Source organism: Xanthomonas sp. LF07-6 (assembly GCF_034105445.1).
GTDB lineage: Bacteria > Pseudomonadota > Gammaproteobacteria > Xanthomonadales > Xanthomonadaceae > Xanthomonas_A > Xanthomonas_A sontii.
Window position 1 is genome coordinate 511244 of sequence record NZ_JAXGGI010000002.1, and the last position, 57671, is coordinate 568914.

Genomic DNA, 57671 nt, shown 5'->3' on the forward strand with positions numbered 1-57671 from the left:
CGCCGGCAACATCACCGCGCTGGCCTTCGGTCTGCGCAACGCCGGTTACCAGGAAACGGAAGGCTACGACCTCGACGTCACCTACCGCTTCGAGACCGCGTACGGCAACTTCACCGCGGCGTGGCTGAGCAGCTACGTGGCCAAGAACGAGCTGAAGCAGGACAACTCGGATACTCCGCCGAGCCAGCAGAACGGCTACCAGAACAAGAACGGCAGCTACTTCCGTCTGCGCTCGAACCTGAGCCTGACCTGGCAGATGAACGACTGGGCGGTCACCTGGAGCACCCGCTACTACTCCAGCACCAAGGAGCAGTGCTACTTCGACGACCGTTGCAGCGAGCCGAACTTCACCGCTCCGGAGTACGCGGGCGCGACCTACCCGGTCAACCGCATCGGCGCCAACGTCTTCCACGACGTGCAGGTGAGCTACAACACCCCGTGGAATGCGACCATCGCCGTCGGCGCGAACAACGTGTTCGAGCACTACGCCGCTCCGTCGTACTCGCAGCCGGCCTCCGGCTACTCGTACTACGGCGGCTACGACATCGGCCGTTTCATCTACATGAAGTACCAGCAGCGCTTCTGATCGCCTGGCGATCGGTAAACGTGTCACCACAACGGCTCCGCAAGGAGCCGTTGTTTTTTGCGAGTTGCGTAACGGGAAGCGGCAGCGCACGCGCTTGGCGCACGCATGAATCTGTGGAGATGCTGCAGCGCCCGCCGCAACATGGGCAGCACCCCGCAAACGGCAGCGACATTCGCACACGGCAATGGCATGCGCGGAACTTCAATGCGCCGCGCGCCTGACTGGAACAAGCGCGGTGCGCGTTGCGCACATATGACGATGCATGCACAACGTCCCTGTATCGTTGGACGATCCCAGGGCCCAAGCGTTTTCGGAGTCCTATAGCGCACTGATCCATCGCGCCAGCCGACTGGTGCGATGCGTCGGTACGACGAACTGGATCAGCCGGGAATCAAGGTCACGATGACGTGTTCGACGTAGGCTTCGAAGTCCTCGCGCGCCTGCTTGGGCTGGTGCAATTGCAGCGACAGCTGCAGGAAGCCGACGTAGGCGGCATAGGCCAGGCGTGCGCGATGTTGCGCATCGGTCCGGCTGAGCCCGGCCTGGCGGAACGAGGCGATCAGATACTCCATGCGCCGCTGCGAGACCCGGTCGATCACCGGCCGCACAGCGGGATGATCGAGCGCCTTCAGCAACTCGCTGTAGATGATGTGCGGCTTGACCTCGTGCGCGACCAGTTGGAACAGCGCGCGCAGCCGCGTGCGCGGATCCGGCACCTCTTCCAGGCTGCCGAACACCTGCTGCTGCTCGACCAGTTCCCAGCGCTCCAGCGCGGCCTGCAGCAGCGCATCGCGCGAGGGGAAATGCCAGTAGAAGCTGCCCTTGGTGACGCCCAGGCGCCGCGCCAGCGGCTCCACCGCCACCGCGCTGACGCCCTGTTCGGCGATCAGGTCCAGGGCGGCCTGCGCCCAGTCTTCGGCACTGAGCCGGTTGTTGCGGCCACCGCCGGAAGCGGCGCCGTCGTCGGAGGAAGGAGCGGGCGCGGTATTCATCCGTGGATTTAACCATACGGGGACGTCGGTTGCAGTATGTGGCCTTCACAAGGGCGGCGCAAATGCCCGGCAGCATTGGCTTTTCGCACCCATACTGCATCGTATTGACATGCCGCGCAGAGCAACCATACTATCTCGTATGGTTTCCGCTTCCGCCACCGTCCCGCATGCCGCCTCGGCTACCCTCTCGGGTGCCGGCGAGCTGGCGCTGGCCGCGACCGTCACCGGTCCCGGCGAGGCCGGATCGGTGCTGTTCGCGCATGGCTTCGGCCAGACCCGGCATGCCTGGTCGGCGACCGCAGCGGCGCTGCAGGCGCATGGGTACCGTAGCGTCGCCTACGACGCGCGCGGCCATGGCGACTCCGCACGCAACCCGGCGGACCTGCCCTATCGCGGCGAGCAGTTCACCGACGACCTGATCGTGATCGCCGGCGAGATGTCGCCGCCACCGGTGCTGGTCGCCGCCTCGATGGGCGGGCTGTTCGGGCTGATCGCCGAATCGCGCTGGCCGGGCCTGTTCCGCGCGATGGTGCTGGTGGACATCACCCCGCGCTGGCAGCCGGCCGGGGTCGAGCGCATCCTCGCTTTCATGACCGCGCATCCGCAGGGCTTCGCCAGCCTGGACGAGGCCGGCGACGCGATCGCCGCCTACCTGCCGCAGCGCGCGCGCAAGTCGCCCGAAGCGCTGCGCAGCGTCCTGCGGCAACACGCCGACGGCCGCTGGTACTGGCACTGGGACCCGCGCCTGGTCGAAGAGCTGGCGCGCGACAGCGACCAGCACCAGGGCGCGATCGCGCAGGCCGCCGCACACGTGCAGTGCCCGCTGCTGCTGATCAGCGGCGGCCGCAGCGACCTGGTCACGCCGCAGACCATCGAAGAGTTCCTGTCGCTGGTGCCGCATGCGCAGCATGCGCATCTGCCCGAGGCCACGCATATGCTGGCCGGCGACGACAACGCCGCATTTACCGCCACTGTGTTGCACTACCTGGACGCCCTGCCACCGGCCTGCGCCGGCGCACCGTCCGCCGTCACCGAGTACCTCCCCGGAGCACGCCCATGAGCATCATTGCCCCCTTCCTCGTGTTGTTGCTGGCCGGCGCGTTCGCCGCCTATCACCGCATGCGGCTCGCCGTCTGGGCCGCGTTGAGCGCCACGCTGCTGGTCGCGTGCTGGCTGCTCGGCGCCAACCACGTCGCCACCATCGTCGCGGCCGTCGTGCTGGCGGTGGTTGCGATGCCGCTGCTGTTGCCGTTCGTGCGCAAGCCGCTGCTCACCGCGCCAATGCTGAAGGTGTTCCGCAAGGTGCTGCCGCCGCTGTCGCAGACCGAGCGCATCGCTCTGGAAACCGGCTCGGTCGGCTTCGAAGGCGAGCTGTTCACCGGCGACCCGGACTGGCAGAAGCTGCTGAACTATCCCAAGCCGCAGCTGACCGCCGAAGAGCAGGCCTTCCTCGATGGCCCGGTGGAAGAACTGTGCCGGATGACCAACGACTGGGAAATCACCCACGTCCACGCCGACCTGCCGCCGGAGATCTGGAGCTTCATCAAGAAGAACAAGTTCTTCGGCATGATCATCCCGAAGGAATACGGCGGCCTGGGCTTCTCCGCGCTGGCCCACCACAAGGTGATCCAGAAGATCGCCTCGGTCTCCAGCGTGGTCAGTTCCACCGTCGGCGTGCCCAACTCGCTGGGCCCGGGCGAACTGCTGCTGCATTACGGCTCCAAGGAGCAGAAGGACTACTACCTGCCGCGTCTGGCGGTGGGCCAGGAAGTGCCCTGCTTCGGCCTGACCGGTCCGTTCGCCGGCTCCGATGCCACCTCGATCCCCGACTACGGCATCGTCTGCAAGGGCGAGTGGAACGGCGCCAACGTGCTCGGCGTCAAGCTGACCTTCGACAAGCGCTACATCACCCTGGCCCCGGTGGCGACCCTGGTCGGCCTGGCGTTCCGCATGTACGACCCGGAAGGCCTGATCGGCGACACCAAGGACATCGGCATCACCCTGGCGCTGCTGCCGCGCGAGACCCCGGGGGTCGAGATCGGCCGCCGCCACTTCCCTCTGAACTCGCCGTTCCAGAACGGCCCGATCCATGGCCGCGAAGTGTTCATCCCGCTGAGCCAGTTGATCGGCGGCGTGGAAATGGTCGGCAAGGGTTGGAACATGCTCAACGAGTGCCTGGCCGTCGGCCGCTCGATCACCCTGCCCTCCACCGCCAGCGGCGGCGCCAAGTTCGGCGCGGTCGTCACCGGCGCGTATGCGCGCATCCGCAAGCAGTTCGGCCTGTCGGTCGGCCGCTTCGAAGGCGTGGAAGAGGCGCTGGCGCGGATCGGCGGCAAGGCCTATGCGATCAGCGCGCTGTCGCAGGCCACCGCCGCGGCGGTGGACCGCGGCGACGTGCCGTCGGTGCCGTCGGCGATCGCCAAGTACCACTGCACCACGATGAGCCGCGAGGTCATCAGCGACGTGATGGACGTGGTCGGCGGCAAGGGCATCATCCTCGGCCCGCGCAACTTCGCCGGCCGCAGCTGGCAGGCCGCGCCGATCGCGATCACCGTGGAAGGCGCCAACATCATGACCCGCAGCCTGCTGATCTTCGGCCAGGGCGCGATCCTGTGCCATCCGTGGGTGATGAAGGAGATGAAGGCCGCCGGCAATCCGGATCACAAGGCCGGCGTCGACGAGTTCGACCGCAACCTGTTCGGCCACATCGGCTTCGCCATCTCCAACGCGGTGCGTTCGCTGTGGTTCGGCCTGACCGCCGCACGCATCGGCGCCGCGCCGGGCGATGCCTACACCCGCCGCTACTTCCGCAAGCTGGACCGCTACTCGGCGAACCTGGCGCTGATGGCCGACGTGTCGATGCTGATGCTCGGCGGCAAGCTGAAGTTCAAGGAGTCGCTGTCCGGACGCCTGGGCGACGTGCTGAGCCACATCTACATGACCAGCGCCATGCTCAAGCGCTACCACGACGACGGCGCGCCGGCCACCGACCAGCCGCTGCTGGCCTGGGCCTTCCACGACAGCGTGCACAAGATCGAGCTGGCGCTGTCGGCGGCGCTGCGCAACTTCCCGATCCGTCCGGTCGGCTGGCTGATGTGGGCGCTGATCTTCCCGTGGGGCCGCCGCGCCGAAGCGCCGGGCGACCGCCTGGGCCACCGCGTCGCCGCGCTGCTGATGACGCCGAACGAAGCCCGCGATCGCCTGGGCCAGGGCGTGTTCCTGACCCCGTGCGAGAACAACCCCGGCGGCCGCATCGCCAGCTACCTGACCAAGGCGGTGCTGGCCGAGCCGGTGGAGCGCAAGTTCCTGAAGGCGCTCAAGAGCAAGGGCATCGAATCGCTGGACTTCGTCTCGCAGTTGGACGAGGCGGTGCGCCAAGGCGTGCTGTCGGCCGACGAGCGCCGTCAGCTGGAGGAGCTGCGCGAGATCACCATGGACACGATCAGCGTCGACGACTTCGACACCGACGAACTGCGCTCGGCGAGCTACTACCAGCGTGCCGCGGCGGCGGCCGACGACGGGCAATCGCGCGAAGCGGCCTGATCGTCCTGGCCATGCGACACCCACGACGGCGGACTTCGGTCCGCCGTCGTGCGTTCGGGGGAACTGCAATGAGCCGACTGCTCTCGCTCTACCGCCGCATGCAAGGCTGGCCCGGGGGATCCTGGCTGTTCTCGCGTGCGGTGTGCTTCAAGGCGCCCTACTTCGCCAGCATCGCCCCGCGCATCACCGTCCTGGAGCCGGGCCGCTGCGAGGCGCGCATCGCGCACCGGCGGCGGGTCAGCAACCACATCGGCACGGTACACGCGATCGCGCTGTGCAACCTGGCGGAACTGGCCGGTGGAGTGATGGTCGACGCCAGCCTGCCGCCGTCGATGCGCTGGATCCCCAAGGGCATGCAGGTGGAATACCGCAGCAAGGCGCTCGGCCCGATGCAGGCGGTGGCCACGCCGGACGTGGCGATCGTCGCCGCCGAGCGCGGTTACGACCTGCCGGTCAGCGTGGAGATCCGCGATACGCACGAGCACGTGGTGTGCTTCGCGCGCATCGCCATGTGGGTGTCGCCACGCGTGCCGGCCACGGCCTCGCCCTGATCGCAGCGTCGCGTGTGCGGTGTGCGGTGTGCGATACGCGGCTCAGTACGCCAGCAGCACGGCCGCGATCGCCAGCGCTGCCGGCAGCGCCTGCACGAACACGATGCGGCGGCTGACGCTCCAGCCGCCGTACAGGCCGGCCACGACCACGCAGCCGAGGAAGAACAGCATCACGTCGACCCGCTGCGCGACCAGGCCCCAGGCCAGGCCGGCGGCGAGGAAGCCGTTGTAGAGCCCCTGATTGGCCGCCAGCACGCGCGTGGCCTGCGCCTTCTCCGGCGAATTGCGGAACACCTTCATGCCCAGCGGACGCGTCCACAGGACCATCTCCAGCACCAGGATGTACACGTGCAGCAGCGCGACCGCGCCGACCAGGATCGAAGCCAACAGGATCATCGTGCTATCCGGCACAGGAGACAGGGCGCCAGCATAGCCAGCGGCCCGATGGGCGGCCAGCCCCCCGCCACGCGGCGCCGGCTCAGCGCGTTGGCGGCGCGCGTTCCGGCGGCAGCTTGGCCGCCTCGCGCAGCAGCCGCCACGCGCCCAGGGTCATGCCGGAGGCGGCCAGCAGGCCCGCGGCGAACACCACCTGCGAGCCGAACCCCGACAGCAGCTTGTACAACCACGCGAAGCTGAGGTCGCTGCCCCGGTAGATCACCGTATCGATCGCCGCGCCGGCCTTGTAGCGCCATTCGCGGCCGACCCGGGTGTACAGGGTCTCGCGGGCCGGCTTGGCCAGGGAGAACTCGCCGGCGCGGGTCACCACCTGCACCACCGCCACGAGCATCGGCAGCGGCGACACCGCCAGCACGGAATAGCCGAGCAGGATCGCGCAGCCGGGGATCAGCAGCGCCGGCCCGATGCCGAAGCGCGACAGCAGCGCGCGCGTGACCAGCAACTGCAGCACCAGGGTCACCGCGTTCACCGCCAGGTCGATGTTCGCGTAGAAGGCGGTACTGGCCGCCGCATCGGTATACAGGCGGCGCACGATCGCCGCCTGTTCGTTGTACAGCAGGGTGCCCACGCCCACGCCGAACACCGACATCAGCGCCAGCCAGCGCAGCAGCGGCTCGCGCGCGATCAGCTTCAGCCCGGCCAGCACGTCGCCGCCCATCGGCGCCTCGCCGCCGACCACGCCGCGCTCGCGTTCGCGGGCGACCGCCCACAGCCGCAGGCGCAGCAGGCACACCACGCTGACCACCAGGAAGCCGGCCGACACCAGCATCAGGTTGGCGATGCCGATGCGTTCGACCAGGCTGCTGGCGATCACCGGCCCCAGGAACGCGCCGAGCGTGCCGGCGGCGCCGATGTAGCCGTAGCAGGCGCGCGCTTCGGTGTTGCTGAAGACATCGGCCATGAAGCTCCAGAACACCGCCACCGCGAACAGGTTGAACACCGAAATCCACAGGAAGAAGGCCATGCCGCGCCCGGGCACGCCGCTGTCGAACAGCACGTAGAACAGCAGCAGCGTGGCGATGAAGAAGCCGTACACCACCGGCAGGAACACCCGCCGCGGATAGCGGCTGACCAGCGCCCCGTAGATCGGCTGCAGCAACAACATGATCAGGAAGGTGCAGGTGAACAGCACCTGCAGCGCGAATTCCTTCAGCGGCATGCCGTGCGCGGCGAAGAACGCGATCATCGCCGGCGGGAACACCGCGGCCACGTCGGCGGAGGCGCCCATCGCCTCGCGCACCGGCCGCAACACGTAGTAGCCGCTGAGCAGCGAGAAGAAGTACAGGAATGCCCACGCCAGCGGCGGCGAATCGCGCAGGGCACCGCGCAGCCGCGCCAGCGCACCGGGGGCATGCGGGGTGGCGCTCATTGGCGACGGACCCTGGCGCAGGAACGGGACATGGCGATTTTCGGGGGGCGGAAAACGCGCACGGTAGCTGATGCACCGCAACACCGCCAGCGCGTGCGCGATCCACCGCCCGCGCCGTACGCGCATCGCGCGCGGCGAACGGCCGCGCCGAGCATATGCTCTATCCTCGGCGACTAGCGTCGGCGCCAGGAACTCAGGGGACACCGCGGGTGTACGACTACATCATCATCGGCGCAGGCTCGGCCGGCTGCGTGCTCGCCAACCGCCTGAGCGAGGACCGCGACTGCAAGGTGCTGCTGATCGAGGCCGGGCCGCGCGACCGCAATCCCTTCATCCACATGCCCGCGGGCCTGGCGCGCCTGGCCAGCAACCGCCGCATCAACTGGAACTACCTGACCGAGGCCGAGCCGGCCTTGAACGACCGCCGCCTGTGGTGGCCGCGCGGCAAGGTGCTGGGCGGCTCCAGCTCGATCAACGCGATGTGCTACGTGCGCGGCGTGCCCGCCGACTACGACGACTGGGCGGCCGACGGCGCCGACGGCTGGGACTGGCGCGGCGTGCTGCCCTACTTCCGCCGCAGCGAATGCAACAGCCGCGGTGGCGATGCGCTGCACGGCGGCGACGGCCCGCTGCACGTCTCCGACCTGCGCTACCACAACCCACTCTCGGACGTGTTCATCGCGGCCGCGCAGGAAGCGGGCTTCCCGCACAATCCCGATTTCAACGGCCCGCAGCAGCAAGGCGTGGGCCTGTACCAGGTCACCCAGAAGGACGGCGCACGCTGCTCGGCCGCGGTCGCCTACCTAGCGCCGGCGCACGCGCGGGACAACCTGCAGGTGGTCACCGACGCGCTGGTGCTGCGCCTGCTGATCGAAAGTGGACGCGTGGTCGGCGTCGCCTATGCGCAGGACGGCCGCGAGGTGCAGGCGCGCGCCGCGCGCGAAACGCTGCTCAGCGCCGGCGCGGTGAACTCGCCGCAGCTGCTGATGCTCTCGGGCATCGGCCCGGCCGATGCGCTGCGCCGCCACGGCATCGCGGTGCAGCTGGACCAGCCGCAGGTCGGCGCCAACCTGCAGGATCACCTGGACGTGTGCACGCTGTACCGCACCCGCCCGGGGATCAGCTACGACCGTCGCAACCAGGCCAAGATCGCCTTCGACTATTTCCTGCGTGGGCACCGCGGCGCCGGCAGCAGCAACATCGCCGAGGCCGGCGGCTTCATCCGCTCGCCATTGGCGCCGGACGCGCGCGCCGACATCCAGTTGCACTTCGTGCCGGCCATGCTCGACGACCACGGCCGCAACCGCCTGCCCGGCGACGGCTTCACCCTGCACGCCTGCCACCTGCAGCCGCGCAGCCGCGGCCGCATCGCGCTCAACGACGCCGACCCGCGCACGCCGGCGCGGATCCAGGCCAACTACCTGAGCGATCCCGACGGCTTCGACCTGCGCATGCTGGTGGAATGCGCGCGCCTGGCGCGGCACATCCTGCAGCAGCCGGCGTTCGATGCATGGCGCGGCGCGCCGCTGCTGCCGGCACGCGAGGACCTGGACGAGGCCGGGCTGATCGCCTTCATCCGCGCCAAGGCCGAAACCATCTATCACCCGATCGGCACCTGCCGGATGGGCAGCGATGCGCAGGCGGTGGTCGACCCGCAGCTGCGCCTGCGCGGTCTCGACGGCCTGCGCGTGGTCGACGCCTCGGTGATGCCGCGCCTGGTCAGCGGCAACACCAACGGCCCGACGATGATGATCGCCGAGCGTGCTGCGGATCTGATCCGTGGGCGGGCTGTGCTGCGGGAGGGGTGAGGCGGCGGCTGCGGGGGGATGCACGATGCTGCGGGAGGGGGCGAGCGCACGAGTATCGAGGCGGTAGATCCGCTGCTGCGTGACCTACCCTCACCCCAACCCCTCTCCCGGGGGGAGAGGGGCTAGGCAAGCCGTGCGCGGCACGGCGATTGCATGTCCGTGGGTATCCGCCGCAGTCCCCGCCACCGCTCCGCCGGCAGGCCTGCACACCCCCGTCCGAGGCGGGAAATCCCCAGCAGGATCAAGGCGATGCCTATTCATCTTCTCCCAGTTTGTGCATTCGAGAAATCCGGCGCTAGAATCGTGGCCGGCAGCACCTCACAGGCCTCAGGCGCAATGACACAGAACAGCAGGCACCGGCTCCTTCGACCGGTGGCAACCGGGTTGCTGGGGGCATTGCTGCCCTTTGCGATGTCCTCCACCGCACAGACGCCGGCGCCCGCACAACCGCTGCCGCCGCCGCTGCACACCGAAGCCACGCACTACACCTCGCCGACCCAGCCGCTGCCCTACCGCGCTTCGCTCACCCAGAGCCAGGTGCTGCCGCTGGCCAAGGACTTCGACGTCGCCGCGCTGGAGTCGGTGGCCGAACAGTTGACCTATGGCGAGCGCGTGCCCGGCCTGGCGATGGCCATCGTGCACAACGGCCAGGTGCTCAGCGCGCGCGGCTACGGCGTCACCGACGTCAACCGCCCCGAGCAGGTCGATGCGCACACCGTGTTCCGCCTGGCCTCGCTGTCCAAGGCGTTCGCCGGCACCATGGCCGGCTTGCTGGTCAACGACGGCACCCTGCGCTGGGACAGCAAGGTCGTCGACTACGTGCCCGGCTTCCAGCTCAGCGACCCGGTCGCCACGCGCCAGTTGAACGTCGCCGACCTGCTCAGCCACCGCGTCGGCCTCACCTACAACGCCTACGACCGCGACGTCGAATCCAACATCGACTACTACACGCTCAGCCACAAGCTGGCCTATGCGCCGCTGAAGTGCGCGCCGGGCGAGTGCTACGCCTACCAGAACGTCGCCTTCAGCCTGATCGGCGACGTGGTGTTCGCCGCGTCCGGCAGCTTCTACGAGCAGTCGGTGGAGCGCCGCATCTTCAAGCCGCTGGGCATGAACGACGCCAGCATGGGCCTGGCCGGCATCCAGGCCAGCCCGCGCTGGGCGCGCCCGCATGTGCGCAGCCGCAACGGCTGGGTGTCGCTGACGCCCAAGCCGACCTACTACCGCCTGGCGCCGGCCGCCGGCGTCAACGCCAGCATCAGCGACATGGCGCAGTGGCTGATCGCACAGACCGGGCATCGTCCCGACGTGCTGCCGGAGCCGCTGCTGGCGACCCTGCACGCGCCGCTGATCCTCACCCCGGGCGAGATGCGCTCGGGCTGGCGCCGCGCGCGGGTCAACTCGGCCAGCTACGCGCTGGGTTGGCGCGTGTTCGACTACTCCGGCCACCAGGTGATCTTCCATGCCGGCGCGGTGCAGGGCTACCGCGGCCTGATCGCGCTGGTGCCGGAACGCGACCTCGGCGTGGCCATCCTGTGGAACGGCGAAAGCGGCCTGCCCTCGGGCCTGCTGCCGACCGTGCTCGACCGCGCCATCGGCCTGCCGGCGCAGCGCTGGCTGGACGTGGACACCGACTTCGGCAGCGACAACCTGATGGCCGAGCGTCCGGACCCGAAGGACAAGAAGGGCGCGTCCTCGTCCAAGTCGGTGGCCTCGCCGCACTGAGCGCGGCCTCCGGCAGCATCCTCGCAGAAGGCGGCGCAAGCCGCCTTTCTGCTGTCTGCAGCGCTGACCTGCGCCGCGTGTGCCCCTTCCCGGCTGGGACGCGGTGCCATTCCCGCAGCAACGACACGGCGCGGTCTCCGCCGCACTGACCGCGCGCTCGCGCAGCATCCTCGCGAACGGGCGCGCGAACCGCCTTTCTGCTGTCTGCAGCGCTGACCTGCGCTGCGTGCGCCCTTCTTCCAGGCGCGGGGACGCAGTCCTGTCCCGGCTGCGGCGATGCGCCGGAACGAGCGGGCCATAAAAGTGTGGCCGCAACGCCGACGTCATGCCTGGACGAACGATCGGCGACTGCGTCCCCCAGCGGCAGCAGGCGCTCGGAGCGCCCGCGTACGGCCGCGGTGAGGGTGGTGGCGCACCGCCGCTTCCAAGATCGCGCACAGGGCACACGCCGCGCCCTCTCGGCATTGATCGCGATCCGGCATCTGGTGTCGCTGCGCCCCGCATCGCCGCAGGCTGCCGTTGGCGTGCTGGCAACCCGGTGCACCATCGCCGACGTGCGCGGAGCAGCGCGCGAGGCGCGGCTGCGGGACGCCTTCGATAACGACCGACGAGAAGCCTCCTGCGGGAGTCGACTGTCGTGCAACCGCGACGCGCGACGTGGTGGGTGCTTTCCGATGGCCCAATGCGTCGGGACTGAAGTCCCTCCCACAGCCACCCGGCGAGCTCGCAAGCCACTGTGGAAGTCGCTTCAGCAGCGACGGGCATTCCAGACAAAGCCCGTCGTGGCTGAATCCGCTCCCACAGGGGCTTGCGACGGACCTACCGGGTGCACTGTGGGAGGGACTTCAGTCCCGACCACGGAGGGTGTCGGCCGGCTTTCGGCTTCGCTTGTCGCGGCTGCACGACAGTCGACTCCCACAGGACAGACTGCATCCGGCGGGAGTGTGGCGAAAGCAGGCGGGGAGACCCACCTCAGTCCACGGATACGCGGGAAAAACCCGTGATGCGGAGTGGAGGCGGGCAAGGCGCGCTGACGCGCTGCAAGTGCCCACGCAACGCCTTGGCTGGGGCGGCGAATGCCAGGCGTTCCGGCTGCTGTGGCGGCCCCGATCCCGACGGTCGGTCGATCCAGGCCAGGGGCGATCCATTGAACGCGATATGACGGCCTTTGCTGCCGCCTACCGTCGTGTCGTTGCCGGCGTAGCTGTCGCGTAAGTTCACGCCGACGATAACTGCCCGCGCCTCCCGGTACTCGCGTGGCTGCCCAGGCCGCACGTGCATGCCAGGGAGATCAGGTGGATGCGTTGCCCTGCCCGCAGGCGCCGACCGTGGCACGGAGACGACGCGGCTTGCCGCGTCCGTTTTCGATGCGACAGGCACAGGCGCGATGTCCACGTCGCAGCCTGGCAAGCAAGGCACAGGGAAGGGCCAGCGTGGATCGAGAAGACGGACGCCGCGGGATCGTCGGACGAAGGCACCACGGAGGTACTCTCCGGTCGGGACTGAAGTGCCTCCCACAACCGGGACTGCGAGCGCGCGCGGCAGGATGCCGCACATAAAAAACTCCCTCCCCGCTGGGCACCGGGGAGAGAGTCTAGGAACAGCGATCGGGATGGATCAGATCAGCGGCGCGGGCGTGGCCGGCAGCGCGACCGGAGCGGCCTTCTTCTTGCGAGCGGCCGGCTTCTTCTTCGCCACGGTCTTCTTGGCGGTGGCCTTCTTCGCAGTTGCCTTCTTCGCGGCCGGCTTCTTGGCAGCCGACTTCTTCACCGTCTTCTTGGCAGCGGTCTTCTTGGTCGCAGCCTTCTTCGCGGTCTTCTTCACCGCCTTCTTGGCGACGGCCTTCTTGGCGGTCTTCTTGGTGGCGGCCTTCTTCGCCGTCTTCTTCACTGCCTTCTTGGCGACGGCCTTCTTGACCGCCTTCTTCACCTTGGCGACCTTCTTGGCCACCTTCTTGGCGACCTTCTTGACCGCCTTCTTTACCGAAACCTTCTTCGCTGCCGGCTTCTTGGCGGCAGTCTTCTTGACCGCCTTCTTAGCGGCCGGCTTTTTCGCAGCTTTTTTCGTCGCCATGGGATGGCTCCTCGTCAGTGAACTATGGATTGAAAATGCCCAGTTAAAGCAACCTCGCGGCGATGCTCCGCCTGCGGGAACCGCCGGCGCGCGCTGCGGGCCGGATCGGATACAGAAACACCCGTACCGGATAGCGATACGGGTGCGATGCCAGGGGAGACGTTGCGTTTCTCGGAGGGAAGCGACTCCAACTCCACCATCTTCGGGTTCCTGGCGGATGTCCAAGTTGTGCTTCGCGTTTTGATGTCGATCCGATTCACTCGCTTGCGCAGCAACGTCTGCTGGGCGAAACCTAATCACGGTTTTTTTTACTGTCAACACTTCTACGCAATTTTTTTTTCGATGGCGCGCGCGCCACCGACGCCGCATGCCGCACTGGCCGCCTTGCCGACGCCGCCGATCGCCGACGCCGACGCCGCGAGGAAAACGGCGCATGCAAAAAAAGCAGGGAAATTTCCGTGTTTTCTGTAACGACACACTGCCTCGATCGCGTTGCGGGCAGGCAGCGGCGAAGCGTCGGCGGGAACCGCGGCGATGCACGCCAGCCTGTCCGCTAGCTGAAAAAAAATTTCGCGACCGCACGCGGTTCCGGCATCGCACAAGTGCAAATGCGCAAAAGTGCGCAAACTTTTTTGCGTCGTGCGGCGCTCACGACGCGCGCGATGCATGCGTGCCGCGTCGCCGGGTGGCGCCGCATCGCGCCACCGCGACACGACCTGCACGCACGTCGCCGACACACCGCGACGCGCACGACTGCCCTCGCCCACCTCCATGCCAAGTCGCCAACGCGTCCTCGGGCGATGCCGTTGCACGGTCGTGTCGACCGAAACAGCTCGCAGAGGTGATCGACTGGCGCCGGCACGCACCGCGCCGCCATGCATCGGCGACGCGAGCAGCGCACACCGCATCGCCGATGCCCGCGCGTCGCCGACCCACGTTGTGCCTCCACGCCGCGCTGCACCTGCGCCGCGTCGGAAAACCGGCGCCGGCCGACGCGCGGGTCGTCGGCATCGGTCTCCGCCAGACGCGACGAACACGCTGCGCTCGCGGTACGCCCGGCGGCGACCTCACATGGTCTTCGCAGCGACGCACGCGGCGACGCAGGCGACGCGCGTTCCGGGATCGCCATGCCGAGAATGGCGCTGCCGACGCACGAACGCTGGCGAGTTCGCCGAGCCGCGCCCAAAAAGAAACCGGCCGCCCTGGGCGGCCGGTTCGGGTATCGCGATGGGCGGTCGGCTCAGTGGCCGTCGTCCTCGAGCAGTTCGGCGTACTCGTCCGGCGACAGCAGTTCGTTCAACTGCTCGGCATCGTCCGCTTCCAGCACCAGGATCCAGCCTTCGCCGTAGGCGTCCTCGTTGATCGTTTCCGGCTTGTCGCTCAGCGCGGTGTTGACCTCGACGACCTTGCCGCTGAGCGGGCTGTACACGTCGGAGGCGGCCTTGACCGACTCGACCACGGCCACGCCGTTGCCGGCTTCGACGTGATCGCCGACGTTCGGCAGTTCGACGTAGACCAGGTCGCCGAGCAGGCCCTGGGCGTGGTCGGAAATGCCGATGGTCACGCGACCGTTGCCCTCGACGCGGGCCCACTCGTGGGACTTGAGGAATTTGAGGTCGCCAGGGATCTCGCTCATGGGGCTGCTCCGGAAGAAGACGGTATCGAGGATGGGAGTCTAGTGTAGCGAACCGCGCGCTTGGGGACGAAGTCGCGCGCGGTGGACAGGACTCAGCCGAGCACGCCGGGCTGGACCTGGCCTTCGCGCACGAACGGGAACTTGACCACGCGCACCGGCACTTCCTTGCCGCGGATGTCCACGCGCACCGCACCCGGCTCGCCGGCCGGCACCCGTGCGAAGGCGATGGCCTTGCCCAGCGTCGGCGAAAAGGTACCGGACAGGATCTCGCCGTCGCCGTTGGCGGTCAGCACCTTCTGTCCGTGGCGCAGCACGCCCTTCTCGTCCATCACCAGGCCGATCATCTGCCGCGGCGCGCCGCCGGCCTTCTGCGCTTCCAGCACAGCGCGGCCGATGAAGTCGCGGCCCTCGTCGAGGGTCACCGTCCAGGCCAGCGCGGCCTCGTAAGGCGAGACGCTGTCGTCCATGTCCTGACCGTAGAGGTTCATGCCCGCCTCCAGGCGCAGCGTATCGCGCGCGCCCAGGCCGGCCGGCTTCACCCCCGCACCGATCAGCGCCTCCCAGAACGCCGGCGCCTGCGCTTGCGGCAGCACGATCTCGAATCCGTCTTCGCCGGTGTAGCCGGTGCGCGCGACGAACAGCGGCACGCCCGCGTCCGAGGTCGCCTCGATCGCGGCGAAGCGACCGAGCTTCTGCGCCGCGGCACGATCCTGCTCGCGCAGCAGGCCGATCGCCTTGGCGCGCGCGTTCGGCCCCTGCACCGCGATCATCGCGAAGTCGTCGCGCTCGCGCACCTGCACGCCGAACGCCTGCGCCTGCTCGCCGATCCAGGCCAGATCCTTGGCGCGGGTGGCGGCGTTGACCACCAGGCGGAAGAACGCATCGGACATGTAATAGACGATCAGATCGTCGATCACCCCACCCTGCGGGTTGAGCATGCAGGTGTACAGCGCCTTGCCCGGCACCTTCAGCTTGTCCACCGAATTGGCCAGCAGATGGCGCAGGAACGCGCGGACCTGCTCGCCGTGCAGATCGACCACGGTCATGTGGCTGACGTCGAACATGCCGGCGTCGCGGCGCACCTGGTGGTGCTCGTCGATCTGCGAGCCGTAGTGGATCGGCATGTCCCAGCCGCCGAAGTCGACCATCTTGGCGCCGAGGGCGCGGTGGCTGTCGTTGAGGATGGTCTTCTGGGTCATGGCGCGGGTCCGTGAGAAAAGTCCCCCATTATCGCTGGCTGGGGGCCGGGATTGGGGGAGTCGGGAATGGGGATTCGTCAGAGCGGCTTTCCTGGATCCGAAGGACTGGCGCTCGATCGCGCAGTGCCGTGGGAGCGGCTTCAGCGAAGGCCGGGATCGGGGAGTTGGGATTCGGGATTAGCAAGAGCGGGCGTCCTGAGCCGAAGGACGCGCGCTTGATCGCTGCTCCTACGCGCAGGAAGATTGGGAAGGTGGAGGTACCGCGCACTCGCGGCACCAATCCCCAATCCCGACTCCCCAATCCCGGCTTTCAAACCGCCTGGACCAGCAGCGTCATCCCGTCCACGCCGACGATGCGCACCGTGCTGCCGGCCGGCAGGTCGGGGCCGCCGACCACCCAGAAGGCGTCGTCGACCTTGGCGCGGCCGCGGCCGCCGTGGATCGGCTGGTCCAGGGTCACCATGCGGCCGATCAGTTGCTCGGCGCGGCGGTTGAGCAGCGGCTGGTCGCTGGTCCGGCCGCGGTTGCGGAACCAGGTGCGGTACACCTGGATCGAGACGAAGCTCAGCACCACGAACGCGCCGACCTGCAGCAGCAGGGAGATGTCCGGGAACACCAGCACGGCGAGGAACACCGCCGCGGCGGCGAAGCCCATCCACAGCATGAAGGCGCCCGGCGCCAGCGATTCGGCCGCGAACAGCAACAAGGTCAGGGCACCCCAGGCCACTACCTCAATGCGCATGGCTCAGACTCCGTTGCGCGGCGGCACGCGCGGCACTGCCGGCGGGGAGGCCTGCTTGTTCAGCGCCTCGCGCGCCAGTTCGGCGATGCCGGCGATCGAGCCGATGATGCCGCTGGACTCCATCGGCATCAGCACGAACTTCTGGTTCGGCGCGGTGGCCAGCTCCTTGAACGCCTCCACGTACTTCTGCGCGACGAAGTAGTTGATCGCCTGCACGTCGCCTTCGGCGATCGCCTTGGACACCATCGCCGTCGCCCGCGCTTCGGCCTCGGCCAGGCGCTCGCGCGCCTCGGCGTCGCGGAACGCGGCCTCCTTGCGGCCTTCGGCCTCCAGCACAGCCGCCTGCTTCTCGCCGTCGGCGCGCAGGATCTCCGACTGCCGCGAGCCCTCCGCCTCGAGGATCTGCGCGCGCTTCTCGCGCTCGGCCTTCATCTGCCGGGCCATCGCATCGACCAGGTCGCGCGGCGGCTGGATATCGCGGATCTCGATGCGGGTGACCTTGATGCCCCACGGATTGGTGGCATGGTCGACCACGTTCAGCAGCTGCGCATTGATGGTTTCGCGCTGGCTCAGCGATTCGTCCAGGTCCATCGAGCCGATCACGGTGCGGATGTTGGTCTGCACCAGCGCGATGGTGGCGATCTCCAGGTTGGACACTTCATACGCGGCCTTGGCGGCGTCCAGCACCTGGAAGAACACCACGCCGTCCACGCGCACGACCGCGTTGTCCTTGGTGATGACGTCCTGGCTGGGCACGTCCAGCACCTGTTCCATCATGTTGACCTTGCGGCCCACCCCGTACATCCACGGAATCAGGAAGTGCAGGCCGGGCGACAGCGTGTGGGTGTAGCGGCCAAAGCGCTCCACCGTCCACTGGAATCCCTGCGGCACCATACGCACGGTCTTGAACAGCACCACCACGCCGAAGAACAGGATCACCAGCGCAAGGAAGAAGGAAGACGGCATCAGGTCGCTCCATTAACCAGAAAGAAATCGAATCCGCAGTATAGCCAGCGCACGCGCACGTGCCGGTCACCAGCGGATGCGGCCCAGCAGCATGTCCTTGAACATCACCCAGTCGCCGGCAAGCGAGTACAGCGGGTGCTTGAAGGTGGCGGGACGGTTCTTCTCGAACACGAAATGGCCGATCCAGGCGCAGCCGTAGCCGCAGACCGGTGCGGCCCATAACCAACGCGGCTGGCCGGTGCACAGCGCCAGCAGCAGGCTCGCCAGCACGCCGAGGCTGCCGACGAAATGCAGCCGTCGCGACACCCGATGCCGGTGCTCGCTCAGATAGAACGGATAGAACTCGCGAAAACTGGAGAAGCGACGCATGCGATGGCCCTCCCGAGGCGACGCAGGCATTCAGCATACGCTGGGAGCGCGGACGTCGCGCGCTGCGCACGGATGCGACGCGCAGATGTCATGCGGCCACGACGCGCACTTGGCGTGCTTTCCGATGACGCAATGCGTCGGGACTGAAGTCCCTCCCACCGTGCACCCACCGCATTCGCCGCAACGCCTGTGGGAGCGGCCTCCGTCGTGCCGCGGTGCGACGAGGACGTGTATCGCGACCACAGGGCACCGCCCATCGCGCAGGGACGTATCCTGGGGCGCAACGGTCATGCGGCCACGACGCGCAACGTGGCGTGCTTTCCGATGAGCCAATGCGTCGGGACTGAAGTCCCTCCCACAGTGCACCCGCCGAGTTCGTCTCAAGCTCCCGTGGGAGCGGCCTCAGCCCTGCCGCGGTGCGAACATGATCACCGCCATGCCGGCCAGGCACAGGCCGGCGCCGAGCAGGTCCCAGCGCGTGGGGCGCATGCCCTGCACCGTCCACAGCCACAGCAAGGCGACGGCGACATAGACGCCGCCGTAGGCCGCATAGACGCGGCCGCTGGCGGCAGGATGCAGGGTCAGCAGCCAGACGAAGGCCGCCAGGCTGCCCGCGGCCGGCAACAGCAGCCAGGCGCTGCGCTGTTCGCGCAGCCACAGATAAGGCAGGTAGCAGCCGACGATTTCCGCCACGGCGGTCAGCACGAACAGCAGCAGGGTCTTCATCCGGCCGCGGCGCGTTCTTCGTCCTTGGCGCGCTGCCAGTACGCCTCCTGCTGTGCCAGGGCCAGGCCATCCAGCGCGCCGCCGTCCTGCTGCGCCAGCCGTTCCATCGTGCGGAAGCGACGCTCGAACTTGAGGTTGGCGTGGCGCAGCGCCGCACCGACGTCGACCTTGGCATGCCGCGCCAGGTTGGCGCAGACGAACAGCAGGTCGCCGATCTCGTCCTGCAGCCGTGCCGGATCGACTGCGGCGCCATGCGCCAGTTCCGCGCGCACTTCCTCCAGTTCTTCCTGCACCTTGTCCAGCACCGGCGCGGGGCCGGGCCAGTCGAAGCCGACCCGCGCCGCGCGCGACTGCAGCTTCAGCGCGCGCTGCCATTCCGGCAGGCCGCGGGCGATGCCAGCCAGTGCCGAGCCGTCGCGCTCGCCGGCGGCGGCGCGCTCGGCGCGTTTGATCTCTTCCCACTTCAGCGTCTGCTGTTCGGCATCGGCCACCTGGCTGTCGCCGAACACGTGCGGGTGGCGGCGCACCATCTTGTCGCAGATCGCCGCGACTACGTCGTCGAAGCCGAACGCGCCCTGCTCGCGCGCCATCTGCGCATGGAACACCACCTGCAGCAGCAGATCGCCGAGTTCGTCCTTCAGCCCGGCCAGGTCCTGGCGGTCGATCGCGTCGGCCACTTCGTAGGCCTCTTCGATCGTGTACGCGGCGATGCTGGCGAAATCCTGCTCCAGGTCCCAGGGGCAGCCCTGCGCGGGATCGCGCAGGCGCGCCATGATGTCGAGCAGGGCGGGAAGATCGTAGCGAGTGGGGGTCACGGGCGGGTTCCGGTACGACGGCACCGCTGCCGCCACCGCCTAGTGTGGCAGAGCGCGCGCCGTGCGGCGCGCGCGCGCGGCGCGGCTCAGCCCAGCCAGTCGCGCCAGGGCAGCGCCGCATCGCCCAGCGCCACGAAGTCGCCGTTGAGCAGCGATTCGCGGCGGTTGTAGCGGAACGGCTTGCCGGTCGCGGCGGCCAGCAGCGCGCCGCCAGCGGCCTGCAGCACGCACTGCCCGGCGGCGGTGTCCCATTCGGAGGTCGGCCCGAAGCGCGGATACACGTCCAGGTCGCCATCGGCGATCCGGCAGAACTTCAGCGACGAACCCTGCGCGACCAGTTCGATCTCGCCCATGCGCTGCAGCAACGCGTCGGTACGCGCGTCACGGTGCGAACGGCTCGCCGCCACCCGCAGCGGCGCGGTGGCCGGACGTCGCGTATTCAGCGCGGTGTCGCGGAAGCCCTCGCGGCGGTACGCCTGCTCGCCACGCACCGCATGCCAGACGCGGCCATCGACCGGCGCCTGGACCACGCCGAACACCGGCGCGCCCTGGTGGATCAGCGCGATGTTGACGCTGAACTCGCCGTTGCGCTTGACGAACTCGCGGGTGCCGTCGAGCGGGTCGACCAGCCAATAGGTGGTCCAGTGCTCGCGCACCTCCCACGGAATCTGCGCCGATTCCTCGGACAGCACCGGCAGGTCCGGGGTCAGCCGCTCCAGGCCTTCGACGATGATCTGGTGCGCGGCCAGGTCGGCCTGGGTCAACGGGCTGGTATCGGCCTTGTGCTCCACCTCGAAGCCGGTGGCATAGACGGACATGATGGCCGCGGCGGCATCGATGGCGATGGCGATCACGGTTTCGCGCAAATCACTGGTGAGACGGATCATTCGGCCCGACCCAGCCACTCGCGGGCGATGAACAGCGCCGCCAGCGAACGCCCCTCGGAAAAATCTTCACGCAACATCAGTTGATCCAGTTCAGCCAGTTTCCAGGGCACCACTTCCAATTCCTCCGGCTCGTCGCCGGTCAGTCGTTCGGGATAGAGATCTTGTGCAAGCACCAGCCACGACTGGTGGCTCATGTAGGTCGGCGCCAGGGTCATCGCGCGCAGCACGCGCAACTGCCGCGCACCGTAGCCGGCCTCTTCCTTGAGTTCGCGGTCGGCTGCCTGCAGCGGGGTCTCGCCGGCGTCGATGCGGCCCTTGACCAGGCCCAGTTCGTAGCGATGCACGCCGGCGGCGTATTCGCGCACCAGCAGCACGGTCTGCGCATCCAGCATCGGCACCACCACCACCGCGCCATGACCCGGCGCCTTCAGCCGGTGGAACACGCGGCGCTCGCCATTGCTGAACTCCAGGTCCAGCTCCTCGACCCGGCGCTCGGCGGCCGATTCGCTGCGCTCGCGCACGGCATGGATGACCGGCAATCGACGGGTCACGCCGGCACCCTGCGGCGCCGGACGGCGTCGATCGATAGAATGCGCGGAGCGAAGAACCTGTTCATGAGCGCGAAATGCTATCAGACCTGACCGCAGCACAGATGGCCGAGGCGTGGCGCACGCGTGATCTGGCCGTGCTCTGGCACCCGTGCACGCAGATGCGCGAGCACCCCGACACCCTGCCCCTGGTCCCGATCGCGCGTGGCGAAGGCGCCTGGCTGATCGACCACGGCGGCCGCCGCTACCTGGATGCGGTGAGCAGTTGGTGGACCAACCTGTTCGGCCACGGCGAGCCGCGCATCGCCGCGGCCATCGCCGCCCAGGCCACCCAGCTGGAGCAGGTGATGCTGGCCGGCTTCAGCCACGAACCGGCGGTGCTGCTGGCCGAGCAGTTGCTGGCGCTGGCGCCGCGCCAGGAAGGGCGCGCGCCGCTGGCCAAGGTGTTCTATGCCGACAACGGCTCGGCCGGCGTGGAAGTGGCGCTGAAGATGGCCTTCCACTATTTCCAGAACCGCGGCGAACCGGGGCGCACCCGCTTCGTCGCGCTGGAGAACGGCTATCACGGCGAGACCATCGGCGCACTGGCGGTCGGCGATATCCCGCTGTACCGGCGGGTGTACGCGCCCCTGCTGGCCGAGGCGCTGTTCGCGCCCTCGCCCGACGCGTACCAGGCAGAACCGGGACAGAGCGCGCGCGAACGCGCCGATGCCGCCGCCGATGCGCTGGCCGACCTGTTCGACCGCCATCCCGGCGAGATCTGCGCGGTGATCCTGGAACCGCGCCTGCAGTGCGCCGGCGGCATGCGCATGCACGATCCGGCCTATCTGCGGCGCGCGCGCGAACTGTGCGACGCCAACGGCGCCTTCCTGATCGCCGACGAGATCGCCACCGGCTTCGGCCGCACCGGCACCCTGTTCGCCTGCGAGCAGGCCGGGGTGATGCCGGACCTGCTGTGCCTGTCCAAGGGCCTGACCGGCGGTTTCCTGCCGCTGTCGGCGGTGCTGGCCACCCAGCATCTGTACGACGCCTTCCTCGACGACAGCCGCGAGCGCGCCTTCCTGCATTCGCACAGCTACACCGGCAACCCGCTGGCCTGCGCCGCGGCGCTGGCGTCGCTGCGGATCCTGCAGGAGGACGACGTGATCGCGCGTAACCGCAGCACCGCCGAGACCATGCGCGCGCTGTCGGCGCCGTTCGCCGAGCATCCGCACGTGGCCGACGTGCGCCAGGCCGGCATGGTGGTGGCGTTCGAACTCACCCGCAACGGCGACAAGCGCACGCCCTTCCCTGCATCCGCACGCGTCGGCCTGCACGCCTACCGTGCCGCGCTGCAACGCGGTGTGGTGCTGCGCCCGCTGGGCGACGTGCTGTACTGGATGCCGCCGTACTGCGTGGACGCCGAGCAGTTGACGCTGCTGGCCGAGACCACGCTGGCGGCGATCGACGAGGCGGTGGCATGCGCCTGACCCGCTGCCATGTGGAGCTGCCGCTGCACGCCGGCGCCGAGTTGAGCCTGCCGGAAGACGTCGCCAACCACCTGCTGCGCGTGCTGCGGCTGCGCGAGGGCGATCCTTGCGTGCTGTTCAACGGCGACGGCTGCGATTACCCCGCCGAACTGCTGCAGGCCGGCAAGCGCAACGCCAGCGTGCGCATCGGCGCGGCGCAGCCGGTCGACAACGAGTCGCCACTGGCGATCACCCTGCTGCAGGGCGTGGCGCGCGGCGAGAAGATGGACCTGATCCTGCAGAAGGCCACCGAGCTCGGCGTCGCCGCGATCGTGCCGGTGTGGGCCGAGCGCACCGAAGTGAAGCTGGATGCGGCGCGGGTGGACAAGCGCGTGGCGCACTGGCGCAGCGTGGTGATCGCGGCCTGCGAACAGTCCGGCCGCGCGCGCGTGCCGCAGCTGAGCGCGCCGCTGGCGCTGGCCGATGCGGCGCGCGCCGCGGCGGACAGCCCGTGCCGGTTGATCCTGGATCCGCAGGGCGAACACCGCCTGCGGTCGCTGGTCATCGGCGGCGCTGCGGCGACGATCGCGATCGGCCCGGAAGGCGGCTGGTCGCCGCGCGACCGCGCCACGCTGGAGGCCGCCGGCTTCGTCGGCCTGCGCCTGGGGCCGCGCATCCTGCGCACCGAAACCGCCGGCCTGGCCGCGATCGCGGCGCTGCAGGCGCACCACGGCGACCTGTGAGTTCAGGCAAGCGATGACGCTGTAGACAGCGGCGCCGCAACGCAGGCGCCGCAGGCATGGGACATATATATGTGTCGACGCGCTACGGCACGCCAGGCACGCCGCGCCGGCGTTGCGGGACGCTGCCCATCGGCGCGGCCATCGCCGCGCCGGGCCGCTCAGTGGCGCTGCTGCAGGAACCAGTTCGCCGCGCCGATCACCCCGAGCTGGCCATGCTCGACCAGCTTCACCGGGATCTGCTCCAGCGCCGGACGCATCGCGCCCTTGTTCAAGTAGCGCTCGACGAAACTGCTGGCGGACAGAAACGCGCCGATCTGCGGCAGGAAGCCGCCGGCCAGGTAGATGCCGCCCTGCACGCCGTACAGCAGCGCCATATCGCCGACCACGCTGCCGAGCAGGCCGCAGAACGCGGACAGTGCCTCGTGCGCGAGCGGATCGTCGCCGGCCAGCGCAGCCGCGGTGATGTCGTTCGGTGCGGCATGCGCAGGCGTGGCGCCACGCAACTCGCACAGTGCGCGATAGAGATTGAGCAACCCGGGGCCGGACAGGAAATGCTCCATCGGCACATAGGAGCGATCGCGCAACAGCCGCTGCGCCAGCGCAAGTTCCAGATCGTTGCCGATCGGCAGCGCGGCATGGCCGGCCTCGGTGGCCAGCACCATGGCGCCGCCCTGGGTCGGAATCCACACCGCGGCGCCGAGGCCGGTGCCCGGACCGATCACCAGCGCAGGCCCGCGCTGCGCCTTGCGCGGCCCGGTCAGATGCAGCACTTCGCTGGCGTCCATCGACGCGGCCGCATACGCCACCGCTTCGAAATCGTTGACCAGATGCAATGCCTTCATGCCCAGGCGCTCGCGAATTTCCGGCGGCGACAGCGTCCACGGCAGATTGGTGGTGATGACGCGACCATCTTCGAGCGCGTAACCGGCGCTGGCGATCACCCCACGGGTCGGCTTCGGCCCCTGCACCTGGCCCAGGAACTCGCCGATGATCTCGGCCAGACCGGGATAGTCGGCGCAGCGGTATTTGCGATAGTCCAGCACATCGACGGACGGCGCCGGGCCGGCACCGGCAGCGCCTGCGACCAGGCCGATCCGGACATGGGTTCCGCCGACATCGGCAGCAATGAAGGGCTCGGCGCGCGGCACGGCCGCTGCCACTGATGAACTGCTTGCGGACACATCTTCTCCCGTTGCGCCAGAGCAGGCGCACGCCGATTCGGCAGATTGATCGATCGAGTGTCGGACCACCTTGACAACGTTGTCAAGGTGAATTTCACCCGTTTGTCGTTTTGTCTTCACCACTGCGACTTCATCGGCCGGATCGCCCGGCCGTTCGAGTGGTCGATCGCATGGCGCGTTGCATGGGTGAACATCCGTCGCAAAATTTCGCCGCATTGCACAAATTTCTGCCACACGCCCGGCCAACCGGCAGCGCCTGCCACACCAGGGCCTCGCGGCCAACGCAGTCCCGTTGCACCCATCCGCGGGCATGTTTTCTTTTGTAGACAAGCACCTAGGAGACGCGGCGGAAGGGCCGCGAAAGCCTCCGGAAAGATGCCGCGGCGAGCCTTGCTTGCATTCGTCAAAACCACGTGAAACGGGTGTTGACAACGCTGTCAGCGCTACGACAGACTCGGCTCACACAAGTTTTACAACTTCAAGACATGCCACGTTCAGGGGATTCAGACACAGCGACGCATCGCCGCTCCTCCCGCGCCAAGTGGCAGGACGCGCACTGACGCTGCGACCGGCATCCCCGAACCGACGAAACCACGCCCCGAGCCGGGCCGGACGCAGCGACGTCCGGATCAGGCGACAAGGTGCACTGCTGTATTGCTGGACTTGGTTGTTACCTGCAGGAACACAGGAAGGACTGGCGCCCTCGATGCCGCCGGTTGGCTACTTCCGCGTCAGCGACCGGACGACGCGCATCGAGATGCGATCCGCGCAGCGCCACCAGGCGCGGCGCCATCCACAAGGCCGGGCAGCGGCCAGCACGCCGGAACATCGGTTGGCACCTCATGCCCAAGTACTCACCCAGAGGTTTAGCCAATGAATAGCCGCACCACTACCTTAGCCCTCAGCATCATGGCCGCGCTGTACCTGTCCGGTAACGCCGCCGCGCAGGAAGCGCCCGCTTCCGCCAACGCGGATTCCAAGAACGTCCAGCAGCTGGATGCCATCACCGTCACCGGTTACCGCGCCTCGCTGGAGAAGAGCCAGTCGGTGAAGCGCTCGGCCAACTCCATCGTCGATGCGATCAGCGCCGAGGACATCGGCAAGTTCCCGGACACCAATGCCGCCGAGTCGCTGGCGCACCTGCCGGGCATCAGCGTGGACCGCCAGTTCGGCGAAGGCGAGAAGGTCAGCATCAACGGCACCGACCCGGCGCTGAACCGCGTGCTGCTCAATGGCCAGACCATCGCCTCGGGCGACTGGGGCGGCAACCCGACCGACACCAGCGGCCGCACCTTCAACTACACCCTGCTGTCGCCTGAAATCATCGGCCTGATGGAGGTCTACAAGACCCCGGAAGCCCGCATCGACGAAGGCTCGATCGGCGGCACCGTGATCGTGCACACCCGCAAGCCGCTGGACCTGCCGAAGAACACCATCCGCGGCTCGATCGGCTACAACTACAACGACCGTTCGGAAGAAGGCAATCCGCGCGGCTCGGCGCTGTGGAGCTGGAAGAACGACGACGAGACCTTCGGCGCGTTGATCTCCGCCACCCACGACAAGCAGGATCTGTCGCGCGCCGGCATCGAGTTCTTCGGCTACAACACCGGCGCCGGCATCCCGCCGACCGCGCGCATCTCCGGCGACGGTGGTAACGTCGCGACCGCCAAGATCCCGGTGGGCATCAATAGCGCCTTCTTCCAGCAGACCCGCGAGCGCAACGGCCTGCAGGGCGCGCTGCAGTGGAAGCCGAACGATCAGAACGAGTTCAACCTGACCGGCATCTACATCAAGGGCAAGTACAACAACTTCAGCGAATCGCGCTACGTCTGCCCGGGCTGCGGCGACCAGGACAAGATCACCAGCGCGACCGTGCAGAACGGCTACATCACCCAGGCCACGGTCACTGATGGCGCCGGCAACGGCAAGCAGCCGTATGCGCAGCTGGACACCAACTACCGCGAAAGCACCGTCACCACCAAGAGCCTGAACCTGCGCCACGACTTCTACGGCGACAAGTGGGTGTTCACCTCGCAGGTCGGCACCACCGAGGCCACCGGCGGCAAGAACCCCGAATACCTGATGAAGTTCCTGCTGAAGGACGGTGGCTACAACTTCGGTTACGACGGCAGCCACACCGACGTCAACTACGACAACGCCAGTGCCGCCAACTGGGGTCTGGTCGGTTCGCCGGCCGGCCTGGCGCCCGGTTCCACCGCCGCTTCGGCGATGCAGGCCGGCGGCATCTACTACGCCAAGAGCACGGACAAGGAGAAGTACTTCCAGTTCGACGCCGCCCGCGATCTGGACTGGGGCCCGCTGAACAAGCTGCAGCTCGGCTACAAGTACATCAACCACGACAACGGCGTCGACGCCCGCGGCAACCGCATCAACACCACCAATGCGATTTCGCTGACCGACTTCAGCCCCGGCACCACCCCGAGCGGTCTGTACGACGGCCTGGGCGCCAGCGGCGACCTGACCAACTGGCCGACCGCCAACCTCAACTCGGTGATCAGCTACCTGCGCGGGCAGCCGCAGGGTCCGTACAACCGCGACTACGGCTCCTCGTTCGACGTCAAGGAAATCACCAGCGACCTGTACGCGCAGCTGAACTTCGAGTCCGGCGCGTGGCGCGGCAACCTGGGCGTGCGTTATGTCGACACCAAGGACAAGTCGCTGTACTGGCAGAGCGCCGATGGCGGCGCAACCTACAACCAGACCCAGGTGAGCAAGCAGTACTACAAGCCGCTGCCGAGCTTCAACCTGGCCTACGACCTGGATACCGACAAGGTGCTGCGCTTCTCCGTGGCCAAGGTGATGGCACGTCCGCGCTACGGCGACCTGGCCGGCTCGTTCACCATCAACAGCAGCAACGGCAACCTGACCGCCAGCGGCGGCAACCCGGACCTGAAGCCCTACGAGTCGACCAACTACGATCTGGCCGCCGAGTGGTACTTCGCCCCGTCCAGCATGCTGTCGGCGGAACTGTTCTATCGCGACATCAGCTCGTACATCGTCACCACCACCTCGCAGCAGCAGCTGACCGATGCGGTGAGCGGCGTGAGCGGCCTGTTCACGGTGACCTCGCCGATCAACGCCTCCGACGCCAAGGTCAAGGGCGCCTCGCTGAACTACCAGCAGGCCTTCGGCTACGGCTTCGGTCTGCAGGCGAACTACACCTACGCCACCGCCGACGCCAGCACCGGCCTGAACCTGCCGTACCTGTCGAAGAACACCTACAACGTGATCCCCTACTGGGAAAACGGTCCGTGGATGGTGCGCCTGAACTACAGCTACCGCTCCAAGTACTTCACCCAGGTCGGCCGCCTGAACTCGCAGGTGTTCACCGACGAGTACAAGCAGCTGGACCTGACCGCCTCGTACGAGATCAATGACTGGATGAGCGTGAGCTTCAGCGCGACCAACCTGCTCGACTCGACGTACTACTGGTACAACGAGGTCAAGTACGCGCCGATCGGCATGTACAAGAACGGCCGCGGCTACCAGGCGCAGCTGAACTTCAAGTTCTGATGTAGCACCGGCGCGCCACCGTCCCTCCACGGTGGCGCGCTTTTTCGTGTCCGGCGCGGCGGCGCCGGCATCGTCTTCTGCAACAAGGAGTGCCGTTCCATGACGACCGAGACCCGCCCCAGTGCGGACCGATCCCGCCACGCCGGAGCCGCACGCCAGACCCTGGCCAGCGCGCTGGCCCTCATGCTCGCGCTGACGGCCCTGCCCGCCGGCGCCGCGGATGCGCCGTCGCCGACCGCGCCCACCGCCACCACCCTCAGTCCGGAACAGATCGACCAACAGTGGCTGCAGGCCACCGCCAAGTACGCGCCCGAACGCGCGCGGCTGGTGCGCGAAGCCAACGATGGCGCGCGCGGCGGACCGTTCCGACCCGACTGGACCTCGCTCAAGCAGTACCGCTCGCCGTCCTGGTACGACAACGCCAAGTTCGGCATCTTCATCCATTGGGGCGTGTTCTCGGTGCCGGCCTTCGGCAACGAGTGGTATTCGCGCAACATGTACCAGCAGGGCAGCAAGGACTACCTGCACCATCGGGAAACCTACGGCCCGCAGTCGCGCTTCGGCTACAAGGACCTGATCCCGCTGTTCACCGCGCCCAAGTTCGATCCGCAGGCCTGGGCCACCCTGTTCCGCGATGCCGGCGCCCGCTACGTGGTGCCGGTGGCCGAACACCACGACGGCTTCGCGATGTACGACTCGCAGCTGTCGGACTGGACCGCGGTCAAGATGGGCCCCAAGCGCGACGTGCTCGGCGAGCTGTCCAAGGCGATCCGCGCACAGGGCCTGCATTTCGGCCTGTCCTCGCACCGCGCCGAGCACGACTGGTTCTTCGACGGCGGCCGCCAGTTCGACTCGGACGTCAACGACCCGCGCTACGCCGGCCTGTACGGCCCGGCGCAGATCCGCCTGCCGGGCAAGGACGACGCCGACGTCACCAACGACTGGACCCCGGTGTCGCAGGCCTGGCTGGACGACTGGCTGGCGCGTACCACCGAGCTGATCGACCGCTACGACCCGGACCTGATCTATTTCGACTGGTGGATCGCGCACCCGACCTTCCGCGGCACCCTGCCGACCATGCTGTCGTACTACTACAACCACGGCGCGGCCAAGGGCGGCGTGGTGGTGAACTACAAGCTCGGCGCCTTCCCCGAAGGTGCCGGCACGCTCGATATCGAGCGCGGCCAGCTCACCGGCATCCATCCCACGCACTGGCAGACCGACACCTCGGTCAGCAACGCCTCGTGGGGCTATGTCGAGAACGACACCTACAAGACGCCGACCTTCATCATCCACATGCTGGTGGACGTGGTCAGCAAGAACGGCAACCTGATGCTCAACATCGGCCCGCGCGCCGACGGCTCGATCCCGGACACCGAACGCACGATCCTGCTGTCGATCGGCAAGTGGCTCAAGACCAACGGCGAGGCGATCTACGACAGCACGCCGTGGCGCAGCTACGGCGAAGGCCCGACCGAAGTGGTCGGCGGCACCTTCCAGGACACCAAGACCAAGCCGTACACGCCCGAGGATTTCCGCTTCACCACCGGCCACGGCGCGCTGTACGCGATCGAGCTGGGCTGGCCGGCCGACGGCCAGGCGCTGATCCGCTCGCTGAAGCCGGCCGATGGCGTGCGTGGCGTCACCCTGCTCGCCAACGGCAAGCCGGTGCCGTTCGAGCAGCGCGCCGACGGCCTGCACCTGCGCCTGCCGGCCAAGCCGGTGGGAGAACACGCCTACGTGTTCCGCATCGACCTGTCCTCCCCCACTCCGCCAACGGATCCCTCCCGATGATGAAGCGTTTCGCCGGGCTGCTGTTCGCCCTCGCCCTGGCCTGCGGGCCGGCCATGGCCAAGAACCCGACTGCGCTGTTCTATCTGATGAACACGCAGAAATCGACCAATTCGTTCCTGGCCCACCTCGACAAGATCGACGTGGTGGTGCCGACCTGGTACGGCGTGGACCAGAGCGGCCTGGTCAACGGCACCCCGAACATGTACCTGTACGAGATCGCCAAGCAGCACAAGCTGCGGGTGATGCCGATCCTGTCGATGACCGCCGGGCGCGAGGGCTTCCACAAGCTGCTGCACGACGAGGACGCCAAGCAGCGCATGATCCAGGCGCTGCTGATCCACGGCCGCAAGCACGGCTACTACGGCTTCCAGTTCGATTTCGAGAGCATCGCCTGGACCGACCGCGACGCCTACTCGCTGATGGTCAAGCAGACCGCCGAGGCGCTGCACAAGGCCGGCTTCAAGCTGTCGGTGGCGGTGGTGCCGAACGCACCGGGCTATGCCGAAGGCGGCGCCTTCGCCAAGTGGATGTGGGAGTACTGGCGGGGCGCCTACGACCTCAAGGCGCTGAGCGCCTCGGCCGACCTGATCAGCCTGATGACCTACGACCAGCACACCCGCTGGACCGCGCCCGGCCCGGTCGACGGCATGGTGTGGATGAAGAAGCACCTGGACTACGCGCTGACCCAGGTGCCGAAGGACAAGCTGTCGCTGGGCATCGCCACCTATGGCTACCGCTGGTACACCGGCAATCCGGTCAAGGCCGACGGCACCGAGGCCTCCAACATCACCGCCGACTACATCGATGCCGACGAATCGTTCCCGCTGGCGGAAGAGCAGCACGCCACCGTGCAATGGGACCCGGTGGAGCAGGAGTCGTGGTTCTACTTCTACCGCGACGACATGCGCGAATGGGTGTTCCGCCCGGATGCGCGCAGCTTCCGCGCCCGCTACGAGCTGACCAAGCAGTACGGTCTGGAAGGCTTCAGCTGCTGGGTGCTGGGCGCCGAAGATCCCAAGGTCTGGGACGAACTGCCGACCGCGGCGCGCTGAGCGGCCACACGACCGAGATGCGACACGAGGGGCACGCGGCGCGCAGCGAACGCGCCGCGCTCACCCCAGGCTACCTCACAGCCTCTACGATACGCATCTCGATCGCTTGAGGTAGACCGATGACTGCAGTGGGTGCACACCCCCGATTGCCGCACCGCCCGATGCCCGCCGCCGCGCGCATCGCGGCGGCCTCCCGCAACGCCTGGCTGGGGTTGTCCCTGCTCGCCTGTGGCAGCCTGCTCGGCGGCTGCGACCGCACCCCGCCGCCAGCGCCGGCGCCCGCGGCCAAGCCTGCCGCAGCGCCGCCGCCGGCCCCGAAACACGATGACGACGACGACAAGACGCCGCTGCCGTTGATCCCGGCGCCGGCCAAGGCCGAGCGCGACGGCGGCACCCTGACCATCGGCACCGGCGCCGTGCTGTCGGTGCCTCTCGACGACGCTGGCGCGCAGCGCGTGGCGCAACAACTGTCGCAATTGCTGAGCAAGACCCGCGGCCTGTCGCTGGAGGTGCGTGCGGAGACCATCCCCGCCGACGGCAGCATCCGCCTGCAGCTCAACCCCAATACCGAGGTCACGCAGGCCGAGGGCTACACGCTGGACGTGGACCCGCGGACCATGCTGATCCAGGCGCGCGAAGAGCGCGGCCTGTTCTACGGCGCGATCAGCGCCTGGCAGTTGATGACCCCGGACGCCGGCAAGGGCGAGGTGGACGTGCCGCAGGTGCATATCCGCGACTGGCCGCGCTTCGGCTGGCGCGGCGTGCTGCTCGACGTGGCGCGGCACTTCCACAGCCCCGACACGGTCAAGCGCCTGCTCGACGCGATGGCCCAGCACAAGCTCAACGTGCTGCACCTGCACCTGACCGACGACCAGGGCTGGCGCATCGAGATCAAGCGCTACCCCAAGCTCACCGAGATCGGCGCCTGGCGCACCCCGCCCGGCGCGGGCACCCACGGCCTGCCCGATCGCTACGGCGGCTTCTACACCCAGGACCAGATCCGCGACCTGGTGGCCTACGCCGCCGAACGCCACATCACCATCGTGCCGGAACTGGACATGCCCGGGCACGCGCAGGCGGCGGTGGCGGCCTATCCGGAACTGGTCGGGGTGACCCGGCAGCGGCCCAAGGTGTCGGTGGACTGGGGCGTCAATCCGTACCTGTTCAACACCAACGACAAGAGCATGACCTTCATCCGCGGCGTGCTGGATGAAGTGCTGCAGCTGTTCCCCTCGCCGTACATCCACATCGGCGGCGACGAAGCGGTCAAGGACCAGTGGGAACGCTCGCCGGCGGTGCGCGCGCAGATGCGCAAGCTCGGCATCAAGGACGCGCATGCGCTGCAGGGCTGGTTCAACCAGCAGCTGGCCGACTACCTGACCCAGCACCAGCGGCGCCTGATCGGCTGGGACGAGATCCTGGAAGGCGGGCTGCCGGCCAGTGCGTCGGTGATGTCCTGGCGCGGCGTGGACGGCGCGGTCGCCGCCGCCAAGCAAGGCCACGACGTGGTGCTGGCACCGGCCGGCTGGATGTACCTGGACAATCTGCAGAGCGCACGCAACGACGAGCCCAACGGCCGCCTGGCCACGCTGCCGCTGCAGAAGGTCTATGGCTTCGACCCGGTGCCGGCGGCGCTCAGCGCCGAGGAGAGCAAGCACGTGCTCGGCGTGCAGGCGGCGCTGTGGAGCGAGTACATCCCCTCCACCTGGCATATCGACCATGCGATGTTCCCGCGACTGAGCGCGGTGGCCGAGGCGGGTTGGTCGCCGATGGCCGCACGCGACTGGAACGGCTTCCTGCAGCGCATGCCGGCGCAGCTGGACCGCTACCGCCTGCAGGGCATCGCCTACGGCGACGGCGCCTTCGCCGCGGACATCGCCGTGCAGGGCGGCGACAACGCCGCGCTGGACAGCGGGAAGGCCACCGTGGTGCTGGGCAACCAGGCCAAGTTCGGCAACTTCCGCTACACCACCGACGGCAGCGAGCCCAAGGCCGACTCGCCGCGCTACACCGCGCCGTTCGCGGTGACTCTGCCGGTCACCGTGCGCGCGGCCACCTACGCCGACGACGGCCGCCTGCTGGCCGCGCCGCGCAGCCGCATCCTCGACCGCGCCAACCTGCTCAGCCGCGACACCCAGGGCCTGGCCTCGTGCGAAGGCAGCGAGTTGGGCCTGCGCGTGCCGCTGCTGCCGGACCTGGCCGACCAGGACACGCCGGTGTTCAACATCGACCTGTTCACCAGTTGCTGGCGCTACGCCGACGCGCGGCTGGACGGCATCGACCGCATCCGCATCGACGCCGCCCGCCTGGCGCGCAACTACGGGCTGGCGCACGACCAGGCCAAGGTCAAGCGCTACCCGGCGCACAGCCCGCGCGGCGAGTTCGAAGTGCGGCTGGGCGACTGCAAGGGCAAGCTGCTGGCGCGGCTGCCGCTGCCGGCCGGCAAGACCCTGGGCGACCAGTTCGCGCTGGAAGCGCGGCTGCCCAAGCAGAGCGGCGTGCACGACCTGTGCCTGCGCTCCACCGCGCCCATCGCCGGCCCGTACTACGCCATCGGCGCCGTTCATCTGATCGACACCGCGGCGCAGGCGCCCCCCGCCGCCGCGCACTGACCACGGAGACCCTCGCATGACCCAGCCGCCCCGCCGCCCCCGTTCCGCGTCGCGCACGCGCCTTCCTGCCCGCCTCGGGTTGCTGCTGGCGTTGGCCTTGCCGGCGCTGGGCCAGGCGGCGGCGCCGACGACGCTGTCGCTGCAACAGGGCTGGCAGGTGCGGCTGGCGCCGGGCGATGCCAACGCCAAGGCGCATCCGAAGGCGGCGCAGTGGCTGCCGGCGCAGGTGCCGGGCACGGTGCAGACCGACCTGATCGCCGCCGGGGTGGTGCCGGATCCGTTCTATCGCGACAACGAAGCGCAGATCCAGTGGGCCGGGCTCAGCGACTGGCAGTACCAGACCCATTTCCAGGTCGATGCGGCCCTGCTGGCGCGCCCGCACCTGGAGCTGGTGTTCGACGGGCTGGACACCTTCGCCGAGGTCTACCTCAACGGCAAGAAACTGCTCGCCGCCGACAACATGTTCCGGCAGTGGCGGGTCGACGCCAAACCGCTGCTCAAGCGCGGCGACAACGTGCTGGAAGTGCGCATCGCCTCGCCGATCAAGAAGATCCAGCCGTGGCTGTCCAAGCAGCCCTATGCGCTGCCCGGCGCCTACGATTCGGCGTTCGGCGACGAGCCGGTGGCGCGGCACAGCTCCACCTACGTGCGCAAGGCACCTTACAACTTCGGCTGGGATTGGGGCCCGCGCATCGTCACCGCCGGCATCTGGCAGGGCGTGCGCCTGGAGGCCTGGGACGCGCTGCGCGTGGACGGCCTGCGCATCGCTCAGCAGCGCGTCGACGCCGACGCGGCGCAGTTGCTGGCGCAGTTGCAGGTGCAGGCCGGCCGCAGCGGCGAGGTGCAACTGGACCTGGACGTGCTCGGCCCCGACGGCCAGCGCGTCGGCCAGTTCAGCCAGCGCGCGGTCGTCGATCCGGGTGCCAATACGCTGACCGTGCCGGTACGCATCGCCAAGCCGCGGCGCTGGTTCCCGGCCGGCTACGGCCGCCAGGACCTGTACACGTTCAAGGCGCAGCTGCGCGATGCCGCGGGCGAGCGCTTCGAGGCGCAGCGCGTCACCGGCCTGCGCAGCGTCGAGTTGCGCCGCGAGAAGGACCAGTGGGGCAAGAGCTTCGCCCTGGTGGTCAACGGCATCCCGGTGTTCGCCAAGGGCGCCAACCTGATTCCGTTCGACAGCTTCCCCACCCGCGTCGACGCCGCGCGCATGCGCGGCTTCCTGCAGTCCGCGCGCGACGCCAACATGAACATGCTGCGCATGTGGGGCGGCGGCCATTACCAGCCTGACAGCTTCTACGAGGATGCCGACCGCCTGGGCATCATGATCTGGCAGGACTTCATGTTCGGCGGCGCGATCCCGCCCTACGACGTCGCGTTCCGCGAGAACACCCGCGCCGAGGCCGAGGAGCAGGTGCGGCGCCTGGGCGATCACCCCAGCATCGTCATCTGGTGCGGCAACAACGAAGTGCAAACTGGCTGGGAGAACTGGGGCGACCGCATCAAGTTCAAGCAGTCGATCGACCCGGAAGAGCGCGAACGCATCGTCCGCGGCATGACCACGCTGTTCGGCACGGTGCTGCGCGAGGCGGTGCAGAAGTACGACAGCGACACCCCGTACTGGGCGACCTCGCCGGGTACCGATTTCGACGGCGCTGCCGACCAGCCCGACGACGGCGACATGCATTACTGGAAGGTCTGGGGCGGCCCGGCGCTGCCGGTCACCGAGTACCTCAACGTGACACCGCGCTTCATGTCCGAATACGGCCTGCAGTCGTTCCCCGAGATGCGCACCATCCGCGCCTTCGCCGAACCCGGCGACCTGCAGCCGGAATCGCCGGTGATGCGCGCGCACCAGAAGTTCGACAAGGGCAACGGCAACCAGCGCCTGCTGCTGTACATCCGCCGCGCCTTCGGCGAGCCCAAGGACTTCGCCAGCTTCGTCTACCTGAGCCAGATCATGCAGGCCGAGGGCATCACCCTGGCCGCCGAACACCTGCGCGCCTCGCGGCCGCAATCGATGGGCTCGCTGTACTGGCAGCTCAACGACGTGTGGCCCGGTGCTTCGTGGTCGAGCGTGGACTACTTCGGCCGCTGGAAGGCGCTGCAGTACCACGCACGCCGCTTCTATGCGCCGGAACTGATCGCCGCACTGCGCGACGACAAGGGCCAGACCACCGTGTCGCTGGTCTCCGACCGCACCACGCCGCTGGCCGCGCGCTGGCGCATGCGGGTGATGGATCTGTCCGGCAAGGTGCTGAGCAAGACCGAGAAGCCGGTGACCCTGGCGCCGCTGTCCAGCGTGCGCGTGGGCAGTTTCAGCGATGCGCAGTTGCTGCGCCGCGCCGATCCGCGCCGCAGCGTGGCGGTGTTCGAGCTGCTCGACGGCGAGCGCGTGCTGTCGCGCACCCTGGTGTACTTCGACGCGGCCAAGCGCCTGCAGTGGCCGCAGGCCGACATCCGCAGCGAGCTGCGCGCCGATGGCGACGGCTACGCGCTGACCCTGAGCAGCGCCACCCTCGCCGCGCAGGTATGGCTGAGCTTCGGCGACCTCGACGTGACCCTGTCCGACAACGCCTTCGACCTGCTGCCGGGCGAACCGCTGACCGTGCGCGTGCACAGCAGCGCCACCCTGGAGCAGGTGCGCGCGGCGCTGCAGGTGCGCGACCTGGGCGGGACCATGGCTGGCGCGCCGGCCGAGCCGGCGGAGGCGAAGTGATGGGCAAGCCGATGTCGCGGGCGGGCGTCACCTTGTGGGAGGGACTTCAGTCCCGAGGGGGCGTTACCGGTAAAGCGTCTGGACGGAAGTCCCTCCCACAAAAGCGCCTCTACCTGGTGCTGTGTGCGATCGGCCTGTTCGCCGCCCCGCTCGCCCATGCCGACGAGGCCGAGGACCGCGCCGCCGCGCTGGTGGCGAAGATGACCCGCGCCGAGAAGATCGCGCAGGCGATGAACGCTGCACCGGCGATCCCGCGCCTGGGCGTGCCGGCCTACGAGTGGTGGAGCGAGGGCCTGCACGGCATCGCCCGCAACGGCGAGGCCACGGTGTTCCCGCAGGCGATCGGCCTGGCCGCGACCTGGAACGCCGAGCTGCTGCACGACGTCGGCACCGTCACCTCCACCGAGGCGCGGGCCAAGTTCAACCTCGCCGGCGGCCCCGGCAAGGACCATCCGCGCTACGCCGGGCTGACCATCTGGTCGCCCAACATCAACATCTTCCGCGACCCGCGCTGGGGCCGCGGCATGGAGACCTACGGCGAGGATCCCTACCTCACCGGACGGCTGGCGGTCGGTTTCATCCACGGCCTGCAGGGCGACGATCCGGCGCATCCGCGCACCATCGCCACGCCCAAGCACCTGGCCGTGCACAGCGGGCCGGAACCGGGCCGCCACGGTTTCGACGTGGACGTGTCGCCGCACGATTTCGAGGCGACCTATTCGCCGGCGTTCCGCGCCGCCATCGTCGACGGCCAGGCCGGCTCGGTGATGTGCGCGTACAACTCGCTGCACGGCACGCCCGCCTGCGCCGCCGACTGGCTGCTCGACGGCCGCGTGCGCGGCGACTGGGGCTTCAAGGGCTTCGTGGTGTCCGATTGCGATGCGATCGACGACATGACCCAGTTCCACTACTACCGCGCCGACAATGCCGGCTCGTCCGCGGCCGCGCTCAAGGCCGGGCACGATCTGAACTGCGGCTACGCCTACCGCGAGCTCGGCATCGCCTTCGACCGCGGCGAAGCCGACGAAGCCCTGCTCGACCGCTCGCTGGTGCGCCTGTTCGCCGCGCGCTACCGGCTCGGCGAACTTCAGCCGCGCCGCAACGATCCGTATGCGCGGCTGGGCGCCAGGGACATCGACAGCGCCGCGCACCGCGCGCTGGCGCTGCAGGCCGCACAGCAATCGCTGGTGCTGCTGAAGAACGCCAACGCCACCCTGCCGCTGCGCCCGGGCCTGCGCCTGGCCGTGCTCGGCCCCAACGCCGACGCGCTGGCCGCGCTAGAAGCCAATTACCAGGGCACCTCGGTGCAGCCGGTGACGCCGCTGCAAGGGCTGCGTACGCGCTTCGGCGCCGCCCAGGTCGCCTATGCGCAGGGTGCGCCGCTGGCCGCCGGCGTGCCCGGCATGATCCCCGAGACCGCCCTGCGCAGCGACGGCAAGCCCGGGCTGCGCGGCGAGTACTTCGACAACCTGGACCTGGCCGGCACGCCGCGCGTGCAGCGCCAGGACCGCGTGGTCGGCTTCAACTGGGACCACGTGGCCCCGGCCAAGGGCGTGGACAAGGATCGCTACTCGGTGCGCTGGAGCGGCGAACTGCTGCCGCCCGGCCCGGGCGACTACACCCTGGCGGTACGCGTGGCGCGCTGCTTCGATTGCGCCGGCCACGACCCGGTGCGCCTGTACATCGACGACCAGCTGGTGGTGGCCGGCAACGCCGAGGACAAGCACGTGCCGGCCGGCATGCACAACGCCGACGGCCGCAACGTCGAGACCGTGCTGCATTTCGACGACGCGACGCCGCGGCGCATCCGCCTGGAACTGGAACACCGCGGCCAGGACCAGGGCCTGCGCCTGGAGTGGCTGGCGCCGCCGGCGCTGCAACTGGCCGAAGCCGAGCGCGCGGTGGCGCAGGCCGACGCGGTGGTGGCCTTCGTCGGTCTGTCGCCGGACGTGGAAGGCGAGGAATTGCGCATCGACGTGCCCGGCTTCGACGGCGGCGACCGCAACGACCTGGCCCTGCCCGCCGCGCAGCAGGCGTTGCTGGAACGGGCCAAGGCCAGCGGCAAGCCGCTGGTCGTGGTGCTGATGAGCGGCAGCGCGGTGGCGTTGAACTGGGCCAAGCAGCATGCCGACGCGATCATCGCCGCCTGGTATCCGGGCCAGTCCGGCGGCACCGCCATCGCCCAGGCGCTGGCCGGCGACATCAACCCCGGCGGGCGCCTGCCGGTGACCTTCTACCGCTCGACCAAGGATCTGCCGCCCTACGTCAGCTACGACATGAAGGGCCGCACGTATCGCTACTTCAAGGGCGAGCCGCTGTTCCCGTTCGGCTACGGGCTGAGCTACACCCAGTTCGCCTACGACGCGCCGCAGCTGTCGACCGCGACGCTGCAGGCCGGCCAGCCGCTGCAGGTGAGCACCACCGTGCGCAACACCGGCGCGCGCGCCGGCGACGAGGTGGTGCAGGTCTACCTGCAGTACCCGCAGCGCGCGCAGTCGCCGCTGCGCAGCCTGGTCGGCTTCCAGCGCGTGCACCTGCAGCCGGGCGAGGCGCGCACGCTGAGCTTCGCATTGGATGCGCGCCAACTCAGCGATGTCGACCGCAGCGGCCAGCGCGCGGTCGAGGCCGGCGACTACCGGCTGTTCGTCGGGGGTGGTCAGCCGGGCACCGGCGCACCCGGCGAGGACGCGGCGTTCTCGATCAGCGGGCGCATGGCCCTGCCGAAGTGAGCGACGGGGCCGCCCACGGCCCCTGTCTACGAAATGCGCCAGCGCATGCGGCGGTGCAGCGTAACGGCCCGACGCGCTGCCGCCGCCGGGCGCCATCCCCGCACGTTCCAGCGTCCTGCTAATTTATTTTTCACGACCTATTGACAGTCTTCCGGGACAGAGGTATCGATAACACGTCGGTGCCGTGCATCGACGATGCCAGATGCGCCGAACGCCGCAGCACTTGCGGCGTTTTCCAGGGCAGTTCCAGGGGTGATGTGCCATGTCATGCAGTCGTCGCAGCCAGGATCGATGCCTCGCCGGAGTTCCGGCGCCCTGCCTGTCGTCCGCGTTCCGCGCGGGCACGCATGGGGGCCGCTGCGCATGACCCGTCGCTACAAGCTGAGCGCGCTGCGTTCGCGCTCCAAGTGCATCGCCGGCTACTCGCCGCCACGCCACTGATCGCCGTTTAACGGTCCGCCCAGCCGGCAGACGCCTCGCGTCGGTCGCCGTTCGCTCTGTCCTGTTCGCACGCCATCCGGCGTGCGGTTCGAGCGCGCGCGCCTTCCGTCCACCGTGTCTGCCATCCAAGAACGCAGCGGCGCGTCGCCTTCGGCGCGTGCCCGCACCGATCACGATCAGCGAGGTGTCACGTGGCAACCCATCCCTATTGCAAGCGCAAGGCGCTGTGCGCCGCCATCCTGGCCATCACCGGCCTTGTCGCCACCGCACCGGCGCTGGCCGGCACCGTGCAGGGCGAACTCAAGGAGCGCAGCAGCGGCAAGCCCGCCGCCCATGCGAAAGTGGCCATCGTCGGCACCGCGCTCAGCGCCGTCACCGACGCCCAGGGCCGCTTCGTCATCGCCGACGTGCCGGCCGGGCAGTACGCACTGCAACTGGACTATCCCGGTTTCAGCGCGCCGGAAACCACCGTGCAGGTCGCCGACAGCGGCGCCGCCACGGTGTCGATCGCGCTGGACGAGGCCAAGCAGTTGCAGACCATCAGCGTGGCGGCCAACCGCTACGACGCCAGCACGCTGAAGATGAATTCCTCGAACACGGTGGACGTGCTCTCGGCCAACGATCTCGAGCACACCGCCGTGCACAACGTCGCCGAGGCGCTGGGCCTGATCGCCGGCATCAACATCACCTACAGCGGCTCGGGCTACTTCGGCGGCGTCGACGGCGCCGCGCGCGGCGAAGGCATGTTCGCCTCGGTGCGCGGCCTGCCCTCCGAGTACAACGTCAACCTGATCGACGGCGTCACCGTCGCCCAGGGCATGCCGTACAGCCGCAGCGTGCAGTTGAGCCTGCTGCCGCCTTCCGGCCTGCAGACCATCGTCGCCAACAAGACCTCCACCGCCGACATGGACGGCGACGCGATCGGCGGCACCCTGGATTTCCGCACGCCCACCGCCTACGACTACAAGGACGCCACCAGCGGCAGCGTCACCGTCAGCGGCCGCGTCGAGAGCCGCGCCCGCGACTACGGCGGCGACGGCCTCGGCGGCGGCCTGGCCGGCGAGTTCCAGCACAAGTTCGGCGACGAGCAGCAGTTCGGCGTCTACGCCAGCGCCTATTACGACTACCGCACCTCGACCAACAGCGAGGTGGCCGCGGCCACCAGCGCGCTCAACGACGGCTCCTGGAAGTTCCTGCATGCCAATGCCGACGGCAGCAACGCCGCCGGCTACGCGCCGCAGGACAACCTGACCAGCACCGGCATGAACGTCGGCGTGGTCGCCGGCTGGGAGCGCCGCTACGGCGGCAACGCCGCCTTCGACTGGAACGTGGACGACACCCTGTCGGTGTACGCACGCGCCACCTACGCCTACGCCAAGACCGACCAGGGCACCACCTTCGTGCAGTTGCTGCCGCAGGACGTCAGCTTCGTGCCGACCGCCACGCCCGGCGTGTATTCGCCCAACATCAACCGCATCGCCGCGCGCTTCTGGTACGAGACCAACCCGGAAATCGCCGACCTGGCCACCTTCCAGGTGGGCGCGCGCAAGACCGCCGGCAACTGGACGCTGTCGCCGAACCTGTTCTACAGCTTCGGCGACAACGACCGCCCCGACCACATCGAGATCGACGGGCGCGAGGACAAGTTCAGCCAGGCCAATTTCGCCTACTCCGGCAGCAGCCTGATGCGCTACGGCAGCGGCGCCTTCCCCTACCCGCAGCTGACCCCGGCGCTGCTGGCGCAGGTCAACAACATTCCGTCGCTGTATGCCAGCAGTTACGGCGAATCGACCAAGATCTACTCCGGGCAGAAGAAGGGCGGCGCCAAGTTCGACGCGCGCTACGACTTCGCCGACGGTGCGCTGACCGCGCTGCAGTTCGGCGTGAAGTACAGCAAGAGCAGCCGCCACTACAGCAACCGCGACTGGTGGACCGGCCCGGTGCCCGACACCAGCACGCTCGGCGACCTGGGCATCTTCAACGGCGGCTACGCGGCGATCTTCCCCGGCAAGTACCACTGGGCCACGCCGCGGGTCAGCGAGGGCGCGGTGGCGCAGGTCATCGCCAACCACCTCACCGACGACGACCTGGATACCTGCGGCAGCGCGTTCTACGTCAACAACTACAACTGCAACACCATGCGCGGCACCGAGGCGGTCAGCGCCGCCTACGCGATGGCGACCTTCTCCTTCGGCAGCCTGGAAGTGGTGCCCGGCGTGCGCTTCGAGCACACCAGCATCCACAACACCTTCTGGACCACGCCCACCGACAGCGACGGCAACCAGCAGGTCGGCTACTTCGCCGCCAACAGCACCCAGTACGACCAGCCGCTGCCGAGCGTGTTCCTGACCTGGCGCCCGGACAGCGCCACCACATACCGCGCCGCGCTGTGGACCAGCTATACGCGGCCGGCGTTCGTGCAGTTGGGCGGCGGCAGCCAGATCAACATCTCCAACGGCATCACCACCATCAGCCAGGGCAACCCGGACCTGAAGGCGATCACCTCGACCAACCTGGATCTGTCCGGCGAATGGGCAACCGATCATGGCGGGTTCTTCTCGGTGGCCGGTTTCTACAAGCGGCTGCACCACTACATCTACGACGCCGGTTCCGGCCAGGCCAATTCGGGCACCAGCGGCAGCGGCACGGTGTTCTACCAGATGCCGACCAATGGCGGCGACGGTCGCGTCTACGGCGTGGAGGTCAGCGCACGGCAGCGCTTCCAGGATCTGCCGGCGCCGTTCGACGGGCTGGGCGTCAGCGCCAACGCCACGCGCCAGCATGCGCACGCCGATCTGGGCATGGTCGGTTTCGAAGACGAGCAGATGCAGTCGGCACCGAATGCGATGGCCAATCTGGAGCTGTTCTACGAGCGCTCGAAGTTCTCGGTGAACCTGAGCTATCACTTCAGCAGTTCGTATCTGCTGAACTACGATTTCCTGCACCAGAACGCGCCGTGGGACGATCTGTGGGCGCGGCCGACGCGGCGGGTGGATCTGCATGCGGGCTATCGGTTCGACAACGGGGTGAATGTGGATCTGTCGATCTCCAATCTCACCAAGGAATACAGTTACTGGGGCCATGTGAGCCGGCACAATCTGGCAGTGTCGGACATCGTGGATGCCGGCATGATGACGTTGTTGACCGTCAAGTACGCGTTCTAGGCCGCGGCGGCGTGCGCACTGGGATACCATCGCGGAGCGTTGCCAGGGTCTTTGCGGGAGCTTCTTCAGTCCCGACGGGACTTATCGACTTCGCCTCGGCCACGCTTTTTGTGGGAGGGACTTCAGTCCCGACGGGCTTTACCGGTGCGGCCTGGACCAGGCTGCATCGGCAGCCCGTTCGAGCAGCGCGCACACCGCTTGTCGTAGGAGCGGCTTCAGCCGCGACAGGCTCTACCGAAACAGCCTGGACCATGGCTCTTGTGGGAGGGACTTCAGTCCCGACGGGCTTTACCGACGCTGCTTGGATCATGCGATCTCAGCAGCTCATACTAGCGGCACACACCGCCGCTCTTGTAGGAGCGGCTTCAGCCGCGACAGGCCCTACCGAAACAGCCTGGACTATGGCTCTTGTGGGAGGGACTTCAGTCCCGATGGGCTTTACCGGTACTGCTTGGGCAGACAAGCAAAAGCAAAAGCTTTCGCCTGGCGGCGAGTCACTTTTCTTTGCTTGTGCAAAGAAAAGTAACCAAAAGAAAGCACACCCCGCCTTCGCGCCCGCTGCGCGGGTCCGCTCCGCTAGCGGGATTTTCGGACGGGGCATCCTGCCCCGGCCGAAAACGGCGCACATCCTTGTGCGCCGCCCCCCTGCGGGGGGTTTGACCCGCCAGCTCCGCCGCTGCGGAGGGGACCCGGGAAGAGCAAAAGCTGAAGAGCAACAGCAACAGCAACAGCAACAGCAAGATCAGCATCAGCAATACCAAGTTAATTCGTGGATCGACACCGTCGATGCAGTTGGTGTCACGACGCCCGACTTTGTTTCCTGCATCCAACACTCCTCTCCTTCCTTCGGGACTTCGGTCGCCGCTAAGCGCCGCCAAACATCCTGGAGCGCGCATTGAAACGCCGCGCATTCTGTCGGTTCGGTTTGCTGGCGCCGTTGGGCTTGGCGGCGATGCCGATGCTGCGCGCGGCGGCGCCGGCATCAGCGCCGGTGCCGGACGGGCGGCCGCACACATTCGGTTTCGCCCAGGGCCGCTTCACGCTGGACGGGCAGCCATGGCAGATCCGCAGCGGGGAACTGCATCCGCTGCGGATCGCGAAGGCGGATTGGTTGCATCGGATTCGCATGGCCAAGGCGATGGGGCTGAACACCATCGCGCTGTACCTGATGTGGAATGCGCTGGAAACGACGCCGGGGCAGTTCGATCTGGACAGCGGCGAGCGCGATTTCGTCGGCTTCATCCGGTTGTGCCAGCAGGAGGGGTTGTGGGTGTATCTGCGCCCCGGGCCGTATGTGTGCGCGGAATGGACGCTGGGCGGGTTGCCGCCGTATCTGCTGCGCGAGGCGAACATCCGCCTGCGCGATCGCCACGATGCGCGGTACATGGCGGCGGTGGAGCGCTACATCGGGGCGATCGCGCCGCGCATCGCGCCGTTGATGGCCAGTGCCGGTGGGCCGGTGCTGATGCTGCAGATCGAGAACGAATACTCGATGCACGGCAGCGACGTCGGCTATCTGCAGGCGCTGGCCGCGCTGTGGCGGGCGCATGGGGTCGAGGGGCCGTTCTCGCTGGCCGAAGGGCTCAAGGATCTGCGGCGGCGCCAGGCCATGTTGCCAGGCGCCGCGCTGGGACTCGATGGTCCCGATCTGCACGATCTGCAGGCGGCCACGGCCTTTGCCGGGCAGGCGCCGGTGTGGGTGTCCGAGGGCTATCCCGGCTGGCTTACCCACTGGGGCGAGCCGCAGTTCGCGCACCGCGACTATGCGCCGCTGCTGCGCCGCATCGCAGCCGCAGGCTATTCGTTCAATCTGTACGTGGTGCACGGCGGCACCAACTTCGGCCTCAGCGCCGGCGCCAATGCCGAGGACGACGGCTCGCAATTTCAGCCGGCGCTGACCAGCTACGACTACGGCGCGCCGATCGACGAGGCCGGCCGTGCCACGCCGGCCTATTTCGCGCTGCGCAGGATCATCGCCGCGCAAGCCGACATGCCACCGCCGCCGGTACCGGCCGCACCGCGGCGCGCGCACTTCGACGCGGTGCAGGCCACGCCCGTGGCCGCGCTGTGGGACAACCTCGGCCCCGCGCTGCAGGCCGACACCCCCCTCGACAATCAGCGCCTGCTCGGCCAGGACCAGGGCCTGGTGCTGTATCGGCGCCGAATCGGCGCGGGCCAGTCGCTGCACCTGGGGCAGGTCCACGACTACGCGGTGGTGCATCTGGACGGGCGCGAACTCGACCACGTGTCGCGAGTGCGGCATCCGCGTCTGCACAGCGCGCTGCAGTTGCGCCTGCCCGACGCAGCGCACGACACGCGCGATCTGGAGGTGCTGGTCGACAGTTTCGGCCATATCAACTTCGGCCCGGCGCTGGGCGATCGCAAGGGCCTGCTCGGTCCGGTGCGGCTCGATGGGCAGGAGCTGCACGGCTGGGAGGTGCGCGGGCTGGCGCTGGACACAGACCCGACGCCGTCGCTGCGCCCGCTGCAGGCGCCGCCGCAACGCCCGGGCCTGTTCTTCGCCACCGAGTTCACCCTCGACCAGCCCGGCGACGTGCACCTGGACATGCGCGACTGGCGCAAGGGCTATCTGTGGGTCAACGGGCGCCTGCTCGGGCGCTACTGGGACATCGGCCCGCAGCAATGCCTGTACTGCCCCGGCGCCTGGCTGCGCGCCGGCGCCAACCAGGTGCTGATCCTCGATCTGCATCGCCTGCAACCGGGCCTGGTGCGGTGCGCCGACGGTCTCGTCCCCACCCCTGCCACGCAGCCCGTCGCATCCCTTCCCTCCCCGCAGGATCGCGCATGCATATGACATCGCTCGCCGCACCCGTCGCGTCCTCCCCGTCCGCCGCGGACCAGGGCGCGCCGCCGCGCACGCTGGGGTTCTGGAGCGCGCTGTCGGCCAACCTGCTCAACATGATCGGGATCGGCCCGTTCATCACCATCCCGCTGGCGCTGTCGGCGCTGGCCGGGCCGGCGGTGCTGCTGGGCTGGGTGGTGGGCGCGCTGCTGTGCCTGTGCGACGGCCTGGTGTGGGCCGAACTCGGCTCGGCGATCCCGCGCTCGGGCGGGCCGTACCACTACCTGCGCGAGGCCTATGGCCGCGATCGCGCCGGGCGCCTGTTCGGTTTCCTGTACCTGTGGCAGACGCTGCTGACCGCGCCGCTGTCGGTGGCGGCGGCGGCAGTCGGCTGCGCGCAGTACCTGGCCTACCTGATGCCCGGGCTGAGCCACACCGCGCTCACCGGCATCGCCATGGCGCTGTGCCTGTTCAACACCGCGCTGCTGTACCGGCAGGTGCGCTCGGTGCAGTTGCTGTCGCTGCTGGTCAGTGCGATGGTGATCGCCGCCTGCGTGTGGATCGTGCTCAGCGGCGCGCTGCATTTCGACATGGCGCTGGCGCGGGAGTTCCTGCAGGCGCGGCCGGCCTCGCCGCACGGCTTCTGGCTGGGCTTCGGCGCGGTGGCACTGATCGCGGTGTACGACTACGGCGGCTACAACAACGTGTGCATGCTCGGCGGCGAGATCCGCAAGCCGCGCCGCACGATTCCGCGCGCGGTGCTGTGGTCGATCCCGATCGTGGCAGTGCTGTACCTGGGTTTGAACGTGACCCTGCTCGGCGTGCTGCCGTGGCAACAGGCGGCGCAGTCCAAGGCGGTGGTGGCCGACTTCATGCAGGCCATCTACGGCCCGGTGGGCAGCACCGTGGCGGTGGCGCTGATCGTGCTCGCCAGTTGGGGCTCGGCGCTGGTGGTGCTGCTGGGCTACTCGCGGGTGCCGTATGCCGCGGCCGCGTCCGGCCAGTTCTTCGGCGTGTTCGCGCGGCTGCATCCGCGCGGGCGCTTCCCCACCGTGTCGCTGCTGTTCGTCGGCATCACCTCGGCACTGGCCTGCCCGCTGTCGCTGGACGATCTGATCGCCACGCTGATGATCATCCAGATCCTGTTCCAGTTCCTGGCGCAATGCCTGGCGGTGGTGCTGCTGCGGCGGCAGCCGCGGCGCCGTGCGCGCTTCGCCATGCCGCTGTATCCGTGGCCGCTGCTGATCAGCGTCGGCGGCTGGCTGGCGCTGCTGGCCACCAGCCCGCTGCCGCGGCTGCTGGCGGCGGTGCTGGCGCTGTGCGCGGGTACCGCGCTCTATCTCATCCAGGCCAAACGCGAGGCAGCATGGCCCTTCCAGCAATGAAAACCCATGACGTCGCGGTGGTCGGCGAGGTCTATCTCGACCACATCTTCAGCGGCTTCGCCAGCTGGCCCGGGCCGGGCGAGGAGGCAATGGCGCGGCACTACCATCGCGACCTCGGCGGCGGCACCGTCAATACCGCCTGCGGGCTGGCGCGGCTCGGACGCACGGTCACGCTGATCGGCGCGATCGGCGCCGGCGACCGCGACTGGTTCGCGCAGCGCCTGGGCGCGTTCGGCGTCGGCACCGAAGGCCTGGTCGACCACCCCGCCGGCACCGGCGTCACCGCCAGCGTGTCGCTGCACGACGACCGCTCGTTCTTCACCTACCACGGCGCCAACGCCGAGCTGGAACCGCTGTTGCGCAGCGCGGCTGCGCTGGAGGCGATGTGCGCCGCGCGCCATGTGCACTTCGCCCTACCGCTGCCGGCGACGCTGGCGCGCACGCTGCTGCCGGCGTTGCGCGCGGCCGGCTGCAGCACCTCGCTGGACGTGGGCTTCAACCCGCCCTGGCTGGCCGATCCGGACAACCACGCCACCTGCCGCGCGGTCGATCACTTCCTGCCCAATCAGAAGGAGGCGGCACTGGCCGGTTGCATGGGCGACGACGCCGCGTCCTGCGCCGCCTGGGCGCAGGCGCTGGGGCTGGCGCAGGTGACGATCAAACTCGGCGGCGCCGGCGCCTGCGTGGTGGATGCGGCCGGCGCGCGATTGGTTGCCGCGCCCGTCGTCGCCGTGCAGGACACCACCGGCGCCGGCGATGCCTTCGATGCCGGCTTCATCGATGCGCTGCTGGACCACCTTTCCCTCGACGCCTGCGCGCAGCGCGGCTGCCTGTGCGGCGCCGCCTGCTGCACCGCGCTCGGCGCGCTCGACGGCCTTCCCGATCCCCCACGTCTCAGGAGTCTCCATGAGCAGTTCCTTTCCCAACCGTAAACTCGCCCTGATCGGCGGCGGCGGCGTGCGTGCGCCGCTGGTGGTGTACGGCGTCAACGATGCCGCCGAAGCGCTCGGTGCGCGCGAGATCGTGCTCTACGATCCCGACCAGGAGCGGCTGGCGCTGATGGTCGCGCTGGGCCGCGCGGTGGTCGCCGAGTTCGGCGGCGATCTGCAGGTCAACGCGGCCAGTTCGGCGGAAGCGGCGATCGACGGCGCGCACTTCGTGCTCAACAGCATCCGCATCGGCGGCATCCGCCAGCGCGCCACCGACGAGCACACCATCATCCGCCACGGCTACGCCGGGCAGGAGACCACCGGCCCCGGCGGCGTCGCCAAGGCGCTGCGCACGGTGCCGGTGGCGATCGAGCAGGCGCGGATGGTGGAGCGGCTCAGCCCCGATGCCTGGCTGGTCAGCTTCACCAACCCGGCCGGGCTGATCACCCAGGCCATCAGCCGCCACACCCGTGCGCGCGTGGTCGGCATCTGCGACACGCCGGTGGAGCTGTTCCACAACATCGCCCGCGCGCTCGGCGAGCCGCCCGCGGACGTGGACTGCGAATACGTCGGCCTCAACCACCTGGGCTGGATCCGCGCGGTGCGCGTGCGCGGCGAGGACGTGCTCGACCGCATCCTGGCCGACGACGCGATCCTGCGCCAGCTGTACCTGGCGCCGCTGTTCGACTTCGACATGCTGCGCACGCTGCGGCTGATCCCCACCGAGTACCTGTACTTCTACTACGAGCGTAGTCGCGCCCTGGAGAACCAGCGCGCCAGCGGCGCCAGCCGCGGCAGCGAGATCGAACGGCTCAACCACACCCTGATCGCCGACCTGCGCAGCCGCCTCAACGCCGGCGACGGCAGCGGCGCGGTGCAGACCTACGCCGCCTACCTGCAGCAGCGCTCCGGCTCGTACATGCGGCTGGAGGCCGAGGCCGGCTCGGCGTTCGCCGACGACCTCGCGCCGCAGCCGGACCCGTTCCGCGCCAGCACCGGCTACCACCGCATCGCCGTGGACGTGATGAGTTCACTGACCGGCGCGCTGCCGGGGCGGCACGTGGTCAACGTGCGCAACCAGGGCTGCATGCCGGAACTGGCCGACGACGACATCGTCGAGATCTCCTCCACCATCGAGCGCGACCGCATCACCCCGCTGCCGGCGCGGCCGATGCCCGAGGCGATCCAGGGCCTGGTGCGCACGGTCAAGGCCTACGAACACGCCGCCATCGACGCCGCGCTCAGCGGCAGCCACCTGGACGCCTGCAAGGCGATGCTGATCCACCCGGCCATTGGCGAGTGGAGCCCGTCGCGGCGACTGCTGGAGGCCTTGTTCGGCCATGCCGGCAACGGCGACGACGACGGCGAGTGCGTGTGCTCGGGACCGATGCACTGGCACGGCGCGCATCACCACCACTGAGCCGGCCGGTTGTGCGGTCGCAGGATGCAACGGACGGCCACACGTTGTAAGGTCGTCGCAAATTGGTCCGTCATAGGTACCATCAACCTGCCCTCCCGGCCGCGGCCGGCGCCTCCCCCGGTGCCGGCCCGCGCCGGGAGCGTTCGTCGATTCCACGGAGCGTTCCAGGCCATGCCCACCCGCCGCGACATCCTCCACTTCCTCGGCGCCAGCGCCGGCGCCGCGCTGTTGAGCGGGGCGCTGCCGGCCGCCGCCGCGGCATCGGCCTCCGCCGCGCTGCCCAGCAAGCGGCCGCCGCCGAGCAAGCGCCGCTTCGTCAGCGCCGCGGTCGAGCGCCAGTTGCGCACGGTCAAGGCCGGCATCGCCGATCCGCGCCTGGCCTGGCTGTTCGAGAACTGCTACCCCAACACCCTCGACACCACCGTCGAGACCGGCACCCGCAACGGCAAGCCGGACACCTTCGTCATCACCGGCGACATCGAGGCGATGTGGCTGCGCGACTCCTCCGCGCAGGTGCATCCCTACGTGCCGCTGGCCAAGCGCGACCCGGCGCTGCGGCGCATGTTCCATGGACTGATCCAGCGCCAGGCCGCCTGCATCCGCCTGGATCCCTACGCCAACGCGTTCCTGCCCGACGGCACCAGCCAGCGCCTGAAGTGGTCGGTGGCCGACATCACCGAGATGAAGCCCGGCGTCGGCGAGCGCAAGTGGGAAGTGGATTCGCTGTGCTGCCCGATCCGCCTGGCGCACGAGTACTGGCGCGCCAGCGGCGATACCGCGCCGTTCGACGACGACTGGCGCGAGGCCATGCACGTGGTGGTGCGCACCTTCCGCGAGCAGCAGCGCCTGCACGGCCGCGGCCCGTACAGTTTCCAGCGGCCCTCGCCGCTGGCCACCGAAACCCTGGTGCTGGACGGCTACGGGCAGCCGACCCGGCCCAACGGCATGATCCACTCGATGTTCCGCCCGTCCGACGACGCCTGCCTGTACCCGCTGTTCGTCCCCGCCAACCTGTTCGCGGTGACCTCGCTGCGGCAACTGGCGACGATGAGCGAGGCGCTGCATCACGACGCCGCCTTCGCCGGCGAATGCCGCGCCCTGGCCGACCAGGTCGAGACCGCCACCCGTCAGTTCGGGCAGATGCGCGACGCCGACGGCCAGCCGTTCTGGGCCTACGAGGTGGACGGCTACGGCAACCAGTTGTTCATCGACGACGCCAACGCCCCCGGCCTGCTGAGCCTGGCCTACCTGGGCTGCTGCGATCGCCGCGATCCCGTGTTCCTGCGCACCCGGCAACTGGCCTGGAGCGAGCGCAACCCGTACTTCTATCGCGGCCGTGCCGCCGACGGCGTGGGCAGCCCGCACAGCGGCCTCGGCACGATCTGGCCGATGTCGCTGATGCAGTACGCCCTGGCCAGCGACGACGACGCGCAGATCCGCCAGTGCCTGCAGTGGCTCAAGACCACCGACGCCGGCAGCGGCTTCATGCACGAGGCCTTCGACAAGGACAACCCGAGCACCTTCACCCGCGACTGGTTCGCCTGGGCCAACACCCTGTTCGGCGAACTGATCATCGACCTGCACCAACGCAAGCCGCAGTTGCTGAAGGCCTGACGCGATCACTGCATCTGTGGGAGGGACCTCAGTCCCGACGGGCCTGACCGACAACGCGTCGGGACGGAAGTCCTTCCCACAACAGCAAACACACCCCCACCGCACCGCCGCACACCCCGAGGACAGCACCATGGCCACACGACGCGGTTTCCTGCAGGGCGCCATCGCCCTGGCCCTGTTCGGCAGCAGCGGCATCGCGCGCCTGGCGCAGGCACGCGCCGGCAGCTACGCGCTGCCGGCCGATGCGCGCGCCAAGGCCGAGCTCACCCGCAACGTCGACGTGTTCATCGGCACCGGCGGCCACGGCCATACCTTCCCCGGCCCCACGCTGCCGTTCGGCATGGTGCAACTGAGCCCGGACACCTACAACGCCGACTGGGACGCCTGCTCCGGCTACCACGCCGACGACGGCTCGATCATGGGCTTCTCGCACACCCACCTGTCCGGCACCGGCATCGGCGACATGCTCGATTTCCTGGTGGTGCCGGCCACCGGCCCGGTGAAGCTGCAGCCCGGCACGCGCGAGCACCCCGAGACCGGCTACCGCTCGCGCTACGACCATGCCGACGAAGCCGCCTCGCCCGGCTACTACCGCGTGCGCCTGAAGGACAGCGGCGTGCATGCCGAACTCACCGCCACCGCGCGCGCCGGCCTGCACCGCTACCACTTCCCCAAGGGCAAGCCGGCGCACCTGCTGCTGGACCTGTGCCACGGCATGCAGGACAAGCCCGAGATCCCCGCCCGCGTCGAAGACGCCAGCCTGCGCCTGGTCGACGCGCAGACCGTCACCGGCGGCCGCCGCGTCTACCAATGGGCCAAGGGCCGCTACATCTACTTCGCCATGCGCCTGTCGCGGCCGTTCGCCAGCGCGCAGCTGTATGTCGACGACCAGCCGCTGGCGGCGACCGCGCGCAGCGCCGACGGCAACCGGCTGAAACTGGCCCTGCACTACCCCGATGCCGCCGACGCGCCGCTGCTGGTCAAGGTCGGCATCTCCGCGGTCAGCGCCGACAACGCCCTGGCCAACCTCGACGCGGAACTGCCCGACTTCGATTTCGCCCGCGTGCACGCCGCCGCCGTGGCGGCGTGGGAAAAGGAACTGGGGCGGGTGCGCATCGACAGCGACGACGAGGCGCAGCGCCGCATCTTCTACACCGCGCTGTACCACAGCCTGATCGCGCCGACCCTGTTCAGCGACACCGACGGCCGCTACCGCGGCATGGACCTGCAGGTGCACCAGGCGCCGGCCGGCTACCACAACTACAGCACCTACTCGCTGTGGGACACCTACCGCGCCCTGCATCCCTTGCTGACCCTGGTGCAGCCCGAGCGCGTGCCCGACCTGGTGCAGTGCCTGGTGCGCGGTGCCCACGAATGCCCGCAGGGCGTCGCCATCTGGCCACTGCAGGGCGTGGAGACCGACTGCATGATCGGCTACCACTCCGCCGTGGTGCTGGCCGAGGCGCATGCCAAGGGCTTCACCGGCATCGACTGGAAAGCCGCCTACCCGGCCTGGCGCAAGCGCGCGATGGACGACGACGTGCACGGCCTGGCGCTGTACCGGAAGATGGGCTACATCCCCTGCGACAAGGTCGACGAATCGGTCAGCCGCACCCTGGAATTCGCCTACGACGACTGGGCGGTGGCGCACCTGGCGCAGGCAGTCGGCGCCGACGACGATGCCAAGCACCTGCGCGAACGCTCGCGCCAGTACCGCAACGTGTTCAACCGCGAAAGCCGCTTCGTGCAGCCGCGCCTGAGCGACGGCCAGTGGGCCACCCCGTTCGATCCGCGCGCGATGGGCCACAGCGCGCAGTGGCGCGACTTCACCGAGTCCAACGCCTGGCAGGCCACCTTCCTCAACCAGCACGACCTGTACGGCTACATGGACCTGTTCGGCGGCCGCGACCACTTCGTCGCCAAGCTCGACGAACTGTTCACCACCAGCTCCGAGCTGCCGGCGGACGCGCCGCCGGACATCGACGGCATGGTCGGCCAGTACGCGCACGGCAACGAACCCAGCCACCACGTCGCCTACCTCTACGCCTACGCCGGGCAGCCGTACAAGACCCAGGCGATGGTGCGGCGGCTGCTGCGCGAGCAGTACCACGACGCGCGCAACGGCCTGTCCGGCAACGAGGACTGCGGGCAGATGAGCGCCTGGTTCGTGCTCAGCGCACTGGGCCTGTACGCGGTGGACCCGGTCAGCGCCAACTACGTGCTGGGCAGCCCGCTGTTCAAGCGCGCCGAACTGGACGTGGGCAACGGCCGCACCCTGCGCATCGTCGCCCACGGCAACAGCGCGACCAACGTCTACATCCAGAGCGCCCGCTGGAACGGCAAGCCCTACACCCGCAGCTGGCTGCGCCATGCCGACCTCGCTGCCGGCGGCACGCTGGAACTGGAGATGGGGCCCAAGCCCAACACCGCGTTCGGCGCGGGCAAGGACGATCTGCCGCCATCGTTTAGCTGACGGCCGGGAATCGGGATTGGGGAATCGGGATTGGTGGTTCCCCACATCCGCGCCTGTGCGTGACCCGATGCACGACGGCGCGCGCTCCGGTCGTCCTACTGTCGCAATCGCATCGCTTTTTTCGAGAATCCCCCATGCCGCGTAAGACCCTCGCCGCTCTCGCCCTCGCCCTGGCGTTCGCCCTGCCCGCCACACACGTGCGCGCGGCCGACAGCAGCACCGCCTGGCCCATCTTCGCCACCCAGGGCGATCACTTCATCCGCGACGGCAAGCCGTACCAGGTCATTTCCGGCGCCATCCACTTCCAGCGCATCCCCCGCGCCTACTGGAAGGACCGCCTGCAGAAGGCGCGCGCGATGGGCCTGAACACGGTGGAGACCTACGTGTTCTGGAACCTGGTGGAACCGCGGCCGGGCCAGTTCGACTTCAGCGGCAACAACGACATCGCCGCCTTCGTCGACGAAGCCGCCGCGCAAGGCCTCAACGTGATCCTGCGCCCAGGCCCCTACGTGTGCGCCGAGTGGGAAGCCGGCGGCTATCCGGCGTGGCTGTTCGCCGAACCCGGCATGCGCGTGCGCAGCCAGGATCCGCGCTTCCTTGCCGCCAGCCAGGCCTACCTGGACGCCCTCGCCGCCCAGGTCAAACCGCGGCTCAACGGCAACGGCGGCCCGATCGTCGCCGTGCAGGTGGAGAACGAATACGGCTCCTACGGCGACGACCACGCCTACATGCGCCGCAACCGCGCCATGTTCGTGCAGGCCGGCTTCGACAAGGCCCTGCTGTTCACCGCCGACGGCCCCGACGTGCTCGCCAACGGCACCCTGCCCGACACCCTGGCCGTGGTGAACTTCGCCCCCGGCGACGCCAGGAACGCCTTCGAGACCCTGGCCAAGTTCCGCCCCGGGCAACCGCAGATGGTCGGCGAATACTGGGCCGGCTGGTTCGACCAATGGGGCGAGAAGCACGCGGCCACCGATGCTACCAAGCAGGCCAGCGAATTCGAATGGATCCTGCGCCAGGGCCACTCCGCCAACCTCTACATGTTCGTCGGCGGCACCAGCTTCGGCTTCATGAATGGCGCCAACTTCCAGAAGAACCCCAGCGACCACTACGCCCCGCAGACCACCAGCTACGACTACGACGCCGTGCTCGACGAAGCCGGCCGCCCCACTCCCAAGTTCACCATGTTCCGCGACGCCATCCAGCGCGTCACCGGCATCGCCCCGCCGGCGCTGCCCACGCCGATCCGCTTCGCCGAGTTGCCGGCCACGCCGCTGCGCGAATCCGCCTCACTCTGGGACAACCTGCCCGCCCCGGCCGCCACCACCGACACCCCGCAGCCGATGGAGCGCTACGGCCAGGCCTACGGCTACATCCTCTACCGCACCACCGTCACCGGCCCACGCAAGGGCAGCCTGTACCTGGGCGACGTGCGCGACTACGCCCGCGTCTACGTCGATCGAAAACTGGCCGGCAGCGCCGAGCGCCGCCTGCAACAAGTGGCGGTGGACGTGGACATCCCAGCCGGCCCCCACACCCTCGACGTGCTGGTGGAGAACACCGGCCGCATCAACTACGGCGCCCACCTCCCCGACGGCCACGCCGGCCTGGTCGACCCCGTGCTGCTCGACGGCAAGCCCCTCACCGGCTGGCAGACCTTCCCGCTGCCGATGGACGACCCGAGCAAGCTCACCGGCTGGACCACCGCCAAGGTCGATGGCCCCGCGTTCCACCGCGGCACCCTCAAGATCGGCACGCCTGCCGATACGTTCCTGGACATGCAGGCCTTCGGCAAAGGCTTCGCCTGGGCCAATGGCCACAACCTGGGAAGGCACTGGAATATCGGGCCGCAGCGGGCGTTGTATTTTCCGGCGCCTTGGCAGCGCAAGGGCGGGAACAGTGTGATTGTCTTCGATCTGGATAACGCGGCGGATGCGAGAGTGCGTGGGGTTAAGGGGCAGGTTTGGAGTGCGCCCAGTAATTGAGTTACTCGCGGAGCGCGCCGTCCGGTAAATCCGGATGGCGCGGGGTCAAACAACTTGTCTACAAATTAAGGCCGCCGGCGGTTCGCCGAGCGGCCTTTAACTTGTGACGGCCGTCAACAAGTGGTAGCGTCGGGCTGATGCGGGGATGCACTAGGAACGGCAGTGTGATTAGACGCGGGGATTATGTGACAGCGGGAGCGTTGAAAGATTGATTTGAGGCGGGCATTGCTTCGAAAGGTAGCGGCACCAGCAGACCACGCCCTGTTACACAACATTTTTCGCCGAATAATAGTTAGGCCGCAGAGAAATTATGTTACTTAGTCCTTCAGAACAACTTGCTCACTCTACGGTTCGCATCGAAACGAGCTATTTGGATGGCTCTGCCGGAACTGGCACGGGATTCTTCTTCAGCTTTCGCGGCAAGGAATCCGACCAAACCATACCGGCAATCGTAACTAACAAGCATGTTGTTGCTGGCGCCCCAAACGGCAAGATTCATCTGACGCTGCGTAACGACGAGAACGGCCCTAGAGTTGGTGAACACCTCGCCGTTGCAATAAACCAATTCGGTCAGGGTTGGGTGCCACATCCTGATGAGAGCGTTGACTTATGTGTCATGCCAATCAATCCATTGCTCGCTCACTGCGATTCACTGGGTAGGCGCTTCTTCTTTGTATCGCTTGATGAGTCGCTCCTTCCGACGCAAGAAGAGCTTGATGACCTTACCGCACTAGAAGACATCCTGATGATCGGGTATCCCAATGGCATCTGGGACTCGTCAAACAACATGCCCATCTTGAGACGGGGAGTTACAGCAACACACCCGAAGCTAGACTACGAGGGCCGGAAGGAATTCGTAGTGGATGCAGCCTGCTTTCCGGGATCCAGTGGTTCACCGATTTTTCTATTCAACACCGGCACATGGTCCACTAGGCAAGGGACCATTGTCGGCGGCTCCAGAATAAAGTTGCTCGGGCTTCTCTATGCTGGTCCACAGCACACAGCCTCCGGCGAAGTACGCATCATCAATGTGCCGACGCAGCAAAGGGCTGTAGCGTTCTCAACAATTCCTAACAACCTTGGCTTTGTAATCAAAGCGAGCCGTCTACGTGAGATGCAAGATGCCCTCACTGCGCACATTGATCGCGCCGAAGCTGCGACCTAACAATTCATTTAACCCGAAACCGCATCGCGGTTCGGCCTAACTCAGGCGTCAGGTGCCGCATGAGACTATTCGATCCTTGGATAGGCGAGAACTACAACAAGAGTGGGCTTGGCGGCGTCCGTGTAGCTCTCCTCGGCGAGGCTCATTACGGAACGCCAGATCGTCAAACCTCTGATTTCACCTGCTGGTGCATCAATACATTGGCCAAAGTAGAGAGTGGGCATGCTTTCTTCACCAAAGTGGCCAAGTTGTTCCTAGACGTCGAGCCAGGCGTGCCTTTGTCCCTAGAGCAGAAGTGCGCCTTTTGGGATTCTGTCGCGTTCACCAACTACGTTCAGTCCTTTCCAAGCGGTAAAGCTAGGGTTCGGCCCACCGTAGAGATGTGGAGTCATGCGGCAGAGTGCTTGCCAGCAACCCTTGGAGAACTAGACGCAGATTTTGTGCTTGTCCTTGGCAAGAGCCTGGCTGACAGACTCCCGCCTTTGCCCTTAGTTGACCCTGCAACGCTTTGCTATGTACCTCATCCATCTTCTTTTGGGTTCAGGCCTCAGAAATGGCGTTCTAGTGTACTGTCCGCGTTTCACAAAGCGGCACCTAACAATTCATTCAAGCCGAACCCGCTTCGCGGGTCGGCTTAATTCAAGCGTTAGGGCGCGTCATGACAGATTCGAAGCCTCCAAGCATATCGATTGCCGAGATCGGCGAGTGCCTTGAGCGATCGGGATACCTGCTCGAGTCGAGAGTCGTTCGCCTTCTAGACGCTGCGGGCTACTTCGTAGAGCCCAATCAGGTAGTTCGTGATCGCTTTACTGGCAAGTCTCGCGAAATAGACTTCGTCTCGGAGTACTACTATTACGACGCATCTACTAATGACTGCCACGCAACCACATTTGTGGTAGGCGAAGTAGTCAACAACCTTTACCCATTCGCCCTCCTAACCGAGCGTCCTAACACGCCAAACGCCGATACCGAGAGCTACATCAAGTGGTTCACAACCCCAGAAGACATGTTCTACGAGAAGCCGATTGATTTCTACGAGGGTAGAAATCCGGAAAAGGAGCATTTGTTCTCACAGTATTGCGTGCTGACAAAGAAGAAGGATCAAAGCAAAGATTGGATGGCCCACCACCCAGATGACGTCTACCACTCGCTGCTTAAGATGGCCGAGTACATTGAGTCGGACATGGCGAGCTGGGAGGAAAGACGGGATGTTCTAACCGACAAGTACAAGCGCGCCATATTCTGGCACCCGATGCTTGTCCTGGGTGGTGATCTGTTTGTCGCGCGAGCGCACGAAGACGGAACACTCGCGATAGAGCCGGCGCGGAATGGCTTCCTAGAGTTCAACTGGCATCTTGGCGAGGACAGAAGGACCACGGTCGTAGAAGTCGTGACCTATAGCGCGCTCCTAGATCGCATGAACTCACTCGCCGACCTAGATGCCTCGGTTCGCCAGCAGATTCACAAGAATTACGCAGATGGCGCGCCCTAA

Annotated in this window: 41 protein-coding genes (1 of these 41 cut by a window edge); 24 read left to right on the forward strand and 17 right to left on the reverse strand. The window is 68.0% G+C overall.

The window, feature by feature from the left end:
- On the forward strand, nt 1–586 hold the end of the coding sequence (locus SLW56_RS06785; RefSeq protein WP_267092591.1) for a TonB-dependent receptor. 2342 nt of this gene lie to the left of the window's left edge; the window shows 586 of its 2928 coding nt (coding positions 2343–2928); its start codon lies off the left edge, out of view; its stop codon occupies nt 584–586.
- A 380-nt stretch (nt 587–966) separates the two neighbouring features.
- Here SLW56_RS06785 and SLW56_RS06790 read toward each other — a convergent pair whose 3' ends face one another.
- A complete protein-coding gene (locus SLW56_RS06790) occupies nt 967–1578 on the reverse strand; it encodes a TetR/AcrR family transcriptional regulator (RefSeq protein WP_017910473.1) in 612 nt (203 codons plus the stop codon).
- 139 nt (nt 1579–1717) lie between these two features.
- Here SLW56_RS06790 and SLW56_RS06795 point away from each other — a divergent pair, with 139 nt between their 5' ends.
- The 3 genes from SLW56_RS06795 to SLW56_RS06805 all read left to right on the forward strand — a co-directional run bounded on the left by SLW56_RS06795 (nt 1718) and on the right by SLW56_RS06805 (nt 5672).
- On the forward strand, nt 1718–2638 hold the full coding sequence (locus tag SLW56_RS06795) for an alpha/beta hydrolase (protein WP_267092592.1): 921 nt from the start codon (nt 1718–1720) through the stop codon (nt 2636–2638).
- On the forward strand, nt 2635–5121 hold the full coding sequence (locus tag SLW56_RS06800) for an acyl-CoA dehydrogenase (protein WP_320694542.1): 2487 nt from the start codon (nt 2635–2637) through the stop codon (nt 5119–5121). The genes SLW56_RS06795 and SLW56_RS06800 overlap by 4 nt, the downstream gene beginning before the upstream one ends.
- A 68-nt stretch (nt 5122–5189) precedes the next feature.
- Nucleotides 5190–5672 carry a hotdog fold domain-containing protein gene (locus tag SLW56_RS06805; protein WP_267083636.1) on the forward strand — a complete coding sequence of 161 codons (483 nt, stop codon included), beginning with the start codon at nt 5190–5192 and terminating at the stop codon, nt 5670–5672.
- Between the two features lie 42 nt (nt 5673–5714).
- On the opposite strand, the gene SLW56_RS06810 is transcribed toward SLW56_RS06805, so the two are convergent.
- Both SLW56_RS06810 and SLW56_RS06815 read right to left on the reverse strand, forming a co-directional pair.
- Complete coding sequence (locus SLW56_RS06810; protein WP_043095030.1) at nt 5715–6068, reverse strand: DUF1304 domain-containing protein; 354 nt, start codon at nt 6066–6068, stop codon at nt 5715–5717.
- Nucleotides 6069–6150: 82 nt separating this feature from the next.
- Nucleotides 6151–7497: an MFS transporter gene (locus SLW56_RS06815; protein WP_267083637.1), complete on the reverse strand. Its 1347-nt coding sequence runs from the start codon at nt 7495–7497 to the stop codon at nt 6151–6153.
- Between the two features lie 209 nt (nt 7498–7706).
- Between SLW56_RS06815 and SLW56_RS06820 the strand changes: the two genes are divergently transcribed.
- Both SLW56_RS06820 and SLW56_RS06825 read left to right on the forward strand, forming a co-directional pair.
- Nucleotides 7707–9305, forward strand: coding sequence for a choline dehydrogenase (locus SLW56_RS06820; protein ID WP_267083638.1), 1599 nt, complete (start codon nt 7707–7709; stop codon nt 9303–9305).
- A 336-nt stretch (nt 9306–9641) separates the two neighbouring features.
- Entirely contained in the window at nt 9642–11030 is a 1389-nt protein-coding gene (locus SLW56_RS06825; protein WP_267083639.1) for a serine hydrolase domain-containing protein, read from the forward strand.
- A gap of 1617 nt (nt 11031–12647) precedes the next feature.
- Here SLW56_RS06825 and SLW56_RS06830 read toward each other — a convergent pair.
- The 11 genes from SLW56_RS06830 to nudE all read right to left on the reverse strand — a co-directional run bounded on the left by SLW56_RS06830 (nt 12648) and on the right by nudE (nt 20994).
- Nucleotides 12648–13103, reverse strand: coding sequence for a hypothetical protein (locus SLW56_RS06830; protein WP_010344200.1), 456 nt, complete (start codon nt 13101–13103; stop codon nt 12648–12650).
- 323 nt (nt 13104–13426) lie between these two features.
- A complete protein-coding gene (locus SLW56_RS06835; protein ID WP_152237215.1) occupies nt 13427–13876 on the reverse strand; it encodes a hypothetical protein in 450 nt (149 codons plus the stop codon).
- Nucleotides 13877–14343: 467 nt separating this feature from the next.
- Entirely contained in the window at nt 14344–14739 is a 396-nt protein-coding gene (gene gcvH / locus SLW56_RS06840) for a glycine cleavage system protein GcvH (protein ID WP_017910465.1), read from the reverse strand.
- A 92-nt stretch (nt 14740–14831) separates the two neighbouring features.
- Entirely contained in the window at nt 14832–15938 is a 1107-nt protein-coding gene (gene gcvT / locus SLW56_RS06845; RefSeq protein ID WP_017912924.1) for a glycine cleavage system aminomethyltransferase GcvT, read from the reverse strand.
- A 310-nt stretch (nt 15939–16248) separates the two neighbouring features.
- Entirely contained in the window at nt 16249–16680 is a 432-nt protein-coding gene (locus SLW56_RS06850; RefSeq protein WP_026144669.1) for an NfeD family protein, read from the reverse strand.
- Nucleotides 16681–16683: 3 nt separating this feature from the next.
- The gene (locus SLW56_RS06855; protein WP_152237213.1) at nt 16684–17649 is read right to left on the reverse strand and encodes an SPFH domain-containing protein; all 966 of its coding nucleotides are present in this window, start codon (nt 17647–17649) and stop codon (nt 16684–16686) included.
- Between the two features lie 63 nt (nt 17650–17712).
- Nucleotides 17713–18015, reverse strand: coding sequence for a DUF962 domain-containing protein (locus SLW56_RS06860; RefSeq protein WP_017910461.1), 303 nt, complete (start codon nt 18013–18015; stop codon nt 17713–17715).
- A gap of 402 nt (nt 18016–18417) precedes the next feature.
- Entirely contained in the window at nt 18418–18741 is a 324-nt protein-coding gene (locus SLW56_RS06865; RefSeq protein WP_017916569.1) for a YnfA family protein, read from the reverse strand.
- Nucleotides 18738–19514: a nucleoside triphosphate pyrophosphohydrolase gene (gene mazG, locus SLW56_RS06870; RefSeq protein WP_295910547.1), complete on the reverse strand. Its 777-nt coding sequence runs from the start codon at nt 19512–19514 to the stop codon at nt 18738–18740. The genes SLW56_RS06865 and mazG overlap by 4 nt, the downstream gene beginning before the upstream one ends.
- 128 nt (nt 19515–19642) lie before the next feature.
- A complete protein-coding gene (gene cysQ / locus SLW56_RS06875; protein WP_017912917.1) occupies nt 19643–20443 on the reverse strand; it encodes a 3'(2'),5'-bisphosphate nucleotidase CysQ in 801 nt (266 codons plus the stop codon).
- Nucleotides 20440–20994, reverse strand: a complete 555-nt coding sequence (nudE, locus tag SLW56_RS06880; RefSeq protein ID WP_026143746.1) for an ADP compounds hydrolase NudE — start codon at nt 20992–20994, stop codon at nt 20440–20442. The genes cysQ and nudE overlap by 4 nt, the downstream gene beginning before the upstream one ends.
- 74 nt (nt 20995–21068) lie before the next feature.
- Here nudE and bioA point away from each other — a divergent pair, with 74 nt between their 5' ends.
- Both bioA and SLW56_RS06890 read left to right on the forward strand, forming a co-directional pair.
- Nucleotides 21069–22460, forward strand: coding sequence for an adenosylmethionine--8-amino-7-oxononanoate transaminase (bioA, locus tag SLW56_RS06885; RefSeq protein ID WP_320694543.1), 1392 nt, complete (start codon nt 21069–21071; stop codon nt 22458–22460).
- Nucleotides 22451–23182 carry a 16S rRNA (uracil(1498)-N(3))-methyltransferase gene (locus tag SLW56_RS06890; RefSeq protein WP_320694544.1) on the forward strand — a complete coding sequence of 244 codons (732 nt, stop codon included), beginning with the start codon at nt 22451–22453 and terminating at the stop codon, nt 23180–23182. The genes bioA and SLW56_RS06890 overlap by 10 nt, the downstream gene beginning before the upstream one ends.
- Before the next feature lie 158 nt (nt 23183–23340).
- Here the strand turns inward: SLW56_RS06890 and SLW56_RS06895 are convergent, their stop codons facing one another.
- Nucleotides 23341–24363: a glucokinase family protein gene (locus tag SLW56_RS06895; protein WP_267117333.1), complete on the reverse strand. Its 1023-nt coding sequence runs from the start codon at nt 24361–24363 to the stop codon at nt 23341–23343.
- Nucleotides 24364–25236: 873 nt separating this feature from the next.
- Here SLW56_RS06895 and SLW56_RS06900 point away from each other — a divergent pair.
- The 7 genes from SLW56_RS06900 (at nt 25237) to SLW56_RS06930 (ending at nt 42405) form a co-directional block, all read left to right on the forward strand.
- A complete protein-coding gene (locus SLW56_RS06900) occupies nt 25237–27897 on the forward strand; it encodes a TonB-dependent receptor (protein ID WP_026144664.1) in 2661 nt (886 codons plus the stop codon).
- A gap of 99 nt (nt 27898–27996) precedes the next feature.
- Nucleotides 27997–29691: an alpha-L-fucosidase gene (locus SLW56_RS06905; protein WP_320694545.1), complete on the forward strand. Its 1695-nt coding sequence runs from the start codon at nt 27997–27999 to the stop codon at nt 29689–29691.
- On the forward strand, nt 29691–30743 hold the full coding sequence (locus SLW56_RS06910; RefSeq protein ID WP_152237219.1) for a glycosyl hydrolase family 18 protein: 1053 nt from the start codon (nt 29691–29693) through the stop codon (nt 30741–30743). Before SLW56_RS06905 ends, SLW56_RS06910 begins: the two co-directional genes overlap by 1 nt.
- 119 nt (nt 30744–30862) lie before the next feature.
- Entirely contained in the window at nt 30863–33355 is a 2493-nt protein-coding gene (locus SLW56_RS06915) for a family 20 glycosylhydrolase (RefSeq protein ID WP_320694546.1), read from the forward strand.
- A gap of 16 nt (nt 33356–33371) precedes the next feature.
- Nucleotides 33372–36071: a glycoside hydrolase family 2 protein gene (locus SLW56_RS06920; RefSeq protein ID WP_320694547.1), complete on the forward strand. Its 2700-nt coding sequence runs from the start codon at nt 33372–33374 to the stop codon at nt 36069–36071.
- Nucleotides 36071–38800 (forward strand): glycoside hydrolase family 3 C-terminal domain-containing protein, encoded by a 2730-nt coding sequence (locus tag SLW56_RS06925; protein ID WP_320694548.1) that lies wholly within the window; start codon nt 36071–36073, stop codon nt 38798–38800. Before SLW56_RS06920 ends, SLW56_RS06925 begins: the two co-directional genes overlap by 1 nt.
- 632 nt (nt 38801–39432) lie before the next feature.
- Nucleotides 39433–42405 carry a TonB-dependent receptor gene (locus SLW56_RS06930; protein ID WP_320694549.1) on the forward strand — a complete coding sequence of 991 codons (2973 nt, stop codon included), beginning with the start codon at nt 39433–39435 and terminating at the stop codon, nt 42403–42405.
- A gap of 494 nt (nt 42406–42899) precedes the next feature.
- On the opposite strand, the gene SLW56_RS06935 is transcribed toward SLW56_RS06930, so the two are convergent.
- Both SLW56_RS06935 and SLW56_RS06940 read right to left on the reverse strand, forming a co-directional pair.
- A complete protein-coding gene (locus SLW56_RS06935; RefSeq protein WP_320694550.1) occupies nt 42900–43235 on the reverse strand; it encodes a hypothetical protein in 336 nt (111 codons plus the stop codon).
- Between the two features lie 34 nt (nt 43236–43269).
- Complete coding sequence (locus SLW56_RS06940) at nt 43270–43560, reverse strand: hypothetical protein (RefSeq protein ID WP_320694593.1); 291 nt, start codon at nt 43558–43560, stop codon at nt 43270–43272.
- On the opposite strand from SLW56_RS06940, the gene SLW56_RS06945 reads away from it, so the two are divergent.
- The 9 genes from SLW56_RS06945 to SLW56_RS06985 all read left to right on the forward strand — a co-directional run bounded on the left by SLW56_RS06945 (nt 43448) and on the right by SLW56_RS06985 (nt 57671).
- Nucleotides 43448–45220 (forward strand): beta-galactosidase, encoded by a 1773-nt coding sequence (locus SLW56_RS06945; protein ID WP_320694591.1) that lies wholly within the window; start codon nt 43448–43450, stop codon nt 45218–45220. The two genes, SLW56_RS06940 and SLW56_RS06945, sit on opposite strands and share 113 nt — an antisense overlap.
- A complete protein-coding gene (locus SLW56_RS06950) occupies nt 45217–46593 on the forward strand; it encodes an APC family permease (protein ID WP_152237218.1) in 1377 nt (458 codons plus the stop codon). The genes SLW56_RS06945 and SLW56_RS06950 overlap by 4 nt, the downstream gene beginning before the upstream one ends.
- Nucleotides 46590–47525, forward strand: coding sequence for a carbohydrate kinase family protein (locus SLW56_RS06955; RefSeq protein WP_152237201.1), 936 nt, complete (start codon nt 46590–46592; stop codon nt 47523–47525). Before SLW56_RS06950 ends, SLW56_RS06955 begins: the two co-directional genes overlap by 4 nt.
- Nucleotides 47500–48942 (forward strand): 6-phospho-beta-glucosidase, encoded by a 1443-nt coding sequence (locus tag SLW56_RS06960; RefSeq protein WP_152237200.1) that lies wholly within the window; start codon nt 47500–47502, stop codon nt 48940–48942. Before SLW56_RS06955 ends, SLW56_RS06960 begins: the two co-directional genes overlap by 26 nt.
- Before the next feature lie 171 nt (nt 48943–49113).
- Nucleotides 49114–50556, forward strand: a complete 1443-nt coding sequence (locus SLW56_RS06965; protein WP_320694551.1) for a glycoside hydrolase family 125 protein — start codon at nt 49114–49116, stop codon at nt 50554–50556.
- A 130-nt stretch (nt 50557–50686) separates the two neighbouring features.
- A complete protein-coding gene (locus SLW56_RS06970) occupies nt 50687–53029 on the forward strand; it encodes a GH92 family glycosyl hydrolase (protein ID WP_320694552.1) in 2343 nt (780 codons plus the stop codon).
- A gap of 134 nt (nt 53030–53163) precedes the next feature.
- Nucleotides 53164–55014: a beta-galactosidase family protein gene (locus SLW56_RS06975; RefSeq protein WP_320694553.1), complete on the forward strand. Its 1851-nt coding sequence runs from the start codon at nt 53164–53166 to the stop codon at nt 55012–55014.
- A gap of 310 nt (nt 55015–55324) precedes the next feature.
- On the forward strand, nt 55325–56179 hold the full coding sequence (locus SLW56_RS06980) for a serine protease (protein WP_320694554.1): 855 nt from the start codon (nt 55325–55327) through the stop codon (nt 56177–56179).
- Nucleotides 56180–56837: 658 nt separating this feature from the next.
- Nucleotides 56838–57671 (forward strand): hypothetical protein, encoded by an 834-nt coding sequence (locus tag SLW56_RS06985; RefSeq protein ID WP_320694555.1) that lies wholly within the window; start codon nt 56838–56840, stop codon nt 57669–57671.

Excerpts from the sequence above, each read along its gene's own strand:
- SLW56_RS06890 (WP_320694544.1), top strand. The coding sequence starts at position 22,451 with ATGCGCCTGACCCGCTGCCATGTGGAGCTGCCGCTGCACGCCGGCGCC.
- SLW56_RS06850 (WP_026144669.1), bottom strand. The coding sequence starts at position 16,680 with ATGCGCATTGAGGTAGTGGCCTGGGGTGCCCTGACCTTGTTGCTGTTC.
- SLW56_RS06905 (WP_320694545.1), top strand. The coding sequence starts at position 27,997 with ATGACGACCGAGACCCGCCCCAGTGCGGACCGATCCCGCCACGCCGGA.
- gcvH (WP_017910465.1), bottom strand. The coding sequence starts at position 14,739 with ATGAGCGAGATCCCTGGCGACCTCAAATTCCTCAAGTCCCACGAGTGG.
- SLW56_RS06900 (WP_026144664.1), top strand. The coding sequence starts at position 25,237 with ATGAATAGCCGCACCACTACCTTAGCCCTCAGCATCATGGCCGCGCTG.
- SLW56_RS06825 (WP_267083639.1), top strand. The coding sequence starts at position 9,642 with ATGACACAGAACAGCAGGCACCGGCTCCTTCGACCGGTGGCAACCGGG.
- SLW56_RS06970 (WP_320694552.1), top strand. The coding sequence starts at position 50,687 with ATGGCCACACGACGCGGTTTCCTGCAGGGCGCCATCGCCCTGGCCCTG.
- SLW56_RS06795 (WP_267092592.1), top strand. The coding sequence starts at position 1,718 with ATGGTTTCCGCTTCCGCCACCGTCCCGCATGCCGCCTCGGCTACCCTC.
- SLW56_RS06965 (WP_320694551.1), top strand. The coding sequence starts at position 49,114 with ATGCCCACCCGCCGCGACATCCTCCACTTCCTCGGCGCCAGCGCCGGC.
- SLW56_RS06860 (WP_017910461.1), bottom strand. The coding sequence starts at position 18,015 with ATGCGTCGCTTCTCCAGTTTTCGCGAGTTCTATCCGTTCTATCTGAGC.
- cysQ (WP_017912917.1), bottom strand. The coding sequence starts at position 20,443 with ATGATCCGTCTCACCAGTGATTTGCGCGAAACCGTGATCGCCATCGCC.
- SLW56_RS06805 (WP_267083636.1), top strand. The coding sequence starts at position 5,190 with ATGAGCCGACTGCTCTCGCTCTACCGCCGCATGCAAGGCTGGCCCGGG.
- SLW56_RS06925 (WP_320694548.1), top strand. The coding sequence starts at position 36,071 with ATGGGCAAGCCGATGTCGCGGGCGGGCGTCACCTTGTGGGAGGGACTT.
- SLW56_RS06865 (WP_017916569.1), bottom strand. The coding sequence starts at position 18,741 with ATGAAGACCCTGCTGCTGTTCGTGCTGACCGCCGTGGCGGAAATCGTC.
- SLW56_RS06940 (WP_320694593.1), bottom strand. The coding sequence starts at position 43,560 with ATGGTGTTCAGCCCCATCGCCTTGGCCATGCGAATCCGATGCAACCAA.
- SLW56_RS06950 (WP_152237218.1), top strand. The coding sequence starts at position 45,217 with ATGACATCGCTCGCCGCACCCGTCGCGTCCTCCCCGTCCGCCGCGGAC.
- SLW56_RS06790 (WP_017910473.1), bottom strand. The coding sequence starts at position 1,578 with ATGAATACCGCGCCCGCTCCTTCCTCCGACGACGGCGCCGCTTCCGGC.
- SLW56_RS06830 (WP_010344200.1), bottom strand. The coding sequence starts at position 13,103 with ATGGCGACGAAAAAAGCTGCGAAAAAGCCGGCCGCTAAGAAGGCGGTC.
- SLW56_RS06985 (WP_320694555.1), top strand. The coding sequence starts at position 56,838 with ATGACAGATTCGAAGCCTCCAAGCATATCGATTGCCGAGATCGGCGAG.
- SLW56_RS06800 (WP_320694542.1), top strand. The coding sequence starts at position 2,635 with ATGAGCATCATTGCCCCCTTCCTCGTGTTGTTGCTGGCCGGCGCGTTC.
- gcvT (WP_017912924.1), bottom strand. The coding sequence starts at position 15,938 with ATGACCCAGAAGACCATCCTCAACGACAGCCACCGCGCCCTCGGCGCC.
- SLW56_RS06955 (WP_152237201.1), top strand. The coding sequence starts at position 46,590 with ATGAAAACCCATGACGTCGCGGTGGTCGGCGAGGTCTATCTCGACCAC.
- SLW56_RS06835 (WP_152237215.1), bottom strand. The coding sequence starts at position 13,876 with ATGGAGGTGGGCGAGGGCAGTCGTGCGCGTCGCGGTGTGTCGGCGACG.
- bioA (WP_320694543.1), top strand. The coding sequence starts at position 21,069 with ATGCTATCAGACCTGACCGCAGCACAGATGGCCGAGGCGTGGCGCACG.
- SLW56_RS06815 (WP_267083637.1), bottom strand. The coding sequence starts at position 7,497 with ATGAGCGCCACCCCGCATGCCCCCGGTGCGCTGGCGCGGCTGCGCGGT.
- mazG (WP_295910547.1), bottom strand. The coding sequence starts at position 19,514 with ATGGCGCGCCTGCGCGATCCCGCGCAGGGCTGCCCCTGGGACCTGGAG.
- SLW56_RS06975 (WP_320694553.1), top strand. The coding sequence starts at position 53,164 with ATGCCGCGTAAGACCCTCGCCGCTCTCGCCCTCGCCCTGGCGTTCGCC.
- SLW56_RS06960 (WP_152237200.1), top strand. The coding sequence starts at position 47,500 with ATGAGCAGTTCCTTTCCCAACCGTAAACTCGCCCTGATCGGCGGCGGC.
- SLW56_RS06915 (WP_320694546.1), top strand. The coding sequence starts at position 30,863 with ATGACTGCAGTGGGTGCACACCCCCGATTGCCGCACCGCCCGATGCCC.
- SLW56_RS06810 (WP_043095030.1), bottom strand. The coding sequence starts at position 6,068 with ATGATCCTGTTGGCTTCGATCCTGGTCGGCGCGGTCGCGCTGCTGCAC.
- SLW56_RS06920 (WP_320694547.1), top strand. The coding sequence starts at position 33,372 with ATGACCCAGCCGCCCCGCCGCCCCCGTTCCGCGTCGCGCACGCGCCTT.
- SLW56_RS06910 (WP_152237219.1), top strand. The coding sequence starts at position 29,691 with ATGAAGCGTTTCGCCGGGCTGCTGTTCGCCCTCGCCCTGGCCTGCGGG.
- SLW56_RS06980 (WP_320694554.1), top strand. The coding sequence starts at position 55,325 with ATGTTACTTAGTCCTTCAGAACAACTTGCTCACTCTACGGTTCGCATC.